General features: G+C 73.4%; 48 protein-coding genes and 1 pseudogene (1 of these 49 cut by a window edge). 31 read left to right on the top strand and 18 right to left on the bottom strand.

The features are described 5' to 3' along the window. The 11 genes and pseudogenes from HK417_RS10950 to HK417_RS10900 form a co-directional block, all read left to right on the top strand. Positions 1 to 243: pseudogene (locus HK417_RS10950) on the top strand (IS630 family transposase); the annotation flags it as partial. Between the two features lie 113 nt (positions 244 to 356). Next, positions 357 to 3,032: an MGH1-like glycoside hydrolase domain-containing protein gene (locus tag HK417_RS10945; RefSeq protein ID WP_222266252.1), complete on the top strand. Its 2,676-nt coding sequence runs from the start codon at positions 357 to 359 to the stop codon at positions 3,030 to 3,032. A gap of 462 nt (positions 3,033 to 3,494) precedes the next feature. Then, a complete protein-coding gene (gene glpX / locus HK417_RS10940) occupies positions 3,495 to 4,520 on the top strand; it encodes a class II fructose-bisphosphatase (protein WP_261326336.1) in 1,026 nt (341 codons plus the stop codon). A gap of 1,143 nt (positions 4,521 to 5,663) precedes the next feature. Further along, on the top strand, positions 5,664 to 6,356 hold the full coding sequence (locus HK417_RS10935; RefSeq protein ID WP_222266248.1) for a hypothetical protein: 693 nt from the start codon (positions 5,664 to 5,666) through the stop codon (positions 6,354 to 6,356). Between the two features lie 321 nt (positions 6,357 to 6,677). Beyond that, complete coding sequence (locus tag HK417_RS10930; protein WP_222266246.1) at positions 6,678 to 6,932, top strand: hypothetical protein; 255 nt, start codon at positions 6,678 to 6,680, stop codon at positions 6,930 to 6,932. 403 nt (positions 6,933 to 7,335) lie between these two features. Next, positions 7,336 to 7,554 carry a ferredoxin gene (locus HK417_RS10925; RefSeq protein WP_222266245.1) on the top strand — a complete coding sequence of 73 codons (219 nt, stop codon included), beginning with the start codon at positions 7,336 to 7,338 and terminating at the stop codon, positions 7,552 to 7,554. Beyond that, complete coding sequence (locus tag HK417_RS10920) at positions 7,551 to 8,954, top strand: NAD(P)/FAD-dependent oxidoreductase (RefSeq protein WP_222266243.1); 1,404 nt, start codon at positions 7,551 to 7,553, stop codon at positions 8,952 to 8,954. Before HK417_RS10925 ends, HK417_RS10920 begins: the two co-directional genes overlap by 4 nt. 55 nt (positions 8,955 to 9,009) lie before the next feature. Beyond that, positions 9,010 to 10,227: a cytochrome P450 gene (locus HK417_RS10915; RefSeq protein WP_222266242.1), complete on the top strand. Its 1,218-nt coding sequence runs from the start codon at positions 9,010 to 9,012 to the stop codon at positions 10,225 to 10,227. Between the two features lie 166 nt (positions 10,228 to 10,393). Further along, positions 10,394 to 10,720 carry an alcohol dehydrogenase catalytic domain-containing protein gene (locus HK417_RS10910; protein WP_261326335.1) on the top strand — a complete coding sequence of 109 codons (327 nt, stop codon included), beginning with the start codon at positions 10,394 to 10,396 and terminating at the stop codon, positions 10,718 to 10,720. 86 nt (positions 10,721 to 10,806) lie between these two features. Next, positions 10,807 to 10,977 carry a hypothetical protein gene (locus tag HK417_RS10905; protein ID WP_222266240.1) on the top strand — a complete coding sequence of 57 codons (171 nt, stop codon included), beginning with the start codon at positions 10,807 to 10,809 and terminating at the stop codon, positions 10,975 to 10,977. Further along, positions 10,955 to 11,296 carry a zinc-binding dehydrogenase gene (locus tag HK417_RS10900; protein WP_222266239.1) on the top strand — a complete coding sequence of 114 codons (342 nt, stop codon included), beginning with the start codon at positions 10,955 to 10,957 and terminating at the stop codon, positions 11,294 to 11,296. The genes HK417_RS10905 and HK417_RS10900 overlap by 23 nt, the downstream gene beginning before the upstream one ends. An 833-nt stretch (positions 11,297 to 12,129) precedes the next feature. Here the strand turns inward: HK417_RS10900 and HK417_RS25315 are convergent. After that, positions 12,130 to 12,264: a hypothetical protein gene (locus HK417_RS25315; RefSeq protein ID WP_261326334.1), complete on the bottom strand. Its 135-nt coding sequence runs from the start codon at positions 12,262 to 12,264 to the stop codon at positions 12,130 to 12,132. Positions 12,265 to 12,705: 441 nt separating this feature from the next. On the opposite strand from HK417_RS25315, the gene HK417_RS10895 reads away from it, so the two are divergent. Next, on the top strand, positions 12,706 to 15,495 hold the full coding sequence (locus tag HK417_RS10895) for a helix-turn-helix transcriptional regulator (RefSeq protein ID WP_222266238.1): 2,790 nt from the start codon (positions 12,706 to 12,708) through the stop codon (positions 15,493 to 15,495). A gap of 78 nt (positions 15,496 to 15,573) precedes the next feature. Here the strand turns inward: HK417_RS10895 and HK417_RS25310 are convergent, their stop codons facing one another. Continuing rightward, on the bottom strand, positions 15,574 to 15,699 hold the full coding sequence (locus tag HK417_RS25310) for a hypothetical protein (RefSeq protein ID WP_261326333.1): 126 nt from the start codon (positions 15,697 to 15,699) through the stop codon (positions 15,574 to 15,576). Between the two features lie 132 nt (positions 15,700 to 15,831). Between HK417_RS25310 and HK417_RS10890 the strand changes: the two genes are divergently transcribed. From HK417_RS10890 to HK417_RS10865, 6 genes are all read left to right on the top strand, one after another. After that, positions 15,832 to 16,467, top strand: a complete 636-nt coding sequence (locus HK417_RS10890) for an alpha/beta fold hydrolase (RefSeq protein WP_222266237.1) — start codon at positions 15,832 to 15,834, stop codon at positions 16,465 to 16,467. A 214-nt stretch (positions 16,468 to 16,681) separates the two neighbouring features. After that, positions 16,682 to 17,512, top strand: coding sequence for a GAF and ANTAR domain-containing protein (locus tag HK417_RS10885; RefSeq protein ID WP_308123511.1), 831 nt, complete (start codon positions 16,682 to 16,684; stop codon positions 17,510 to 17,512). Beyond that, positions 17,509 to 18,285 (top strand): GAF and ANTAR domain-containing protein, encoded by a 777-nt coding sequence (locus HK417_RS10880; RefSeq protein ID WP_222266235.1) that lies wholly within the window; start codon positions 17,509 to 17,511, stop codon positions 18,283 to 18,285. The genes HK417_RS10885 and HK417_RS10880 overlap by 4 nt, the downstream gene beginning before the upstream one ends. A gap of 13 nt (positions 18,286 to 18,298) precedes the next feature. After that, positions 18,299 to 18,652, top strand: a complete 354-nt coding sequence (locus HK417_RS10875) for a hypothetical protein (protein WP_222266234.1) — start codon at positions 18,299 to 18,301, stop codon at positions 18,650 to 18,652. Positions 18,653 to 19,001: 349 nt separating this feature from the next. Then, positions 19,002 to 20,279, top strand: coding sequence for a PP2C family protein-serine/threonine phosphatase (locus tag HK417_RS10870; protein WP_222266233.1), 1,278 nt, complete (start codon positions 19,002 to 19,004; stop codon positions 20,277 to 20,279). Positions 20,280 to 20,296: 17 nt separating this feature from the next. Further along, positions 20,297 to 20,845 (top strand): hypothetical protein, encoded by a 549-nt coding sequence (locus HK417_RS10865; RefSeq protein WP_222266232.1) that lies wholly within the window; start codon positions 20,297 to 20,299, stop codon positions 20,843 to 20,845. 2 nt (positions 20,846 to 20,847) lie between these two features. On the opposite strand, the gene HK417_RS10860 is transcribed toward HK417_RS10865, so the two are convergent. Together HK417_RS10860 and HK417_RS10855 are read right to left on the bottom strand one after the other, a co-directional pair. After that, positions 20,848 to 21,618 carry a polyphosphate kinase 2 family protein gene (locus HK417_RS10860; RefSeq protein WP_222266231.1) on the bottom strand — a complete coding sequence of 257 codons (771 nt, stop codon included), beginning with the start codon at positions 21,616 to 21,618 and terminating at the stop codon, positions 20,848 to 20,850. A gap of 55 nt (positions 21,619 to 21,673) precedes the next feature. After that, complete coding sequence (locus HK417_RS10855) at positions 21,674 to 22,573, bottom strand: EamA family transporter (RefSeq protein WP_222266230.1); 900 nt, start codon at positions 22,571 to 22,573, stop codon at positions 21,674 to 21,676. A 68-nt stretch (positions 22,574 to 22,641) separates the two neighbouring features. Here HK417_RS10855 and HK417_RS10850 point away from each other — a divergent pair, with 68 nt between their 5' ends. From HK417_RS10850 to HK417_RS10835, 4 genes are all read left to right on the top strand, one after another. Continuing rightward, complete coding sequence (locus tag HK417_RS10850) at positions 22,642 to 23,541, top strand: LysR family transcriptional regulator (RefSeq protein WP_222266229.1); 900 nt, start codon at positions 22,642 to 22,644, stop codon at positions 23,539 to 23,541. Next, the gene (locus HK417_RS10845) at positions 23,538 to 23,810 is read left to right on the top strand and encodes a YciI family protein (protein WP_308123510.1); all 273 of its coding nucleotides are present in this window, start codon (positions 23,538 to 23,540) and stop codon (positions 23,808 to 23,810) included. Before HK417_RS10850 ends, HK417_RS10845 begins: the two co-directional genes overlap by 4 nt. A gap of 116 nt (positions 23,811 to 23,926) precedes the next feature. After that, positions 23,927 to 24,352 (top strand): hypothetical protein, encoded by a 426-nt coding sequence (locus HK417_RS10840; protein WP_222266228.1) that lies wholly within the window; start codon positions 23,927 to 23,929, stop codon positions 24,350 to 24,352. 129 nt (positions 24,353 to 24,481) lie between these two features. After that, on the top strand, positions 24,482 to 24,685 hold the full coding sequence (locus tag HK417_RS10835) for a cold-shock protein (RefSeq protein WP_075015009.1): 204 nt from the start codon (positions 24,482 to 24,484) through the stop codon (positions 24,683 to 24,685). A gap of 89 nt (positions 24,686 to 24,774) precedes the next feature. Here the strand turns inward: HK417_RS10835 and HK417_RS10830 are convergent, their stop codons facing one another. Next, positions 24,775 to 25,233, bottom strand: coding sequence for a hypothetical protein (locus tag HK417_RS10830; RefSeq protein ID WP_222266227.1), 459 nt, complete (start codon positions 25,231 to 25,233; stop codon positions 24,775 to 24,777). Between the two features lie 178 nt (positions 25,234 to 25,411). On the opposite strand from HK417_RS10830, the gene HK417_RS10825 reads away from it, so the two are divergent. After that, positions 25,412 to 27,508, top strand: a complete 2,097-nt coding sequence (locus tag HK417_RS10825) for an ExeM/NucH family extracellular endonuclease (RefSeq protein ID WP_222266226.1) — start codon at positions 25,412 to 25,414, stop codon at positions 27,506 to 27,508. 19 nt (positions 27,509 to 27,527) lie between these two features. Next, entirely contained in the window at positions 27,528 to 27,947 is a 420-nt protein-coding gene (gene msrB / locus HK417_RS10820; protein WP_222266225.1) for a peptide-methionine (R)-S-oxide reductase MsrB, read from the top strand. A gap of 66 nt (positions 27,948 to 28,013) precedes the next feature. Here msrB and HK417_RS10815 read toward each other — a convergent pair whose 3' ends face one another. From HK417_RS10815 to hemE, 5 genes are all read right to left on the bottom strand, one after another. Continuing rightward, entirely contained in the window at positions 28,014 to 28,670 is a 657-nt protein-coding gene (locus HK417_RS10815) for a hypothetical protein (RefSeq protein ID WP_222266224.1), read from the bottom strand. A gap of 343 nt (positions 28,671 to 29,013) precedes the next feature. Continuing rightward, positions 29,014 to 29,730 carry a hydrogen peroxide-dependent heme synthase gene (hemQ, locus tag HK417_RS10810; RefSeq protein WP_222266223.1) on the bottom strand — a complete coding sequence of 239 codons (717 nt, stop codon included), beginning with the start codon at positions 29,728 to 29,730 and terminating at the stop codon, positions 29,014 to 29,016. A gap of 50 nt (positions 29,731 to 29,780) precedes the next feature. Beyond that, positions 29,781 to 30,701: a DMT family transporter gene (locus HK417_RS10805; RefSeq protein WP_222266222.1), complete on the bottom strand. Its 921-nt coding sequence runs from the start codon at positions 30,699 to 30,701 to the stop codon at positions 29,781 to 29,783. Continuing rightward, positions 30,698 to 32,053: a protoporphyrinogen oxidase gene (gene hemG / locus HK417_RS10800; protein ID WP_222266221.1), complete on the bottom strand. Its 1,356-nt coding sequence runs from the start codon at positions 32,051 to 32,053 to the stop codon at positions 30,698 to 30,700. The genes HK417_RS10805 and hemG overlap by 4 nt, the downstream gene beginning before the upstream one ends. Further along, a complete protein-coding gene (gene hemE / locus HK417_RS10795; RefSeq protein WP_222266220.1) occupies positions 32,050 to 33,096 on the bottom strand; it encodes a uroporphyrinogen decarboxylase in 1,047 nt (348 codons plus the stop codon). The genes hemG and hemE overlap by 4 nt, the downstream gene beginning before the upstream one ends. Positions 33,097 to 33,214: 118 nt before the next feature. Here hemE and HK417_RS10790 point away from each other — a divergent pair, with 118 nt between their 5' ends. The 3 genes from HK417_RS10790 to HK417_RS10780 all read left to right on the top strand — a co-directional run bounded on the left by HK417_RS10790 (position 33,215) and on the right by HK417_RS10780 (position 35,865). Continuing rightward, complete coding sequence (locus HK417_RS10790) at positions 33,215 to 33,835, top strand: DUF3000 domain-containing protein (RefSeq protein WP_222266218.1); 621 nt, start codon at positions 33,215 to 33,217, stop codon at positions 33,833 to 33,835. A 75-nt stretch (positions 33,836 to 33,910) separates the two neighbouring features. Further along, positions 33,911 to 34,621, top strand: coding sequence for a LuxR C-terminal-related transcriptional regulator (locus HK417_RS10785; protein ID WP_222266216.1), 711 nt, complete (start codon positions 33,911 to 33,913; stop codon positions 34,619 to 34,621). Next, entirely contained in the window at positions 34,618 to 35,865 is a 1,248-nt protein-coding gene (locus HK417_RS10780; RefSeq protein ID WP_222266285.1) for a ribonuclease D, read from the top strand. The genes HK417_RS10785 and HK417_RS10780 overlap by 4 nt, the downstream gene beginning before the upstream one ends. Here HK417_RS10780 and srmL read toward each other — a convergent pair. The 3 genes from srmL to HK417_RS10765 all read right to left on the bottom strand — a co-directional run bounded on the left by srmL (position 35,862) and on the right by HK417_RS10765 (position 38,615). Further along, positions 35,862 to 37,037 carry a PheS-related mystery ligase SrmL gene (gene srmL / locus HK417_RS10775; RefSeq protein WP_222266214.1) on the bottom strand — a complete coding sequence of 392 codons (1,176 nt, stop codon included), beginning with the start codon at positions 37,035 to 37,037 and terminating at the stop codon, positions 35,862 to 35,864. The two genes, HK417_RS10780 and srmL, sit on opposite strands and share 4 nt — an antisense overlap. A 199-nt stretch (positions 37,038 to 37,236) precedes the next feature. Further along, the gene (locus HK417_RS10770; protein ID WP_222266212.1) at positions 37,237 to 37,773 is read right to left on the bottom strand and encodes a DUF1697 domain-containing protein; all 537 of its coding nucleotides are present in this window, start codon (positions 37,771 to 37,773) and stop codon (positions 37,237 to 37,239) included. Then, positions 37,770 to 38,615 carry a hypothetical protein gene (locus HK417_RS10765; RefSeq protein WP_222266210.1) on the bottom strand — a complete coding sequence of 282 codons (846 nt, stop codon included), beginning with the start codon at positions 38,613 to 38,615 and terminating at the stop codon, positions 37,770 to 37,772. Before HK417_RS10765 ends, HK417_RS10770 begins: the two co-directional genes overlap by 4 nt. 154 nt (positions 38,616 to 38,769) lie before the next feature. Between HK417_RS10765 and HK417_RS10760 the strand changes: the two genes are divergently transcribed. Then, entirely contained in the window at positions 38,770 to 39,975 is a 1,206-nt protein-coding gene (locus tag HK417_RS10760; protein ID WP_222266208.1) for a thiolase family protein, read from the top strand. Next, the gene (locus HK417_RS10755) at positions 39,972 to 42,059 is read left to right on the top strand and encodes a 3-hydroxyacyl-CoA dehydrogenase NAD-binding domain-containing protein (RefSeq protein ID WP_222266206.1); all 2,088 of its coding nucleotides are present in this window, start codon (positions 39,972 to 39,974) and stop codon (positions 42,057 to 42,059) included. The genes HK417_RS10760 and HK417_RS10755 overlap by 4 nt, the downstream gene beginning before the upstream one ends. A 45-nt stretch (positions 42,060 to 42,104) precedes the next feature. Here HK417_RS10755 and HK417_RS10750 read toward each other — a convergent pair whose 3' ends face one another. From HK417_RS10750 to HK417_RS10740, 3 genes are all read right to left on the bottom strand, one after another. Further along, on the bottom strand, positions 42,105 to 42,395 hold the full coding sequence (locus tag HK417_RS10750; protein ID WP_222266204.1) for a thiamine-binding protein: 291 nt from the start codon (positions 42,393 to 42,395) through the stop codon (positions 42,105 to 42,107). After that, complete coding sequence (gene dxs / locus HK417_RS10745; RefSeq protein WP_222266202.1) at positions 42,392 to 44,338, bottom strand: 1-deoxy-D-xylulose-5-phosphate synthase; 1,947 nt, start codon at positions 44,336 to 44,338, stop codon at positions 42,392 to 42,394. Before dxs ends, HK417_RS10750 begins: the two co-directional genes overlap by 4 nt. 113 nt (positions 44,339 to 44,451) lie before the next feature. After that, on the bottom strand, positions 44,452 to 44,817 hold the full coding sequence (locus tag HK417_RS10740) for a hypothetical protein (RefSeq protein ID WP_222266200.1): 366 nt from the start codon (positions 44,815 to 44,817) through the stop codon (positions 44,452 to 44,454). A 116-nt stretch (positions 44,818 to 44,933) separates the two neighbouring features. Here HK417_RS10740 and HK417_RS10735 point away from each other — a divergent pair, with 116 nt between their 5' ends. After that, on the top strand, positions 44,934 to 45,155 hold the full coding sequence (locus HK417_RS10735) for a hypothetical protein (protein WP_222266198.1): 222 nt from the start codon (positions 44,934 to 44,936) through the stop codon (positions 45,153 to 45,155). Positions 45,156 to 45,196: 41 nt separating this feature from the next. On the opposite strand, the gene HK417_RS10730 is transcribed toward HK417_RS10735, so the two are convergent. Together HK417_RS10730 and HK417_RS10725 are read right to left on the bottom strand one after the other, a co-directional pair. Next, positions 45,197 to 46,450, bottom strand: a complete 1,254-nt coding sequence (locus tag HK417_RS10730) for a class I SAM-dependent RNA methyltransferase (protein WP_306433799.1) — start codon at positions 46,448 to 46,450, stop codon at positions 45,197 to 45,199. Positions 46,451 to 46,493: 43 nt separating this feature from the next. Further along, positions 46,494 to 48,530, bottom strand: a complete 2,037-nt coding sequence (locus HK417_RS10725) for an APC family permease (protein ID WP_222266195.1) — start codon at positions 48,528 to 48,530, stop codon at positions 46,494 to 46,496. Positions 48,531 to 48,699: 169 nt separating this feature from the next. Between HK417_RS10725 and HK417_RS10720 the strand changes: the two genes are divergently transcribed. Next, a protein-coding gene (locus tag HK417_RS10720) for a TrkA family potassium uptake protein (protein WP_368858521.1) crosses the window boundary here: on the top strand, positions 48,700 to 49,192 show its 5' portion. It continues 185 nt past the right edge of the window; only the first 493 of its 678 coding nucleotides appear in the window; its start codon is at positions 48,700 to 48,702; its stop codon lies off the right edge, out of view.

Genomic DNA, 49,192 nt, shown 5'->3' with positions numbered 1-49,192 from the left:
CCGACCTCGGGATCGTGGCTGAACCTCGTTGAGGCCTTCTTCTCGATCATCACCCGCCAGGCGCTGCGCCGGGGCAACTTCCCGACCGTGGCCGACCTCATCGCCGCCATCGAACGCTTCATCGATGCCTGGAACGACCGCTGCCGGCCGTTCACCTGGACCAAGGACCCCGACACGGTCATCGCCAAGGCCACCGATCCCGGACACCGCAAGACACCAACCACATCAGTTACGGAGCACTAGGCACTGTTGCGGATGTCATGGAATGACTGGTTGCGTGATGGCCGGTCAGCAAAACACCGGTCCGGGCAGGCCGAGATGAGCGCGCCCCGGCCCGGATCTGTCAGCATCGGACGATGGCTGGCGTCGACCCGGAACGGAACCGTGTCCTCGGCTTCGACACGGGAGCCACCCACCTCGCGGACGTGACCGAGTGGTACCGCTGGGGTCCGTATGTCAGCGAGCGGGCGTGGGGCACCGTCCGGGAGGACTACAGCGCGGACGGCACGGCATGGGACTACTTCCCGCATGACCACGCCCGCTCCCGCGCGTACCGCTGGAGCGAGGACGGCCTCGCCGCCGTGTGCGACTGGCAGCAGCGGCTCTGCCTCGGCCTGGCGCTCTGGAACGGTGCCGACCCGATCCTCAAGGAGCGCCTGTTCGGCCTCACCGGTGGCGCCATCGACCGTGGCAACCACGGCGAGGACGTCAAGGAGTACTACTGGTACGTCGACGCGGTGCCGAGTCACTCCTGGCTGCACTGGCGCTATCACTACCCGCAGCACCGCTTTCCTTACGACGATCTGGTCGCCGAGGGCGCCCGCCGCGGCCCGTTGGACCCGGAGTACGAGCTGCTCGACACGGGGATTTTCGACGACGACCGGTACTGGGCCGTGGATGTCCAGTACGCGAAGGGCGGCCCCGACGACCTGCTCATGCGGATCGTCGTCCGCAACGCGGGACCGGATGCGCAGACCCTGCACGTCCTGCCGACGCTGTGGTTCCGCAACACGTGGTCGTGGGAGGTCGGCGCGGACCGGCCGGAGATCAGCGTCGCGGACGGCGACCTCGTAGCGAGCCACCCGGATCTGGGCGACTACACCCTCACGGTCGGTACGGGTCCGGACGGCCGCCGTCCGGACCTGCTCTTCTGCGCCAACGACACCAATGCGGCACGCCTGTTCGCCGCGCCGAATCCGTCGCCGTATCCGAAGGACGGCATCAACGACCACGTCGTTGCCGGCGCCCCGACGGTGGATCCAGCCGGCAGGGGGACCAAGGCGGCCGCCTGGTACCGCCTTCCGGTGGCGGCCGGTGGCACGGTGGAGCTACGGCTGCGGCTGCGGCCGTCCGGCGACGTGCTCCCGGCGGATCCACTCGGAACCGCCTTCGACGACGTCCTGGGCGCTCGCCGGCGAGAGGCGGATGCGTTCTACGCCGCGCTGTTGCCCCCGGAAGCGCCGGCCGAGGTCGCCGCGGTGGCCCGCGGCGCTTTCGCAGGCCTGGTCTGGTCCAAGCAGTTCTACAACTACGACGTCAGCCGCTGGCTGGACGGCGACCCGGCGCAACCACCGCCACCACGAGGCCGCGCGCGCAACGGGGGCTGGCGCCACCTCGCTCTCACGGACGTTATCTCCATGCCGGACACGTGGGAGTACCCCTGGTTCGCGGCCTGGGACCTGGCCTTCCACTGCGTCGCCTGGGCGCACATCGATCCGGCGTTCGCCAAGTACCAGTTGCGCCTGCTCTGCCGCGACGGAGTGCAGAGCCCGGACGGCGCCCTGCCCGCGTACGAGTGGAAGTTCGACGACACCAACCCGCCCGTGCACGCGTGGGCGACCGTCAAGGTCTGGTCGCTCGACGGCGAGCGCGACACGGACTTTCTGCGGTTCATGTTCGAGCGGTTGGGACGGAACTTCGACTGGTGGGTCTCGCGACACGACTCGCAGGGTGACGGCATCTTCACGGGCGGCTTCCTGGGGTTGGACAACATCTCGGTGTTCGACCGCTCGAACCTGCCGTTCGGCGGTGAGCTGGAACAGGCCGACGCCACCGGCTGGATGGGCCTGTTCACGCTGTCCATGGTCAAGATCGCGCAGGCGCTGGCGCGGTCCGATCCGGCGTACGAGGCCGAGGTCAGCCGGTACCTCGACTACTTCGCGAGACTGGTTCGGGCGGTGGACGAGAAGGGGCTGTGGAGCGAGCGCGACCAGTTCTTCTACGACGTCCTGCGGACGCCGAGCGGGGAGAGTGTTCCCTTCCGCATCGACTCGCTGGTCGGCGTCGTCCCTGCACTGGCCGCTGTTGTCATCACTCCGGCCCGCCTTGACGCGGCGCGGGCGAGCCTGCCCGCCGTCGCGGAGTTCCTCCCCCCGTCGGACGCGCCGGTGGGCTCGCACCGGGTCGGCGTGGTCCGTCCACTCGCCAACCGGTCGGAGCTGCTGCTCAGCCTGATCGATGAGCAGCAGTTGCGCGGGGTGTTCCAGCGGGTCGCCGACGAGGAGCAGTTGCTGTCGCCGTACGGCGTCCGGTCCCTGTCGGCTGAATACCGCAACAACCCGTACGTCGTCACGGTGGACTCGCACCTGGGCTCCATCGACTACCAGCCGGCGGAGTCGACCACGACCATGTTCGGCGGGAACAGCAACTGGCGCGGCCCGGTGTGGGCCCCCCTGCACTACCTGCTCGTCGACGTCGTCGCCGAGTACGCCGATCACATCGGCCCGGACATGACGGTGGAGTTCCCGCACGCATCGGGACAGCAGAAGACGCTCACCGACGTCATGGCGGACCTGCGGAGCCGGTTCCTCTCCCTGTTCATCGTCGGCCCGGACGGCCGGCGTCCCTGCTTCGGTTGGGTCGACAGCCTCCAGCACGACCCCGCCTGGAACAGTCAGCCGCTGTTCTTCGAGTACTTCCACGGCGACAACGGCGCCGGACTCGGCGCCTCTCATCAGACCGGATGGACCGCGGTCGTTGCCGATCTCGTCTGCGGAATGCGCACGGTCACGACACTCGACACCACAGGATAGGGAGCCCGGTTTACCCCGATCCTCCGGCCGCTACGGCCACTCTTCGGACCGCCACGCCGGTGACTGCCACTCCGGCGATGCCTCGGTCTCGATCAGGTCATCGACGACATCGTTGACGCCGGCGGCCCACCGCGGGTGCGCGCCTGCCTCGAAGGGTCGACGACGTCGTGGACCTGATCGAGTGGACGCTGCGCGACTCCTCCTGGCCTACCGGCGTCCGCCTCACCTGCATCGCAGCCGACTCGCCGCGGGGTGCGTTCGTACCTGGAGTGCCCTCAGCCGCGCCCGCGTCGTCCTCTGCAGCGCGGCGGAGTTCGCTACCCTGCCTCAGGCATCTCGGTCCAGGGTGGCACTCCGCAGAGACGCGACCACATGCCCCATCGAACGTGGGGCAGCGGGACCTCGCGCCTGCGCGAACGCACGTGAATGTCGGGAACGACCCCACGTTCGATGGAGGTACCGATGAGTTCCGCAGCTCGTTACCAGCTCCGCGATCACAACCTGGGTCTGGACTTGATGCGTGCGACCGAAGCCGCAGCCATGGCCGCGGGCCGCTGGGCCGGCCGAGGGCAGAAGGAGTCCGGCGACCAGGCCGCGGTGGACGCGATGAGACACGTCCTGTCCGGCGTGCACATGAGCGGCGTCGTGGTGATCGGAGAGGGCGAGAAGGACAAGGCGCCGATGCTCGCCAACGGCGAGCACGTCGGCACCGGCTCCGGCCCCGAGTACGACATCGCCGTCGATCCGGTGGACGGCACGACGCTGCTGGCCAACGGGGCGCCGAACGCCATCGCCGTGATCGCCGCCGCGGACCGGGGCAGCATGTTCAACCCCACCGACGTCTTCTACATGGACAAGTTGGTCGTGGGCCGCGAGGCCGCGGACGTCGTCGACCTGTCCGCCCCGGTGGAGGACAACATCGCTGCGGTCGCCAAGGCCAAAGGCGGTCAGATCTCCGACATCACCGTGGCGATCCTCCAGCGGGAACGGCATGCAGACCTGATCGCGCGCGTCCGCACGACCGGGGCCCGGATCAGACTGTTCCCCGACGGAGACGTGGCGATGTCGATCGCCGCTGCGCAACCCAGTTCCAGCGTCGACATGCTCGTCGGGATCGGAGGCACCCCCGAGGGCGTGATCACGGCCTGCGCCATGAAGGCGATGGGTGGCAGCATCCAGGCACGGCTGGCTCCGCCCGACGAGGAGCAGATCGACCGGGCACTGCGGGCCGGGCACGACCTGGACAAGGTCATGGTCACCGACGACCTGGTGTCCGGCGACAACACCTTCTTCGTCGGCACCGGTATCACTCCCGGTGATCTGCTCGACGGCGTCTTGTACTACCGCGCCGGCGCAAGCACTCGCTCGATCGTGATGCGCTCCCGCAGCGGAACGGTGCGCTACGTCGAGAGTGTCCATGCACTGGACAAGGTGCGCGGGATAACCGACGAAGACTCACGCGCCACGGGATCTGCGCCGGCGACGTGAGAGCTGAGGGGAGCACCACCGGTGCACTTCCATACAGCGGGCCGACGCCTCGCCGATTTCGAGGAGCCGCGCCTCAGTGGTCGTGGTGCCCCCGGTCGGTGGCTCCCGGTGCGGATCCACCGCCAGAACTCGCCCGATGACCCACCCACTCATGCTCCCGCGTCACCGGCGGTATTGCTGCGTTGAACAGCGCTCTCGGGTCCCGCTCCCCGAGGATGCCGGACGAGCCGAGGCGCGTGCAGCCGAGCCGCGCCAGGAAGGCGACCAGCGAAGACGCCTGACCAGGTGGCGAACGGCGGCCACCCGGCGGCCCGAGGACGGGTGCACACCGTGGGAGGCATCGCGCTCGGCCGGACGCCGACCTCGGCCGTCCACGTGGTCCGGGCGTGACCTCGGCAGCCGCCTCACCCGCGGGCCCGCGCCCGCTGACGTCCCGCCGCTCAGTGCGTCAGCTCCCACTTGAGCACGGCAGCGGCGGCCGATACGACCGCCAGCCCGAGCCCAGCGAGGAACAGGCGCCCTGAGCCGTGTTCCGTACCACAGCCCAGAGCCTGCCCTGCCGGAGCCGCCACCGTCAGCGACGAGACGACCGAAACCTTCGTGATCCTCGGCTCGCCGGACGAGTGCCGAGCCAAGGTCGAAGAGCTCTGGGACGTAGCCGACTCGGTCTGCCCCATCCCGCCGCTGTAAGCCCTCCCACCGGACAAGGCGATGCTCTACGCCGCTGCCCTCGCCGACACGTTCTATGAGTGAGGCCGAGCCGGTGCTCCCCGGGCGTCGAGGCCGACGCGACGATGTGTCGGTCCCGGGTCAGTCACGCCAGCACGGGGAGACTGTCCGCACGCCGCCGAGCCATAGCTGCGCGGTCTGCGCGGTCGGCGCCGGCGTCGAGGTGCTCGCGCACGCAGGCGAGGATCGCCTCGATCCCCGCCTGCGGCGAGCAGCGCGTCAACGAGTGCGTCCATGCCGCCTCCCGGAGCGACGTCGTCCGGCTCGAAGCGATTTTTCTGTGGTTGAGCTGCGAGGTCCGGATTGCGGAACCGTGGCGATGTTGCGTCGCGCGTCTCTTGCGGCACGCCACAGCTCCCGTGGGCGCAATGCCGCAGATCCCCCTAAGCGGACGCGAACTGGCACGATGGTGCAGTGAACGTGGTACCACTGATCTCCGTGGTTCTGGGGGCCGTCCTCGCACTCGTCGGCGGCATGGCCACCGAGCTGTGGAGGCAGCGTAAGGTTGCGCGAGTCGCGGCACGGCTCGTGTGGCTGGAACTCATCCTCGGCCGCAGCGCACTGCTCGGGGCGGTGGCCCTGGGCCACTGGCCGGACGACGACTTCCCCTTCTCGGACGACGCGTGGACGGCGCAGCGCGACCGGCTGGCTCTCGGCTGGGACACGAAGGCCTTCCGCGATGTGCAGACGGCCTACCTGCAGCTCCAGGCGATCGTCGCCACGCCACCCACGGAACGGGGTGACACCAGGCTCTTCTGGCCGGCACTCGTCACGATCGATCGGGCTGCCGAGGAGGTTGGCAAGGCAGCGCGCGTGGAGAAGAGGGAGCTCGATCAGTTCCGGCGCCCGCTCGCCGAACGTCTCGAAGAGACCCGCACCTTCGTCGAGCAGGTGCGGGCAGCCGGCCCCGAGCACATGTCGGACCTCTTCGACGAAGAGGCCTTCCGGCAGAACGCGGCCGGCATCCTGCTCTACGGCAAGGAACTGTTCACCTGGATCTCGCCGCGCGCGAAGGCGTTGGACGAGTTCCCACCGGAGCTGCGGGCCCGAGCTGCCGAGGCGATCGCCCATCAGCAAGACACCGAACCGACGCGACGCCGCCCATAGAACGCCCACCTCGGCGCCGACCAGCAGAGGGGCGTCCTTGACGCCGTCGCCGACGTCGAGCGCCGCGCAGCTCTGCTGCTGCAAGTCGCAGATGGCGGCGATCTTGTCCTCGGGCAGCAGCCCGGCACGCACCTCGATCGACCTGGACGACCAGCGCGGCCGCCGCGTGGGAGTTCTCCCCGGTCATGGGTGCAGGCGGCCAGCACCTGCTTGAGCCGGAGTCGCTCCTCGGCGTCTCGCTGGTCGGGGTGGCGCAGCAGCACGAAGCGATGGGCCGAACCTCGGGCATCGCTGGCTTCGGCGGTGGTGCGGCGTCGAGGCGTGGAACGGCGCGAGGTAGGCGGCCACGGCGCCGCGGCAGCCGCGAGCCCTGGCGCTGATTTCCCGGAACAGGATGCTGGCGTTGCGCACCCCAGCGTTGGAGCGTTCGCCCGGCCCGCCGGCCTACCGGAGCCGGACGCGTACGAACTGCTGGTGAGCGCGGTCGGCCGACCCATCGAGGCGGGAGTGGCGCACCGCATCATCGCCGGGACCGGTGGCAAACCCCTGGCCATCGTCGAGGCCGCGGCCGATTGACCCCAGAGCAACTGCGCGGACAGGTGCCACTACCCGAGCCGCTGCCCGTCGGTCACCAGGACGTGCTCGCGGGGACGGTCGAGCGGGCCGAGGCCCTGCTGGCCGAGGCAGCTCGTCCCACAGGAGGCGCAGATCACCGTCGGCCCACGGCCGCTTGGATCGACTCCCGCTCGGGCTCGTGGACTACGGATTTCGGGGGTTCCGCGGTGTCTGCCGCGTCCTAGCCTCGTGGGCACCGGGGCCGGGTCGAGCGGCCGCCAAAGGTCGAGGCCGGTCAAGCCTTGGCCTGGGCGGAGGCGACCGAAGGCGAGGCCGTCGGCGGGGTCTGGGTGTGACAGGTGCCGAATGACCTCGTCGATGGTCGCCCTGGGGCAGCGGAGGCGCGGATGGAAGGGGTTTGCCCATGCAAATCGTCGTGGATCTGAACCGGTGCCAGGCATACGCACAGTGCGTGTTTTTGGCCCCCGAGGACTTCAGATTGAGTGGTGATGAGGCGCTGACCTACGAGCCGAACCCCGATGACGCGCGGCGGCTGCAGATTCAGCGGGCCGCTGCGGCCTGCCCGGTGCAGGCGATCGTGATCGACCGCCTGGACGGTGCGGAGCGGAGTGTGACGTCATGACCCTGCCGGCAACCGTCGCGGAGCTGGTGCGCGACTTCAGGGCCAACGGGCGGATCGTCATCGTCGGCGCCTCCCTGGCGGGACTGCGGGCCGCCGAAGCCCTGCGCGACGAGGGCTTCACCGGGTCTTTGACCATCATCGGGGACGAGCCGCATGAGCCCTACGACCGCCCCCCGCTGTCCAAGCAGGTGCTCAAAGGCTGGGTGCCGGCCGACCACACCCAGCTGCCCCGCTTGCGGGCAGTGGATGCGCAGTGGCGGCTCGGGGTGGCCGCCACCGGATTGGACCGGGCCACCAGGCAGGTGCGCCTGGCCGACGGCGAGCACATCCCGTACGACCGGTTGCTGATCGCCACGGGCACCCGCGCACGGCAGTGGCCCAACCCGACCGAGGCCGCCCTGGAGGGCGTGTACACGCTGCGCTCACGTGATGACGCCGCGCGGCTGCAACAGGCGCTGGCCGCGCGGCCGTCGCGGGTCCTGATCATCGGCGCCGGGTTCATCGGCTCGGAGATGGCGTCGGTCTGCCGGGAACTCGACATCCCGGTGACGGTCGCCGAGCGGGGCTCGGCGCCGCTGGTCGGCGCGCTCGGGGGGGTGATCGGGAAGATCGCCGCGGAGATGCAGCGCGACCACGGCGTGGACCTGCGCTGCGGGGTGGGCGTGTCCTCGCTGGAGGGCGACGCGAGCGGACACGTGCGACGTGCTCGGCTCTCGGACGGAACCACCATCGAGGCCGACGTGGTGGTGGCCTCGCTCGGGTCGATCCGTAACGTGGAATGGCTGGAGGGCTCCGGGCTGGCGGCCGGCTTCTGGGGCATCGGCTGCGACGCCGGCGGTCGCGCCTTCGACATCAACGGCGTGGTGACCGACACCGTTTACGTGGCGGGGGACGTGGCGCGCCAGCCCCACGTGCTGTACGAGTACCAGTTCCTCGCGATGGAGCACTGGGACAATGCCGTCCTCGGTGCCGAGGTCGCGGCCCACAACATGGTGAACCTCGACCCGGACTACTATCCGTATCTGTTGCTGCCCAGCTTCTGGTCCGGCCAGTTCGGCGTCAACATCAAGTCCGTCGGCGTGCCGCCGTTCGGCGACGAAATCGTGTTCACCCAGGGGTCGGTCAAGGAGCGCCGCTTCGCCGCCGCCTACGGTCGTCGGGGCCGCATCGTCGCCGCGGTCACCTTCAATAACGGCAAGTGGCTGGAGCACTACGCGCGGCTGATCGAGCAATCGGCTCCGTTCCCGCCCCCGCCGCCGGGCTGGGATCAGCCCGAGGACATGAACCCGATGCCGGCCGAGTTCCCCGCGCCGGGGGTCCCGACGGCGATCCCCGACGTCGTCTTGACCGGCCACGACCCGAGCGAGCGCAGGGCCGAGTTCCGGCCTCGACGCCGCTGACGCGCCCCTCGAGACCAGCGCGTAACCGGACAGCACCGACAGGAAGAAGAGCATCATGGCCGAGGAAACCCCGTGGCAGCAGGCCCTCCGCTACGCCAACCGCGCCAATCCGTACCCGTTCTACGAGGAGCTGCGGAAGACCCCGGTGGCGCCGCAGCCGGACGGCAATTATGTCGTCAGCACCTATCAAGAGGTCGTCCAGCTGCTGCACGACACCCGGGTCACCTCGGATGGGAGGAAGCGCGGGGTGCCGTTCAGCAACCCCTTCGAGGGGACGGTCATCACCACGGACCCGCCCGAGCACGATGTGGATCGACGCCGGATGATGCGGCATTTCGGGCCGCCCGAGTGTCCCCACATGATCGCCGGCTTCGAGCCGGAGATCCGCCGCATCTTCGGCGAGCTCCTGGACAACTTGACGGGCAAGACCCGGATCGACCTCGTCGACGAGTTCGCCTTCCCGGGGCCGGTGACCGTCATCTGCAAGGTCCTGGGCGTGCCCCTGGAGGCCATCCCGAGCTTTCACGGCTGGATCGAGACAGCCCTGGACGGGCTGGACTTCGGCCCGGAGGCGAACGACCCGGAGCAGCAGCGCCGCGCAGCGGCGGTTCCCGACGCGGTGACCGCACTGAGGCAGTACCTGGGTGACCTGATCGGCCAGTACCGCAAGCAGCCCGGCCCGGGCATGTTGTCGGGAATGGCCAACGACGACGGCCCGGAGGGGCCGCTGTCCCAGGAGTCGCTCGTCAACAACGCGATGCTCATGCTCTTCGCCGGGCATGAGACGACGGTCAACCTGATCGCCCACAGCGTGATGTCCCTGCTGCGGCACCCCGACCAGCTCGAGAAACTGCGCCGCCGGCCCGAACTCATCGTGCCCGGGATCGAGGAGTTCCTGCGCTTCGAGTCGTCGGTCCAGTTGTGGCCCACCCGCTCGGCCCTCGAGGACGTCGAGATCGCCGGCACCACCATCCCGAAGGGCGCGCCGATCTTCCTGTGCTACGGCTCGGCGAACCGCGACTCGGAGCGGTTCGAGAACCCCGACAAGCTCGACCTCGAGCGCCCCGACAATCAGCACGTCGGCTACAGCCAGGGCATCCACTACTGCTTCGGTGCCCCGCTCGCGCGGCTGGAGGTCCAAATCGCGGTCGGCGAGTTCGTCCGCCGCGTGGAAAACCCGCGGCTGGTCGAGGACCCTCCGCCGTATCGCCGCAACCAGATCTTCCGCGGCCCGCGCCACGTCTGGGTCGACATCGACGGAATCCGCGAATGAGCGTCCGAAGAAGGGACCAAAGAAGATCAGCAATGCGAGCATTCCAGATCGTCGAAGCGCAGAAGCCGGCGGAGCTGCGCGAGGTGCCGGTGCCCGAGCCCGGGCCGGGGGGCAGGCCCTGGTGAAGGTCGGGGGTGCGGGCGCCTGCCACTCGGACCTTCATCTCATGGAGGCGCCCGCGGAGCGGCTGCCCAAGCTGCCGCTCACGCTCGGCCACGAGAACGCGGGGTGGGTGGAGAAGCTGGGGCCGGGCGCGACCGGGTTCGCGCCCGGGGACCCCGTGATGGTCTACGGCCCCTGGGGCTGCGGAACCTGCGCGAGCTGCCGGGTGGGCATGGAGAACTACTGCGAGGTCTCCGGCGGCCTCGGCGGCGGCTTGGCTGGACCCGATGGCGGGATGGCTCCGTACATGCTCGTCCCGGCGACGCGCTTCCTGATTCCGCTGGGCACCCTCGATCCCCGCGAGGCCGCCCGCTCAGCGACGCGGGGCTGACCAGCTATCACGCCGTCAAGCGGTCGCTGCACCTGCTGGGGCCGGGCTCGACCGCGGTGGTGATCGGGGCGGGCGGTCTGGGCCAGATGGCCATCCAGATTCTGCGCGCGCTCACGGCGGCGACCACCGTCGCCGCCGTGGACACCGCCGCCGACAAGCTGGAGACCGCCAAGCGCCTGGGCGCGGACGAGGGGGCTGCTGTCCGGCGAGGAGGCGGTCACGCGCATCAAGGACATGACCCGGGGGCAGGGCGCTGAGCTCGTGCTGGACATGGTCGGCGTTGACGCGACCCTGCGGATGGCGGCTCAGGTGGCCCGGGTGCTTGGCCACCTGACCATCGTCGGTCTCGGCGGCGGGGCCCTACCCGTCAACATCTCGAGCCCGCCGCACGAGTGTTCGGTCGCCTCGCCCTACTGGGGCTCCATCCCCGAGCTCCTGCAAGTGATCACCCTTGCCCAGCAGCAGAAGATCAAGATGCTGGTCGAGCACTTCCCCTTGGAATGCGCCGGCGAGGCCTACCAGCTCCTGCACGCCGGCAAGATCCAGGGACGCGCGGTCATCACCCCCAACGCGTGAGCACCCGTCATCAAGGCGGCCGGGGCCTGTCTCCGAGGCACCAGGACAGGATGATCATGGATCGATCCTCGCCCGCGTGGGCGAGCGCCTCGACACCGGCGCCGACCACGTGGCCGTCCAGATGAACCACTGCGGACGCAGAAGCGCGGCATGGCGGGGCGTGCGAACCAGCCCAGGTGCAGGGGCTGAACGGGGCAAGACGGCGCGAGCGCCGGGAACGGTTCGACGACGACCTACTCGTCGTCCTCCAGGCCGAGCTCCTGTTTGAGCTTGGCCGAGCGAGCCTCTCGCATCTCCTGCCGTCCGGCCTTGCGTCCTCGCGCAGCACCCGTCGAGCTTCCCTCTCGGCGGCCTCACCGGGCGATCGGGAGGCGACTCCACTCCGGCCCGAAGTCCGCCCGCCACGGTGCCCGGCGGGGGCGGTGGCCGTGTCGGGTGATCACCGGGCAGTCCGGCTGAGCTGCGCGCCTACCCTCGCTGTAGCGGGGGTTGACCTCGCTTGTCGGGACGGGCGGCACGCCCGGCCGGGCCCGTACAGCGATGCCCCGCAGCCAACAGGGAACGCGGCGCGCCAGCCTGGGCCGCCAGGCGAAACAACAGTGACGCGGCTACGCCCAGGCTGTGCTTCGTGCGCTCCCCCGTGACCAGCGAGACCGGCCCACCGCGCAGGTGCAGCGTGTGCTGCGGCAACTCCCTCTCGCCGCTGGGCGTGCGCCTGTCTCCCCGGCACTACAGGAACTCGCCGCGGGCATCGCAGCCGGACGGCCCGTCGAGCTGCCCCGACCAGCTGGTCGCACGGGCGCCGTTAGGGAGCTACGTTGATCAGCTCCGCATCACAGGAACCGATCACGCGCGAGGGGTCGATCAGCTTGCCGAGCCAACCCTGACCCGTGGAGCGTGATGCCCACCGCGTGGTCCGAGATCACGAAGTCGTCAGCGACCTTGGTCTTGCCGTACTTCTCTGCCATCGCGCAAGGTTGCGCCCGGCGGCTCAACTGACCACGCCCCTCCGACGTTCTCGGCTGCCCACCCGTGAAACGGATCTATAGGACACATGGGACCGATGGGACGGAATCCGCCCTGCTGACCCGCCGTCCTCTCCGCTGCTTCAGGCCCTGCCAGGGCGCTCAGCCCCCGCACGCTCTTCCGGCGCCGTTGCGTCGCCAGCTTGCAGGAGCCCTCGCCACCCTGGCCATCAGGGCCTACGCGACGGAGCGGCCAACGCTCCCCAGGAGGACCGCGGCACGCGACGACCAGACGCCGGTCGGTCGGTGACCCGCCGGCGAAGAGCGTCGTCGCGGTCGTCGGCGTCCGGGAGCCTTCGGTCCGGGGCCGCGCCTGACCGGTGCGGTGTGCTCACCGCGACGACGGCCTGCCGCACGTGGACGGCCCTGCACTACCTTCGACGTATGCGGTTGATCGACCGCCGCGCCGAGAAGCAGGCGGTGCACGAGCTGCTCGACAGCGTGCGCGCCGGCATGAGCAGGGTGCTGGTATTGCGGGGTGAGCCGGGTGTCGGGAAGTCGGCGCTGCTGGAGTACGCCGTCGCGAGCGCCGCCGAGCTGCGCATCGTCCGCACGGCGGCGGTCGAGTCGGAGCAGAGCCTCGGCTTCGCCGCCGTCCACCAGTTGCTCCTGCCTCTCCAAGGGCTGATGGACCGACTACCCGAGCCGCAGCGGCGGGCGCTCGGGGTCGCCTTCGGATCGATGAGCGGTGGGCGGATCGATCCGTTCCTGGTCGGCCTGGCCGTGTTGACCCTGCTGTCCGACGCCGCTGAGGAACGGCCGGTCCTGTGCGTGATCGACGACGCACAGTGGCTGGACGAGGAGTCCGCCGACATCCTCAGTTTCGCGGCACGCCGGCTGCTCGCCGACCGTGTCGGCATGGTGTTCGCCATCCGCGAGACCACGGAACCGAGCGCACGCCTGCAGGCCCTGCCGAGCCTTCGGATCACGGGGTTGCCGGCGCCGGACGCCCACGAGCTGCTCAAGACCTCGACCGGCCGGCCGATCGACGCGCGCGTGGCCGAGCGGGTCGTCGCCGAGACTGGTGGCAACCCGCTCGCCATCGTGGAGTCCGCCCGCGAGCTGACAGACGACCAGCTGGAAGGTCGCGAGCCGCTGCCCGAGCCGCTGCCGGTGGGGCCCCTTCTCGACCGGTTGTTCGTGCGGCGCGTGCGAGACCTGCCCGACGTCACGCAGACACTGTTGCTGCTGGCCGCAGCGGACCGGCCGGGCCGGGGGGCTCGGCTGTGGGAGGCGGCCGCCGCGCTCTGCATCCCGGGGTCCGCTGCGGCGCCCGCCGAGGCCGCTGGCCTGGTGACCTTCTGGCCGGACGTGCGGTTCACCCGCCCGCTGGTGCGCTCGGCGGTCTATCACGCCGCGACCCCAGCCCAGCGCCGGCAGGCCCATCGGGTGTTGGCGGAGGCCTGCGACCCCGACCTCGACGCCGATGCCCGCGCCTGGCATCTGTCCGCGGCCGCGGCCGGTCCGGACGAACGAGCCGCGGCCGAGTTGCAGACCGCTGCCGAACGCGCCGGCAATCGTGGGGGCTACGCCGCCGCCGCGATGCTTCTGGAGCGGGCGGCGGTGCTGACCCCTGGCAGGCAGCGGCGGGCCGGACGGCGGCTGGCGGCGGCGGACGCTCACCTGCTCGCGGGGGCCCTCGAGCCGGCGCGCTCCATGCTCGCCGAGGCGCGACCCGGACTTCAGGACACCTGGTACACCGCCCAGGCCACTCGACTGCAGGGCGAGATCGAGTTCGCGACCGGGTATGTGTTCGAGTCTGCCTCCGCGCTCGTCGACGCGGCTGAACGCCTGCGGCCGCTCGACCCGACCGCCGCGCGGGATGCGCTGCTCTCCGCGCTGGAGGCCGCCGTGTTCGCCGGGTGGGCACGCAACACCACGCTCCTGCACGGCATCACCCGGACGGCCCGCGGCCTGCTGTCCACGGCAGACCCGCCGGACTCGGCCGCCAACCTGCTGCTGCAGGGTTGCACCGCGCGGGTGACAGAGGGTTACGCGAAGGCCGTGCCGATGTTGCAGCAAGCGGTCCAGGCGTTCCAGGCAGAAGACGTGGATCCCGATGCCGCCCTCCGGCGGCTCATGCTGGCCGCCATCATCGCCAGCGATCTGCTGGACGACTCATCGGTGGAGCGTCTGACCACCGACTGGATCAACCAGGCCCGCGGGAGGGGCGCGCTGACCAAGCTGGCGGCCGCACTCGCCTTCCGCAGCGCCGTCGTCGACGGGCCCGCCGGGCGACTGGCCGCGGCCCGGGCCGCCGAGGACGAGGCACACGAGCTTGCCGTGGCGACCCACAACCCCGGCATCGTGCCTCCCACGGGTGCCCACACGCTGCTCACCCTCGCCATGAGCGGCAGCGAGGCGGAGACGCGGGCAACTGCGGCCGCCGTCGCACTGGAGGCCCCCGCCAGAGGCGCCGCCGGCGAGATGGCCATGGCCGCGTACTTCACGGGCGTACTAGAGATCAGTCTCGGCAACTACGGCCCCGCCGTGGCATGCCTGGAACCGGCATACATCGATGACACGCCGCTCGTGGGCACCCAGGCGCTGCCCGACCTCGTGGAGGCCGCCGTCCGCGCCGACCAGCGAGACCTGGCGGAGCGTGCGCTCGAGCGACTGGAGGAACGCGCCACCGCGACCGGCACCGCCCTGGCCCTGGGGCTGCTCGCCCGCTCTCGGGCGCTGCTGGCCGCCCCGGGGGAGGCCCGGGAGCAGTACCTGGAGGGACTCGACCTGATCAGCCGCACGTCGCTGGCTCCTCAGCTCGCGCGGACCCACCTCCTCTTCGGCGAGTGGCTGCGCCGACAACGGCAACGGCGGGAAGCACGTGAGCAGCTGCGCACGGCACACGACATGTTCGACCGCATGGGCCTGGCGGCCTTCGCCGAACGGGCGGGCGCCGAGCTGAGGGCCACGGGCGAGCGCGCTCAGCGGCGCGAGCCCGGTGCCCCGGAGAAGCTCACCCCGCAGGAGGCGCACATCGCCGCTCTGGTGAGCAGAGGAGACGCCAACCGGGACATCGCCGCCCAGCTGTTCATCAGCCCGAGCACCGTGGAGTACCACCTGCGCAAGGTCTTCCGAAAGCTCGGGGTGACCTCTCGCACCCAGCTCGCCCGCCGCATCGTCGACGACGCCGCCGGCGTCCACGGAGCGTTCGCCGTCTCCGGCCGCTAGGTGTACTGCCCTGAGGTTGGTGACGCGGCTGGCCGGGGGCGACCGCTGAGCGCGGTGTGGCCGCGGTGGTGGTGGTCGTCACCACCCCGCCGGAGTTGCTCCGCTCGACCACCGGGACCCGGCGACCGAAGGACGCCGCAGCTCGGCCGCGACCTTCCCCGCCGGACCCCCGCCGATCACCAGCAGGTCGTAGATGTCGTCCATGGCTGAACGCTCCGGTCGTGCGGTGAGGCAGGCGGCCCGTGGTCAGCGTCCGGTGCAGTCGGCGATCGTTGCAGCCATCTCCTCACACGCCACCGAGCGGACACCACTGGACGGCTGCCCCACCGGTCGGCGATGAGGATCGGCCGCACCGGCCTCTCCCGCGGCCCGGCCGTACCCGACCACGGGCTCGATGCCAGCACCGCCGAGCTGGAGGCCGTGCTCGAGCACACCGGCCGCGCGTCGGTCCTCGAGATCTCCCAGGCCGGGCCGATCGCCATCGCGCTGGCCGCGCGCCGCCCGGATCTCGTCCACCGCCTGGTGTTGATGGGCACCTACGCCGACGGACCGGCGACCTTTCCGAGCACAGAGCTGCGGGACGCCGCCGTCGGACTCGTACGCTCCCACCCGCGCCTCGGCACGACCATGCTCGCCGGGCTCTTCCGACCCGGAGCCGGCGACGAGGCATCGCGCCTCCTCGCCGGCGTCCTGCGCGACTCGGCCGACCCGACGACGGCGGCCGACTACCTCGCCGCCGTCTACTCCGCGGACGTCTCCGCGCAGCTGTCGCAGGTGCGTGCGCCCGCGCTGGTGCTGCACTACCGGGCCGACCGACTCATCCCGTTCCGGGGCGGGCAGCAGCTCGCCGCCGGGTTGCCGGACGCGCGGTTCGTGGCGCTGGAGGGCGCCTACCACCTGCCCGACGCCCGCGACCTGGACACGGTCGCGGATGCGGTGGTGGCGTTCCTCAGCCAGCCCGAGTCCAGGTGACCGGCGCTCGGCCGAGCACACCAGGGTCGCCGAGGAGGCGCACCACCGCCCGGAAGGCCGCGTACCGTTGATCGTGCCCCGCCGGGCATTGCGCGACAGCAGGGTGACCGGCGGCGCTCGTCGACCGTGCCACCTGAGCCAGGGGTGGGCTCCGCCCGTGCCGGGCGGAGCGCGCTCCCGCGGCCGGCCGGGACGAGCCGAGAGGACCAGGCGGGTGACCGATCCCGCGAACCCTTCGAGCCTGCCGCGCACGCGAGCGGCGCTGGACGAACTCGGCCGGCTGCTGCTGTCCGAGCACACCACGCCGTCGGTGCTGCAGCGGATCGTCGACCTGGTCCAGCAGGCCATGCCGGCGGGCGTCGAGGTGTCGATCACGCTGGTGCGCGGGGAGCACCCGACCACCGCGGCCTTCACCGGCCGACTGGCCGAGGAGCTCGACGAGACCCAGTACGAACGGGGCTGCGGCCCCTGCCTGGAGGCCGCGGTCGGCGGCCTGACCACCGAGATCACCGACGCCCGCAGCGAGGACCGGTGGCCCGAGTACGTGCCGACCCTCCTCGCACGAGGGGCGCTCAGCGCGCTCGCCGCGCCGGTGCCCGCAGCGCACCTGACGGCGGCGCTGAACGTCTACGCGCGCACGGCACAGGCCTTCACCGACGGCGACCGGTCCGCGCTGGTCGAGTTCGCCACCTACGCCGGGGCCGCGCTGACCAACATGGACGCCCTTCAGGACGCGCGGGACCTCGCGGAGAACCTGAGGAGGGCCATGGAGTTCCGGTCGGTCATCGAGCAGGCCAAAGGTATCCTGATGGAGCGGCACAAGCTGACCGCCGACCAGTCCTTCCGGCTGCTGGCCGACGCCTCGATGCGCACCAACCGCAAGGTGCGCGACGTCGCCGAGGACCTGGTGCTCACCGGCGAGCTGACCTCCACGCCCTCGGACCGGCAAGTGGACACCCGGCGGCCTGACCGCATCGGCCCCGTGGTGAGCAGAGCCACCCGCCACCCCGAGGAGCGCGACCCGCGCTGGAGGCACCCCGGATGACCGACCCCGCCGCCGGCAACCCCACACCGGCCCACGCCGAGCAGCTGACCCCGGTCCCTCCGGTGGACCTGGGCACGGCCCTGAGCCAGATGGCCGGGCTGGTGCTGTCCCGGGAGACCGTCGACACCGCCCTGCAGCTGGTGACCAGCCTCGCTGCGACCGCCACCGCGGGCACGCTGGGAGCCGCGGTCACCGTCGTCGACGAGCACGGCACACGCTCCCGCGCCGCGTCGAACTCCGCCACCGAGGAGGCCGACGCCCTGCAGTACGAGTTCGACGAAGGGCCCTGCCTGACCGCCTGGCGCACCGGGGAGGTGGTGCGGATCGACGACACCACCACCGACGGCCGCTGGCCGCGGTGGAACGAGGCGGTCAGCCTGCTGGGCGTGCGCTCGGTGCTGAGCGCACCGCTGCTGGTGGGGAACGAGTCGATCGGCGCGATGAAGGTCTACTGCGAGCGCCCAATGAACTACGGCCCGCACGACGAGCACATCATGCGCCTGCTCGCCGCACAGGCCGCGATCCTGCTGGCCAATTCCCAGAGCCTGCAGGAGGCCCGCCGGCTCAGCCGGCAGCTGACCGAGGCACTGGCCAGCCGGGACGCCGTCGCGCGGGCCACCGGTGTGCTGCTCGCCCAGGGCGCGGCCAGCGAGCAGGAGGCGTTCGACACCCTCGCCACCGCCGCGCGGAAGTCCGACCGCCCCGTGCTGGACGTGGCCCGCGCCCTCGTGTCGGCGGTGGCCGCCCGCAACGCCCGTCCTGCCAGCGGCTGACCGATCGGTGACCATGACCAGCGATGAGCGACACCGGCGCATGGACGCCGCCCGGGTCCGCGCGGAGCTCTCCGTGCAGGACCTGTGGCTGCGCTACGTGGCTCTCGGTGGCACGGGGGACGCCTTCGACGTCGACGGCTTCCTGCAGGGACTGGTGCCGCTGGAGGCCTTCCAGCAGGACGTCCTCGCCCAGACCCTCAACGAGGCCCTGGAGGACGGCTACCGCTCCTACCGCATCTCGCTGTCGTCGCCTGCGCTCGACCACGCCGGCGACGAGCGGCTCAGCCGGATCATCGACGCGTTCCTCGACGGCCGGCCACCGGATCCCCGGACCGGTTCCGAGCCGCCCGCTGCCGACCCCACCTGAGCGCGGCGCGGTCGTGCCCCCGCTGCCGGGGTGGCGAGGTGGGCGCGCGGTCGTCCGCCGCGGTCTCACCCGGTCGGGGCGACGGCCGACACGTCGGCTGCGCCTGCGTGACCGTCCGCACCCCAGACCGCGGGGCGGCCACGGGCCCAGCCGGTCATGGACGACACCGGACTCCCCGCCACGCGGGACCGGGAGCTCCCCCGGGATCGCCCGCCACCGCCGCATCCGGCGAGTGTGCCCACGACCCAGGTCGAGCGCGACCGGCGGCAGTCCTCTGCTCCCTGCGACGCCCGGGGCGGGTTGCTCGCGCGCATGGGGCAGCCGCGGACGCGCCGCCTAGAGTCTGCCCATGCCGACCACGCCCGCCACCGGCTTGGACGTCGGCACGCTGCTCGACCGGATCGAGGGAACGGCGCCGATCCAGGCAGTGGAGGCCGCGGCCGAGGCGCTCGCGGGGATGACCGGGGCGCGTGAGCTCACCTTCCTGATCGCCGACTTCAGCGGTCGCGCCGTCGTCCGTCTCACGTCGACGGCATCCCGCACCGAGGGAGCACGGACGCAGGAGGGCGCCCATGCGGAGACGGTGACGCTGCACGGCACCGTGTACGAGCGCGTGCTGCGGACGCAGGAGGTCGACGTGCAGGCCCTCGCCGACGGGGCGCGGTTGACCGTTCCGGTCACGGACCGGGGGGACGCGATCGGACTGCTGGAACTCGTCCTGCCGACCCACCCCTCCGCGAGGGTGATCGCAGACATCGCCGGCGCCGCCCATGCCCTCGCCTACGTCGTCATCGCCGCCCGCCGGTACACCGACGTGTTCGAGTGGGGACAGCGCACCACGCCGTTCTCCCTGGCCGCCGAGATCCAGCGTCGCCTCCTCCCGGCCGCCTACACCTGTGAGGCAGGGCAGTTCACCCTCGCCGGCTGGCTGGAACCCGCCGCCTCGGTGGGCGGCGACACCTTCGACTACACGCTCAACCGCGACTCGCTCCACGTGTCGATCACCGATGCCGTCGGCCATGAGGTCGACGCTGCCCTGCTGGCCACGTTGTTCGTCGGGGGGTTGCGCAACGCCCGGCGGAAAGGACTGGACCTCGGTGCGCAGGCCAGGTACGCCAACGACGCCCTGGCCGACAACGCGCCGGCGGGTCAGTTCGTCACGGGACAGCTCGTCCGGATCGATCTCGCGACCCGCACGGCCGCGGTCGTCAACGCCGGTCATCCTTTTCCGTTCCGGCTGCGCCATGGCCGGGCGGAGGAGATCGAGCTGGGCATCGAACCGCCGTTCGGGGTGGTGCCGCGGAAGTCGTTCCGGCTGCAGCGCCTCTCCCTCGACCCCGGGGACCGGATCGTCCTCCTCACCGACGGGATGCAGGAACGCAACGCAGGCTCCCTCGACGTGGCGGCCGCCCTCGTCGCCACCCAGGACCTGCACCCCCGGGAGGTGGTCCACGAGCTGGGCGCGGCCGTGATGCACGCGACCGGAGGAGATCTCCGCGACGACGCCACCATGGTGTGCCTGGACTGGTACGGCGGACCCCAGCGCCGCACGGACAGCGAGAACGGTGCCGACGCGGCGCTCGCCTCGGCCGCTCGCCCCGGCGTCGCCGACCCGCCGGGCCGATGACCGGAGGGTCCTCTCCCGTGCGGTCGGACCGGTACCACTTCGTGACCGTCTGGCGGGTGGCTGGCACGGTCGCCGAGGTGGCGGACGTGCTCGGCGACGGCGCCGCACTCACCCGCTGGTGGCCCGCGGTCTACCTGGACGCCGCCCGGCAGACCCGGGCCGACCGGGAGGCCGCCGAGCTGTGGACCACCGGCTGGCTCCCCTACACCCTCCGCTGGACCCTGCGGCTCACCGAACCGGTCAGCGAGACGGGCTTCGCGCTGTCCGCCGACGGCGACCTCGTGGGCACCGGCCGGTGGACCTTCCGGCAGGACGGCCCCGAGGTGGAGATCACCTACGACTGGCGGGTCCACGCCGCCAAGCCGCTGCTGCGCCGGCTGGGCTGGCTGCTGCGACCGGTCTTCGAGGCCAACCACCGCTGGGCGATGGACCGCGGCCAGGAGAGCCTGGCCCTGGAGCTGCGCCGCCGGCGGGCCCGCACCCCGGCCGAGCGCACCGCCGTCCCCCCGCCGCCACCACCGACGTTCCGCCGGCTGACCGCGTGGTGGTCGCGGCGACCCGGCTGAGGTCAGTCCTGCGACAGCGGCGGGTCGGGGTCGATGCCGCGTGCCTCCAACGCGCGCTCGACCGCCTGGCACACCGTGCGGACGACGGTGACCCGCGCGGTCCGCTTGTCGTCACCGGCGACCACGTGCCAGGGAGCGGTCGTCGTGTCCGTGCGCTCGAGCATCTCCTCGACCGCCGCCTCGTAGTCGGCCCGCTTCTCCCGGTTGCGCCAGTCCTCGTCGGTCAGCTTCCAGGCGCGGTAGGGGTCCTCGCGCCGGGACTCGAACCGGCGGAGCTGCTCCTCCGGCGACACGTGCATCCAGAACTTGACCAGGATCGTGCCCTCCGCGGCGAGCGTCGTCTCGAGGTCGACGATCTCGCCGTACGCGCGCCGCCACGCCTCCTCCGGCGCGAAACCCTCCACGCGTTCGACCAGCACCCGCCCGTACCAGGACCGGTCGAGCACGGCCATCCCGCCCCAGCCCGGCAGCACCGGCCAGAACCGCCACAGGAAGTGGTGCCGCTTCTCGTCGTGCGTGGGGGCGGCGAACTGGGCGACCCGCACGTGCCGGGGGTCGAGGTGGTCGACCAGGCGTTTGATCACCCCGCCCTTGCCCGACGCGTCCCAGCCCTCGAACACCACGCACAGCGGCGGCCCGATCTCCCCGGGCCCGATCTGCCCACCGAGCAGCAGCCGCAGGTGCACCAGCCGCTGCTGGGCTGCCGCCAGCTGCTCCTTGGCCGCCTTCTTGTCCAGGCGGGAGCTGAGATCGACCTCGTCCAGGCGGCCCATGCGGCGAGCCTGGCAGGCGGCGCCCCGGAGCGCGCGTCGGCGACGTGCTCCGGGCTCAGCGTCCGCCGGTGCGCCGCCCGGCCACCTGGCCGACCGCGTTCGCGACGACGATCGCGGCGATGCCCAGCCAGGCGTCCCAGGACAGCGTCTCGTCCAGCACGACCAGCCCGACGACCGCGGCGAGGACCGGGTTGACGCTCATGAACACCCCGTAGGCGCCGGTGGGCACCCGGCGCAGCGCGGCCAGGTCGACCACCATCGGGACGGCGGAGGCCAGCAGCCCGGCCGCCACGGCACAGGCCAGCGTGACCGGGGACGGCGGGTGCTGCGCCAGCACGACCGCACCGACCGGCAGGAACGCGAGCGCGGAGATCCCCGCCGCCGTGGCCGGGCCGGCCCGACCGGGCACGCGCTCGCCGAGGCTCCGGTTGACCAGGATGTAGGCCGCCCAGCAGGCGGCGGCCAGCAGCCCGAGGGCGATGCCGGCGTAGTCGGTGGTCGGCTGCGGCCGGGTGAGGACGACGACACCCCCGGCGGCCCCGAGGGCGCAGAGCAGCGGCACCGCCCCCCGTGCCGCGAGGAGCGACAGCGCGAGCGGCCCGAGGAACTCCAGCGTCACCGCGAGCCCCAGACCGACCCGGTCGACCGCCGAGTACAGCGACAGGTTCATGACGGCGAACACGACCACGAGCAGGAGCACCGGCCGCCACTGCCGGGCGGTGAACCGCCACGGCCGGGGACGGGCGACGGCGGTCAACGCCGCCCCGGCGACCCACTGCCGCACCGCGACTACCCCCACCGCCCCGATCGCGGGGAAGGCCAGCGCACCCACCGCCGCGCCGACCTGGTTGGACAGCGCGCTGGCGGTCATCATCAGCACGCCGGCCCAGGCGGCGCCCGGCACGGCCACCGCTGGGGCGCGGACCTCCTCGACGACTGCCGCTGCGGTGTCCACGCCCGCACCCTGCACCGCGCGGCGTCTTGCGCAAAATGCATACGACACGAAAGCCATACGCTGAGCGCATGGATCTCGAGCTGCGTCAGCTGCGCTGCTTCGTGGCGATCGTCGACACCGGCAGCCTCACCGACGCGGCGGCCGCGCTCGGGGTCTCCCAGCCGGCCGTCTCCCGCACGCTCGCATCGCTCGAGCGGGAGCTGGGGGTCCGCCTGCTGCGCCGTTCCGCCCGCGGGACCAGCCTCACCTCCGCCGGTCAGCGGGCAGTGCCCCGCGTCCGCCGGCTGCTGGCCGACGCTGAGGACCTGGCCCGCGACACCGCCGGGACGGGGACCCTGCTGCGGATCGGCCACGCCTGGTCGGCCATCGGCCGACACACCGTGGACTTCCAGCGCCGCTGGGCGGCCGCGCACCCGGGGACGGCACTGAAGCTCGTGCGGGTCAACTCCCCCACCGCCGGGCTGGCCGAGGGCGCCTGCGACCTGGCGGTGGTCCGGGTCGCGCCCGACGCCCACCGCTTCGACAGCACCCTGGTCGGGCTGGAGCCCCGGTTGTGCGCCGTGGCCGCCGACGACCCGTGGGCGCGCCGCCGGTCGCTGCGGCTCGCCGAGCTCAGCAGGCGCGTGCTGGTGGTGGACCCGCGCACCGGGTCGACGACGCCGGAGCTGTGGCCGGAGGGGAGCCGCCCGGCGGTCGAGCACACCACGGACGTCGACGACTGGCTGACCGTCATCGCCACCGGCCGGTGCATCGGCGTGACCACGGAGGGGACCGCCGCGCAGTACCCCCGGCCGGGTGTGGTGTACCGGCCCATCCGGGACGCCGAGCCGGCCGCCGTCCGGCTGGCCTGGTGGCGCGACGACCCGCACCCGGCGACGACGGCGGCGGTGCAACTGCTGACCGAGCTCTACGGCCGCGGCCGGAGTCCTGCCGCGCGCCGGCCGTCTCCGCCACGATCCCCGGCGTGAAGTACGTGATGAGGTACCGGGCGGTCGAGGACTTCCTCCCGCTGGCCCAGCAGCACGGCGCGGCCCACGTCGCCCGGCTGCACGAGTTCCACGACCGCGGCGTGCTGCTGATGGTGGGCACGTTCGACGAGCCGATGAACGGCGACGCCATGGGCGTGTTCATCACCCGGGAGGCCGCGGAGGAGTTCGTCGCCGGGGACCCGTTCGTGGTGCACGGCGTGGTGGCCGAGTGGACGGTCCGGCCGTGGAACGAGGTCCTCACCGGCTGAGCGCGGCAGGGGCTCACCCCTTCGGGTGCTCGAAGGCCGCTGGGGTGACAGCGGGCTCTTCCTCGGTACCGGTCCTGTCGTTGGGAACGGGGACGGGTTCCGGCGGAGGAGAGCAGATGAGGGCAACGCTCACGGTGTACGGCGTGCTGTACGTCGTCCTCGAGGTCGTCGGCCACCAGCTGACGGCGGTCAGCTGGCCGGAGGTCACCGCCCTGGACGTGGCGGCCGCGGTCACCGACGCCATGCTCACCGTCGCCGTGCTGGTCGCCGTCCTGGTCGGCCTGGACGTGCTGGGCCACCGGTGGCACCGCTGGGTGCTCACCCGCGAGGCGGAGCAGGCCCGGCTGGCCCGCGAGCAGTGGGCGGCCGAGCAGGAGCCGATCGGCGTCCGGTCCTGGCGGCCGGCGCGCTGGGCGCTGCCCGCCGCCACCCCCTCCCTCCCCGGGGTCGGGCATCCGCAGAGCGCCGTCGGCAACGCCTACGGGCGGCCCGGTGCGCGGACGGTGCACGCGTTCCCCGAGGACGACGGCCGGCTGCTCTGACCCGCCCGGCTGCGAACTCGTCGGTCCCTGCTTGACCACGGAGCGCTCCGAGCCGCTAGGGTTCTGGTCGTCGGGAAGGCCCTGCGCACTGGCAGGACCCCGATGCACGACCTCAGCTAGGAGCGAGCAATGCCCGAAGGAACAGTGAAGTGGTTCAACGCCGAGAAGGGGTTCGGCTTCGCCACCCCTGACGGGGGCGGCCCCGACGTCTTCGTCCACTACTCGGCCATCCAGTCCAGCGGGTACCGCTCGCTCGACGAGGGCCAGCGCATCTCGTTCGACGTCGAGCAGGGCCAGAAGGGCCCGCAGGCGGCGAACGTCACCCCGCTCTGACCCTCGGAGCGGATGGCTGACCCCAGCCTCCCGACCACCGACAGCGCCCCCGTCCGGATCTCCCGGCGGGGGCGCTGTCTCGTCCGGGGTCAGCGGGCGCGGGGCACGTAGCCACCGATCAGCGCGGACATCAGCAGCGCGCCGTCGTCCGGCCCGATCGCCGCGGCGGCGTCGGCGAGGGCCCGCCACCGCGTCCGCTCCGTCTCGCTCAGCGCGGAGGTGGCCCGCGCCTCCAGCTGCTCGAGCAGCCGGTCCCACTCCCCCTGCGGGGTCGGCCACAGCCCGGCGAGCCGCCGGGCCTCCCCGGAGACCGCGGTGAACCGGACGATCTCCCCGGCGTAGTTGGTGAGGGCCTCGACCAGGCCCGCGTCGACCAGGGCCTTGGCCGCCGAGACCACCTGGGGCTTGGGCAGCCCGCTGGCCGGCACCACCGCCCCGAGGTACGGGGCACTGCCGGTGGCCGGCTCGTCGACGAGTCGGACGATCGCCCGGAGCACGGGCAGGTCGCGGGTGAACCAGACGTCGGGCAGCGGCTGGGGAACGGTCATGGGTCCTTCCGGCGTGAACGGCGGCGCGGAAACGCCGCGCCGCGACCACGGTACGAGCAGCGCCGCCGCGGCCGGACCCCGGACCGGCGCACACCGTTACCGTATGTTCACCGCCCACTGCGCAGAGCGCTGCCAGGATCGAGGCCCCGGCCACCTCGCCCGCAGTTCGAGGAGATCCGTGTCCGAGCGCCGAGCCCTCCGCGTCGCCGTCCCCGGCCTGACCGTGGCCGTGGCCGTCGCCGCGCTCGCGGCCGGCGTCACCGCCTTCCCCGTCGGCGCCGCGCCGGTGGACGAGTCCTGCACGGTGGCCGTGCGGTCGATCGGCTCGGTGCAGGGCAGCGACGCGGCCAGCCCGGTGGTCGGCCAGCAGGTCACCGTCGCCGGCACCGTGGTCGGCGACCTGCAGGACGGCGGGTTCGACGGCGTCTTCGTGCAGGACGGCGGGGACGGCACACCCGCCACCTCCGACGCCGTCTTCGTGTACGGGGCCGGCGGGGACCTCGCTCTCGGGGACGAGGTGGTGGTGCGCGGCACCGTCGCGGAGTTCGACGGCCTCACCGAGCTCACCGACCCCGAGGTGGCCGGCTGCGGAACGGCGGAGCTGCCCGCGCCCGCGTCCCTGCCGATGCCCTCCGGGGACGCCGAGCGCGAGGCCCTGGAGGGCATGCTGGTCGCGCCGTCGTCCCCGCTCACCGTGACCGGGCTCGTCGCGCTGGACCGCTTCGGTGAGCTGCTGCTGTCCTCCGGCGGCCGGTTGCTCGCGCCGACCGAGGCGGCCGAGCCGGGACCGGCCGCCGCGGCGGTCGCCGCGGAGAACGAGACCCGCTCCATCCTGCTGGACGACGCCCGGACGGCGAACCTCACCACGACCCGCGCCGCACCACCGCACCTGACCCTGGACGACCCGGTGCGGGTCGGGGACGCGGTCGACCTGGAACCGGTCGTGCTCGGCTGGGGTCACGGCGCGTGGCGGCTGCAGCCGGCCGACGGGACGGCGGCGGGGACGACGTTCCCCGCCGTCAACGCCCGCCCCGCGGAGCCCCCGGCGGTCGGCGGCGACCTCGTGGTCGGCGACTTCAACGTGCTCAACTACTTCGTCGACTTCCCGAGCGAGTTCGGGGACCTCGCCCGCGGCGCGGAGGACGCCGACGAGCTGGCCCGGCAGGAGGCCAAGATCGTCCGGTCGATCACCGCCCTGGACGCCGACGTCCTCACGCTGCACGAGATCGAGAACTCCGCCGTCCTCACCCCCGCCACCCCGTACCGCGCGGTGGAGACCCTGCTCGCGGCCCTTGAGGACGCCGACGGGCACGACTGGCGGTACGTGCGCGCGCACGAGGACACCGACGTGATCACCAACGCGATCGTGTACCGCGCCGACCGCGTCGTGCCGGTGGGCGACCCGGCGGTACCCGCGGACCTGTCGGCCTTCGCCAACGCCCGCTCCCCCATCGCGCAGACCTTCTCAGCCGGCGGGGACCTGTTCACCGTCATCGCCAACCACCTGAAGTCCAAGGGCAGCGCGTGCGGCGCCGGCAGCGACGACCCCGCCGCCGGCGGGAACGGGAACTGCAACGGCGACCGGGTCGCCCAGGCGCAGGCCCTGGTCGCCTTCGCCGCCGAGCGGGCCAGCGCCGCCGGGGACCCCGACCTCCTCCTCACCGGCGACTTCAACGCCTACCGGCACGAGGACCCGATCGACGTGGTCACCGCGGCCGGCTGGACCGAGCTCGTGGCCCCGGACCAGCACAGCTACGTCTTCGACGGCGGGTCCGGGTCACTGGACCACATCTTCGCCTCGCCGTCGCTGGCAGCGAAGGTCACCGGGCACGCGGTCTGGGACGTCAACGCGTCGGAGTCCTCCGCCTACCAGTACGACGGCGACCAGCGGCTGTACTCCCGGGGCCCGTACCGGGCCAGCGACCACAACCCGACGCTGGTCGGCATCGACATCGACGCGGCCGCGACGATCAGCGACGCCACGCCCTTCCGCGGCGACCGCGTGACGGTGACCGGCACCGGGTTCCTCGCCGGCGAGCAGGTGACCGCCTCGCTGCCGTCCCGGAACCAGGGGCTGCTGGGCAGCGGCACGGCCGACGCGCACGGCCGCGTCGCGATCGCCGTGACGGTGCCCGCGACCCTGCCGGCCGGCGGGCAGCAGGTGGAGCTCCGCGGCACCTCCGGTGAGTCGGCGAGCACGGGCTTCGAGGTGCGCCCACTCGTCGCCGAGCTGCTGGAGCGGCTGATCGGGTGGTTCACGCCGGACGGTCCGTGAGCCGCCGTACGGTGGGTGCATGACCACATCCGCCTCCCAGCCGAAGGTCGTCAAGAGCGACGAGGAATGGCGCGCCCAGCTCTCCCCGGAGGAGTACGCCGTCCTCCGCCAGGCCGGCACTGAGCGGCCCTGGACCGGGGAGTACGTCGACACCAAGACCGTCGGCGTCTACGCCTGCCGGGCCTGCGGCGCCGAGCTGTTCCGCTCCGACACCAAGTTCGACTCGCACTGCGGCTGGCCGTCCTTCTACGAGCCCTCGACCGAGGACAACGTGGTGCTCCGCGAGGACAGGAGCCACGGGATGCTGCGCACCGAGGTCCTGTGCGGCAGCTGCCACAGCCACCTGGGCCACGTCTTCGCCGACGCACCCCAGACGCCGACCGGCGACCGCTACTGCATCAACTCGGTGAGCATCACCCTCACCCCCGCCGAGGGCTGAGCCCACACGACGGCGCCCCCGCCCTGGGTCAGGGGGCGGGGGCGCCGTCGTGTGCAGCGGGGTGGGTCAATCGCGCGCCCCGGTCAGCTGAGGGCTGGCGGCGAGCACGATCCCGAGGGCCACGTACCCCACCAGCAGGTGCGCGGCGCCGGCGATGCCCCCGACGGTGGCGCCGAGGACGGCGTTGAGCGGGACGACGACCGGCGCCCAGCTCTCCGCGATCAGCGGCCACACCCGGGCGGCCCCCCGCCACCGGCCGGCGATGGCGATCCGGATCCCGATCGCGGCCATGCCCAGCATCGACAGCGGCCAGAAGACGTCGAGCAGCAGGGACCAGCCCGCCTCCCGCTGATCGAAGGCGATGATCCAGGCGAGCGTCGAGACGATGGCCAGCCCCAGGAGCACGTGCTCGGCGTGCAGGAAGAACCGGGCCAGCCGCCCGGTGCCCGTCGCGCCGGTGCGCAGCTGGACGGAGACCAGCCCGACCAGGCCGAGCTGGAACAGCAGCGACGAGACGTTGTAGGCCGTCGCCTGCCAGCCGCCGGCCGGGTTGGCCCCGAAGGCCAGGAGGCTGCCGGCCCACAGCGCGGAGCCGGTCGCCACCGCGGTCCCGGCGGCCCGGACGGCGCGGCTGCTCAGCGGGCGGTACTCGGCGGCCCGGTGCTCGCCGCGGTCGCGGCGGACGTCGGTGCGGGCGGGGGCGGGAGTGGTGCTCAGGGACATCGGGGCCTCCACGGCGGGTGCGGCACCCGGTGTGCCGCGCTGGGAAGACCGTCTCGGGCCGGCGTCCCGGGCACCCAGGGCCCGCCGCCCTCTTTCCGGTCCTCCTCACCGTCCCGGGCGACCAGGGACACGTGCCTCTCCCCCTCGGGACGGTCGACCCGTCAGGATCCCCGCGTGCACGCACAGTCGACGTCGGTCACCGACCCGCCGGCGGTCCACCTCCCGGCCCCCGCGGGCGGGGACCCGGTCGGCGCGGGCCGGCCCCCGGGGACGGCGGCGGCAGCCCGCATCGCCTCGGTGCTGGTCCCGCTCGTCAGCCTGCTCTCCCTCGGGGCCGCGCTCGTCAGGGCAGGTCGGCGACGAGCTCCGCGATCTGCTTGCGGGTGCCGGTGTAGAACGGCACCTCCTCGCGCACGTGCCGGCGGGCGCGGCTGGCCCGCAGGTCGCGCATGAGGTCGACGATCCGGTGCAGCTCGTCGGCCTCGAAGGCGAGCATCCACTCGTAGTCGCCGAGACCGAAGGAGGCGACGGTGTTGGCCCGCACGTCCGGGTAGGGACGGGCCTGCATGCCGTGCTCCTTGAGCATGTCCCGGCGTTCCTCGTCGGGCAGCAGGTACCACTCGTAGGACCGCACGAACGGGTACACGCACACGTAGCGGCGGGGCTCCTCCTCGGCGAGGAAGGCCGGGATGTGGCTGCGGTTGAACTCCGCCGGCCGGTGGATCGCCATCTGTGACCAGACCGGCTCCAGGTGCCGGCCCAGACCGGTGCGGCGCAGCCAGGTGTAGGCGTCCTGCAGGGCGTCGGGGCTGGCCGCGTGCCACCAGATCATCAGGTCGGCGTCGGCGCGCAGGCCGGCGACGTCGTAGGTCCCGCGGACGACGACGTCCTTGCCCCCGAGCTCCTCGAACAGCGCGGTGACCTCGTCGGCGATCCCGGTGCGCGGGTCGTCGCCGAGCGGGCGGGCCAGCCGGAACACCGACCACATCGTGTAGCGGATCAGGGAGTTGAGCTCGTTGGCCCGCTTGCCGATGCTGCGTTCTCCGGTCTGCTCGCTCATGCGGCCATTGTCCCGCGCCCGCGGTTCCGGGCCGCCGCGGGGCCACCGGGTCAGCCGGGGGACGTCCGGCGTCCCGGCGGCCGCAGCACCAGCGCGACGCCGATGGTGGTGACCACCACCCCGAGCAGCGAGAGCAGCGGCAGCTCCTCGCCGAACAGGAAGTAGGCCTCGACGGCGGTGGCCGGGGGCACCAGGTACAGCAGGCTGGACACCCCGGAGGCGCTGCCGCGGCGCAGCAGGAGCATCAGCAGCAGCACCGCTCCGAGCGACAGCGGCAGCACCAGCCAGACCAGCGCGAGGACGAAGTCCGCCGTCCACCGGATCGTCATGGTCTCGCCGATCCCGGCCAGCGCGAGCAGCGCCAGGGCGGCCGCGGCGTACTGCACGGCGGTGCCCGACACCAGTGGGATGTCGTCGCCGTGCTTCTTCTGCCACAGCGTCCCCGCTGTACCGCACAGCAGGGCCACCAGGGTCGACACCACGCCGATCGGCGGGAGCGCGCCCTCCTCGCCGGCCGCGCGGGCCAGCCCCGGCGCGAGCACCAGCAGCACTCCGCCGACGCCGAGGACGAGCCCCAGCCACTGCAGCGCCACCAGCCGCTCGCCGAGCAGCCGGGTGGCCAGCGCCGCGGTCAGCACCGGCTGCAGGCTCACCACGACCGCGGCGACGCTGGCCGGGAGGCCGTGGTCGATGGCGAAGAAGACGCCGCCCAGGTAGCCGGCGTGCAGCAGCAGGCCGGCGACGGCGGCTTGGGTGGATTGCTCGCGGCCCGCCGGCCACGCCGCCCGCAGGACGGCGGCGAGCCCGACCAGCAACGCCCCGGCCAGGGCCAGCCGGAGCGCGAGGAAGGTGAACGGCTCGGCGTAGGGCAGGCCGTACTTCGCGCCGACGAACCCGGTGCTCCACAGCAGCACGAAGACGACCGGCGCCACGCCGATCGCCGCGCCGCGGACGCGGGCCGGCGCGCTCACGACAGCCCGGCGACCGCGCGCCGGGCGTCGCGGATGCAGGCCGGGACGCCGACCCCCTCGTACGCCGCGCCGGCCACCCCCAGCCCGGGTACGGCGCCCACCGCGGACCGGACCGCGGCCACCCGCCCGGGATGCCCGACCAGGTACTGCGGCAGACCGTCGTCCCAGCGGACGAGCCGGGTGTCCAGCGGCGCGGGGCACTGCAGCTGCAGCAGGTCCGCGACGTCGGCGACCACCGCGGCGGTGAGCTCGGCGTCGTCCCGGTGCAGGGCGTCGTCGTCCCCGAACCGCCCGACCGACGAGCGGACCCGGACGACGCCCCCCTCGGACAGGTGCGGCCACTTCGCCGAGGAGACCGTGACCCCCTTGACCAGCCGGCCGGTCACCGGCGGCACGAGCAGGCCGGAGCCCGCGGGCAGCGGCTGGGCCGGGAACGCCATCGCGACGACCGCCATCGAGGCGTACGGGATGCCGGCCAGCGGCTCGACCGCGCCCGGGGCGACCTCGGCGAGCAGCCGCGCGGTGGGCCCGGCCGGGGTGGCCAGCAGGACGGCGTCCGCGGCCAGCACCTCCCCACCGGCCAGCTCCACGTCGAAGCCGGCGCGAGTCCGCCGCAGCCGCTCGGCGCGGGTGCCCAGCCGGACTTCCGCGCCGCTGGCCCGCAGCAGCACGTCGGGCAGCGAGCCGATGCCCGGCGCGACGGTCATGAACACCGGGCCGTCGTCGTCCCCGCGGCTGCGCGCGCCCGCCTCCCGCTCGGCGGTGGCCGCCGCCAGCACCGAGGACGAGCGGCGCAGCTGCGCGAACAGCCCGGGCATCGTCGCGGCCAGCGACAGCTCGTCGGCACGGCCGGCGTACACCCCGCCGAGCAACGGCTCGACCAGCCGGTCGACCACCTCGTCGCCGAGCCGCTCGCGCAGCAGCCGCCCGACCGCGACGTCGCCGTCCAGCCGCAGCGGCGGCAGGTCGGCCTCCGCGGCGACCCGGGCCACGCCGGCCGGGGTCAGGACGCCGTCCAGCCCGATCGCGGACGTGGGCACGCCCTGCACGGTGCCGGCGGGCAGCGGGAAGCTCCCCTCGGGCAGGACGACGGCGGCCTGCGTCGTCCGCGGCGCCACCAGCTGGTCGCCGAGGCCGAGCTCGCGGACCAGCTCCAGCGCCTCCGGCACCCGGGCGAGCATCGCCTCCGGGCCGGTGTCGTACCACTGACCGGCCAGCTCGATCCGGTCGAGCTTGCCGCCGGGACGCGGCGCGGCCTCGAGCACGACGACCTCGTCGTCGGGGTGCACCTGCCGCCACTCCCAGGCGGCGGCCAGCCCGGTCAGGCCGCCCCCGACCACGACGAACCTCATCGGCCGCTCAGCTCGTGCACCAGCTCCACGACGTGGGTGAGCACGCCGGGGTCGGTCTCCGGGAGCACGCCGTGCCCGAGGTTGAACACGTGGCCGCGGGCCGCCCGGCCCTGCTCGACCACCCGCCGCACCTCGCGGTCGACGGTCGCCCGGTCGGCGAGCAGCACGGCCGGGTCGAGGTTGCCCTGCAGCGAGTAGCCGGGCCCCACCCGGCGGGCGGCCTCGTCCAGCGGCACCCGCCAGTCGACGCCGACGACGTCCACGCCGGCCTCGCCGATCAGCGGCAGCAGCTCCCCGGTGCCCACGCCGAAGTGGATCTTCGGGAGCTCGGGAGCGGCCAGCCCGTCGAACACCGCCCGGGAGTGCGGCAGCACGCGCGTCCCGTAGTCGACCGCGGAGAGCACCCCGGCCCACGAGTCGAACAGCTGCACCGCGCTGACGCCGGCGTCGACCTGCGCGCGCAGGAAGGTGGCGGCGTTGACCGCGAGCCGCTCCAGCAGCCGCCGCCAGGCCTCCGGCTCGGCGTACATGAACGCCTTGGTGCGGGCGTGCTCCTTGGAGGGGCCACCCTCGATCAGGTAGGTGGCGAGGGTGAACGGCGCCCCGGCGAATCCGATCAGCGGGGTGTCGCCCAGCTCGCCGACGAGCCGGCGGACGGCGGTGGCCAGGAAGTCCAGCCGGTCCGGCTGCAGCGCCGGCAGCGCGTCGACGTCGGCGACGCTGCGCACCGGCTGGGCGATGACCGGCCCCACGCCCGGCTTGATGTCGATGTCCACACCGGCGACGACCAGCGGCAGCACGATGTCGGAGAAGAGGATCGCCGCGTCCACCCCGTGCCGGCGCACTGGCTGCAGGGTGATCTCGGCGACCAGGTCGGGGTCCTGGCAGGCCTCGAGCATGCGGGTGCCCGCCCGCAGCGCGCGGTACTCCGGCAGCGAGCGCCCGGCCTGCCGCATGAACCACACCGGGGTCCGGGAGACGGGGAGGCCGCGGGCCGCCCGGACGAGGTCGGAGTCGAGCAGAGGTCCCGCAGCTGTTCCCACGACCGACGAGTCTCCCAGACACCCCGGACCGGGGCTCCCGCCGTCCGGGAGGGCACCGCCGGGCACGAGTGGCGCGTCGGGACGCTCCACGGGGTCACCGCCGCCCTACCCTGCGGAGGTGGCACCTCAGCGCACGCGTCCACCGGCGGACGCCCCGGCCGCCGCGGCAGCGCGGCCGGCGGACTTCCAGGCCGCGCTCGACGCCCTGGCGACGGTGCGCCCCCGCCCGGAGGTCGTGCTCGAGCACATCCCGGCCCCGCAGCGGCTCGCGCCGTGGGCGTACGCCGTCGGCGCGCACGTCGGCGTCCCCGGTGACGAGGACGAGGAGCTGGCCAGCGGCCGGTTCATCGTGCTGTTCGACCCGGAGGGGCACGAGGCCTGGCAGGGGACCACCCGCTGCGTCGGCTACGTCTCGGCGAGCACCGACGAGCAGATGGTCGACGACGCCATGTTCTCCGAGGTCGTGTGGAGCTGGCTGGTCGACGCGCTGGCCGAGTGCGGCGCCGCCCACCACGCCATCGGCGGCACGGTGACCCGCACCGCCTCCACCCGCTTCGGCTCGATCGCCGCGCCCGAGCACTCGGTCGACGTGGAGATCCGGGCCTCGTGGACGGCGGAGGGCACCGACCTCGACCACCACCTCGTCGCCTGGCTGGAGGTGCTGGGCAACGCGGCCGGGCTGCCGCCACCGGGCGTGCACCTGCTCGGCGCGGAGCGGAACGTCCGACCCGACGCCTAGACTCCTCCGCGTACTCCACTCGGCGTACCGGCGACTCGCCCGATCGCGCTGACACGCCGGACGACGGGAGGGTCGATGCCGTACGGGGCTCCGTGGTCCGACGGCCTGCCGTTCGACCGCGTCGCCGGTGCCCTGCTCGTCGACCCCTCCCCCCTGCTGCGCGAGGCGCTCGCCGGCCGGCTGCGCGCGTTCGGCGCGCGGGAGGTCGAGGAGGCCGCGTCGCTCGAGGAGGCGCGGGTCCGCGCGCAGGTCTCCGGGCCGCGGGCGCTGTGCGTGCTCGAGGTGGACCTGCCGGAGTCGGGAGCGGAGCACCCGGGTCAGGTCGCCGATCCCGGCCGCGGGCTGGAGCTGCTGCCCACGTTGCGCGCCGAGGGGTGGCCGGTGACCGTCGTCCTCACCTCGGTGACCGATCCGGCCGTCGTCCGCGCGGCCGTCCTGGCCGGCGTCCAGGCGTACGTGCTGAAGACCAGCCCGCTCCGCACCCTGACCGAGGGCCTGCGGGCGGCGCTGTCCGGCGAGGTCTACGCCGATCCGGGGATCGCCAGCAGCCTGGCCCGGGGCCTCACCCGGAACGGGGCGGAGGAGGCGGTCGGCGAGCTGTCGCCCCGGGAACGCGACATCCTCCGGCTGGTCGCCGACGGGCACACGAACAAGGAGATCGACGAGAAGGTGGACCTGTCCGCACTGACCGTGAAGAGCCACCTGGCACGCATCGCGCGCAAGCTGGGCACCGGCGACCGGGCGCACATGGTGGCGCTCGGCATCCGCTCGGGGGTGATCCACTGAGCGCCGACCCGCAGCCCGCGGACGTCGAGGGACCGGACGACGCCGCCCCGGCCGCCGTCCCCCTGACCGCCCCCCGCGACGGGCTGCCCCCGGTCATCGACACCTCCACCGCGCTGGTGGAGTACGCCGACGCGCTCGCCACCGGCTCCGGGCCGGTCGCCGTGGACGCCGAGCGCGCCTCCGGCTACCGCTACGGCCAGCGGGCCTACCTCGTGCAGCTGCGCCGGGCGGGCGCCGGCACCGGCCTCGTCGACCCGGTCCCGCTGCCCGACCTGTCGGTGATCCAGGCGGCGATCGCCGACACCGAGTGGGTGCTGCACGCGGCCAACCAGGACCTGCCCTCGCTCGCCGAGATCGGCCTGGTCCCCGCCCGGCTGTTCGACACCGAGCTCGCCGCCCGGCTGGCCGGGCTCCCCCGGGTCGGGCTGGGCGCCGTGGTCGAGTCGCTGCTCGGGTACTCCCTGGAGAAGGGGCACTCCGCCGCGGACTGGAGCACACGTCCGCTCCCGGAGGACTGGCTGGTCTACGCCGCCCTCGACGTCGAGGTGCTGGTCGACCTGCGGGACGCGCTCGCGCAGATCCTGGCCGAGCAGGGCAAGACCGAGTGGGCCCGACAGGAGTTCGAGGCGATCCTGGCCGCCGGCCCGCCCGCGTCCAAGGCCGACCCGTGGCGGCGGACGTCAGGCATGCACGGGCTGCGCAGCCGGCGGCAGCTGGGCATGCTGCGGTCCCTGTGGCAGACCCGCGACGAGCTCGCCCGGCGCCGTGACATCGCCCCCGGCCGGGTGCTGCCCGACGCGGCCATGGTCTCGGCGGTGCAGGCCGATCCGAAGACCGAGAGCGCACTGCTCGAGCTGCCGGTGTTCCGCGGCCGGGCCAACCGCAAGCTGGTGAACACCTGGTTCGCCGCACTGGCCCGCGGCCGGGCGCTGCCGGAGACGGAGCTCCCGCTGCACAGCCGCCCCGGCGACGGTCCTCCCCCGGTCAACCGCTGGGCCGACCGCGACCCGGCCGCCGCGGCCCGGCTGAAGGCCGCCCGCGCCTCTCTCACCGACCTGTCCGCGCGGTGGTCGGTGCCGGTGGAGAACGTCCTCTCCCCCGACCTGGTGCGCCGGCTGATGTGGACCCCGCCGTCGCCGGCCACGCCGGAGGCCGTCGCCGGGGTGCTGCGGGACGGCGGCGCCCGGCCGTGGCAGATCGAGCTGACCCGGGACCTGCTGACCGAGGCGATCGCCGCCGGCTAGCGCTGCCGGCCGACACCCGCGGGAACATCGCCGCGGGCGGCCCACTCCTGATGGGGTCCGCGGTGCACGGCCGCGTACACCTGGTCGCGCAGCTGGTTGGCCTGCTGGTCGGTCAGGGTCCCGGCCAGCGGGCGCAGGACCAGCCGCAGCAGCACGTTGACCTGGTCCGGGGCCAGCCCGAGCCGCCGGCGGGCGGCCTCCGGGAGGTCGGCGTGGCCCACGCTGTCCAGGACGGTCACCGACTCGAGGTCCTCGGCAGCCGGGCCCAGCGCGGCGCGCACGGCGTCGCCGAGCAGCTCGGCGTCGACCGGGGCGTCGGCGACGATGGACAGGTCGCGGCGCACCGCCGGCTGCGCCGACACGGGTCGCCACGGAGCCAGGTCGAGCAGCTGGGCGGCGATCCGCGGTTCGGTCGAGCGCAGCACCCGGATGTCGTCGATGCCCTTGCGGAGCATGAGCGCCCGGTCCAGGCCCATGCCCAGCGCCAGGCCGCTCCAGCGGTCCGGGTCCAGCCCGGCGCCGCGGAGCACGTGCCCGGCGGCCAGACCGCACTCGGCCAGCTCCACCCAGCCGCCGCCGGTGTGCACGTCCACCTGCAGACCGTGCGTGGTGTACGGATGCCGGGCCGGCGAGGTGCGCGCGCGTGCCCCGGGCAGGACGGCGCCGACGACCAGCTCGACCATCTCCTGCAGGTCGCCGGCGTTCCATCGCCGGCCGGCGGCGCCGACGGTGGTGATCCGCCACAGGTCGAGCTGGTGCGGCGTGCCCACGTGCAGCCGGTCGATGCTGTCCCGGCGATAGCACAGCCCGGGCAACGCCAGCAGCACGTCCACCTCGGCATCGCCGGTGTGCGCGGCGGCCAGCGCCCGGAGGGCGGGCGGGACGCCGGCGGTCGTGTGGCTGCGCAGCATGACCGTCTCGGCGACGTAGCGGCTGTAGCGGGCGTCGCGGGTGACGTCGGTGGTGGCGTAGCCGAGGCGGTCGTAGTTGTCCTCGACGCTGACCAGCGGCCGGTGTCGCCGCACGTCCACGCGGCAGCGCCAGGCACCGGTCAGGGCCGCGAGCACGTCGTCGAGCAGCGGCTGCATCGCGTGCGGACCGTGGGCGGGGTCGGACAGGTCGCGCAGCTCGAGCGCGACCTGGAGGTCGGAGGTGGAGAGCAAGGTGGTCACGGGAGTCCCTCTCGGGTGGTCGGCGGGGAGGAGGGCATCACCCCCAGCCGACGGCTCCGCGACGGGCTACCGGCAGACCTCGGCGCCCCCACGGCTGCGCGGCAGCCGGGGGCGGACGAAGGAGGTCAGGTGCTGGAGCACGGGCCGACGGTAGCTCCGCCCGCGCGGCGTCGTCCACGAGATTCGCGGCCGGATCGGCTCAGCGCTGCAGGAGGTCCGCCATCTTGCCGACGGTGGCCCAGTTGCGCGCAGTGCCGACCGGGCCACCACGGCGCTTGCCCAGGGCCGCGGCGAGCGGGCTCTTCAGCTGGCCGTGCGGGCACCACAGGTAGAGCTCACGGCCGTCGACCGCGAAGGCGTCGTCGCCCGGGTCCACGCCACGGAGGAACTCGTCCACTTCAGCGGGCAGCACCTCGGCGAAGAAGCTGACGACGTAGCGCGTCGGGTCCGTGGCGACCGCACCGAGCGGGTCCTTCGCGACGACCCCGAGGAGCTCGTCGGCGGTCCGGACGACGGTCGGCACCGGGAACCCGAACCGCCGCTCCAGTGCCCGCTCCACCGAGCGCGCCAGCTCGCCGGGCGGCAGGTGCGAGTCCAGGACCACGTTGCCGCTCTGCAGCACGGTGGCGACATCGCCGTGCCCCTCTGCGCGCAGCAGCTCCCGCAGGTCCGCCATCCCGATGCGGTGGGCGCGGCCGACGTTGATGCCGCGCAGCAGCAGCACTAAGCGCGTCACGCGGCGGACTCCGCGACCAGCGCGCGCAGCGCACGGACGAGGCCGCGCGGGTCGTCGGCGAAGAACAGCACCTGCTCGGCGGCCACCGACCCGCCGTCGAGGCCGACCGCGGCCCCGGGGCGCAGCTGCAGGCGCACGCTCGACTCGCCCAGCACCGACAGGGCCACCCGCCTGTCGGCGACCTCCAGGCTCCGCCGGTGGTCGACGGTGGTCGCGGCGCGGGCGTCGACGACGTCGGCGAGCCGGACGACGACCTCCCGGAGGGATCCGAAGCGCACGATCAGCCGCTCGCTGTCCAGCACGTGCGGACGCTGCTGGAGCGCCAACGCGAAGCCCACCATCCACACCAGCGACACCAGGCTCACCACGAGCACGACGACCCGCACCGACTGCCACGGCAGCAGCACGTGGACGGCGGCCATCTCCACCGGCGTGAGCGCGATGGTCGCCCACAGCATCACGCCGATGCGGGACGTGGCGGAGAACGCCGTCTGGCCCGGTGTGACGGCCCGGCGGCGGCGCACGGCCCACCACAGCGACTGCCACAGGCCCACCTCGGCGCGGACCAGCCGGACCAGCAGCGGGGGCGCCGTGGCCGCCAGCCCGGCGAGCAGCGCCTCGGACCGCCGGTCGCCCCGTGCCCGAGCCGTCCACCAGGCCCGTCGGAAGACCACCCACCCGGCGACGACGACGATCGCGAGCGCGGCCTCGAGGACCACGGCGGCGGCGATGCCGGCCGCCACGGGCAGGACCCCGGTGAGCACCGGCAGCGCGTCGACCAGCGGCAGCCCCACGGCGGCCCAGGGCACCAGTCGCCGCAGCGCCGTCCGCCTGCCGCCCATGACGCCTCCGCCCATCGCGAGGGGCAGATCGTACGGGGCGGGCGCCCGTCTCACCCGTGTCGAGGAGGTGCATTGGCCTGGCGGTTACCGGCAGGTAACTTCTGTGCGGCCGGTCCTCCCCCCGGGGCGGCACGCAACCCACCGCGGAGGTCCCATGTCCCGCTCGCTGCGCGAGGTCGTCTTCGTCGACGGCGTGCGCACCCCCTTCGGCAAGGCCGGCCCGAAGGGCATCTACGCCGAGACGCGCGCCGACGACCTGGTCGTGCGCTGCATCCGCGAACTGATGCGCCGCAACCCGTCCCTGCCGGCCGACCGGGTCGACGAGGTCGCGATCGCGGCCACCACCCAGATCGGCGACCAGGGCCTGACCATCGGGCGCACCGCCGCGCTGCTCGCCGGCCTGCCGAGGTCCGTCCCCGGCTACGCGATCGACCGGATGTGCGCCGGCGCGATGACCGCGGTGACCACCACGGCGTCCGGCATCGCCTTCGGCGCCTACGACGTGGCGATCGCCGGCGGCGTCGAGCACATGGGCCACCACCCGATGGGCGAGGGCGTCGACCCGAACCCCCGGTTCGTCAGCGAGAAGATCGTCGACTCCTCGGCGCTGGTCATGGGGGCCACGGCGGAGAACCTGCACGACCGCTTCCCGCACCTGACCAAGGAGCGGGCCGACGCGTTCGCCCTGGCCAGCCAACAGAAGTACGCCACGGCCGTGGCAGCGGGCCAGATCGGCCCGGAGCTCGTCCCGGTGGCCACCCGGTCCACCGAGCACGGCTGGGGCCTGGCCACGGTCGACGAGCCACCCCGCCCGGACACCACGCTCGACGGGCTGGCCTCGCTGAAGACCCCGTTCCGCCCGCACGGCTCCGTCACCGCGGGCAACGCCGCCGGCCTCAACGACGGCGCCACCGGCTGCCTGCTGGCCGCCGAGGACGTCGCCCGCGAGCTCGGGCTGACCATCGGCATGCGGCTGGTCGGCTACGGCTTCGCCGGCGTCGAGCCGGAGGTCATGGGCGTCGGCCCGATCCCCTCGACCGAGAAGGCGCTGGCCCGAACCGGGCTGTCCATCGAGGACATCGGCCTGTTCGAGCTGAACGAGGCCTTCGCCGTCCAGGTGCTGGCGTTCCTCGACCACTTCGGCATCGCCGACGACGACGGGCGGGTCAACCCCTGGGGCGGCGCCATCGCCGTCGGCCACCCGCTGGCCTCCTCCGGCGTGCGGCTGATGACGCAGCTGTCCCGCCAGTTCGCCGAGCGGCCCGACATCCGCTACGGCCTCACCGCCATGTGCATCGGCATCGGCATGGGCGGCACCGTGACCTGGGAGAACCCGAACTGGGAGGGTGTCGAGAAGTGAGGGACGCACTGTTCGCCGACGAGGTCGTCACGCACGCCTGTGTCCGGTTCGTCCGGGTACCCGGGCTGGCCGGTGAGATCGCGCTGATCACCATCGACAACGGCCACGACCACACCCGGCCCTCGACCTTCGGCCCCGGCGGGCTGGCGTCGCTGGACGCCGCGCTGGACGAGGTCGCCGCGCACACCCCGGCCCCGGCGGCGATCGCCGTGACCGGCAAGCCGTTCGTCTTCGCCGTCGGCGCCGACCTCTCCGGCGTCCCGGCGATCACCTCGGCCGACCAGGCCCGGGAGATCGCCGAGGCCGGGCACCGGGTGTTCCGCCGGCTGAAGGACGCCGCCGTCCCGACGTTCGCCTTCGTCAACGGCGCGGCGCTCGGCGGCGGCCTCGAGCTGGCCCTGCACTGCTCCTACCGCACGATCAGCGGCGGCGCGTTCGTCGCGTTCCCCGAGGTCTTCCTCGGCCTGGTGCCCGGCTGGGGCGGCACGCAGCTGCTGCCGAACCTGATCGGCATCGACGGCGCGGTCTCGGTGATCGTGGAGAACGCGCTCGCGCAGAACAAGACGACCCCGGGCCCGAGGGCCGCCGAGCTGGGCATCGCGGACGCGGTGTTCGAGCCGGCCGACTTCCTGGAGCGGTCACTGGAGTGGGCGGCCGGAGTGCTCCGCGGGGACGTCGTCGTGCGCCGTCCCGAGGTGGACCGGTTGGCGTGGGACGACGCGCTCGCCCGGGCCCGGCAGATCGTGCAGGCCCGCACCCGCAACGCCTCCCCGGGGGCGTTGCGCGCCGTGGAGCTGCTGGACCTCGCCCGGGCCGGGGCCGAGGGCGACGCGTTCACCGCCGGGACGACGGCCGAGGACGACGCGCTCACCGACCTGCTCATGAGCGACGAGCTGCGGGCCGGCCTGTACTCCTTCGACCTGGTCAACAGGCGGGCCAAGCGGCCGGCCGGTGCGCCGGACCGGATGCTGGCGCGGCAGGTCACCAAGGTCGGCGTGGTGGGTGCGGGGCTGATGGCCTCCCAGCTCGCGCTGCTCCTCGTCCGGCGGCTCGAGGTGCCCGTCGTCCTGACCGACGTCGACCAGGTCCGCGTGGACAAGGGCGTCGGCTACGTGCACGGGGAGCTGGACGAGCTGGCCGGCCGCGGCCGGCTCTCCCCCGACCGGCTCAACCGGCTCAAGCGCCTGGTGACCGGGTCGCTGGACAAGGCCGCGTTCGCCGACGCCGACCTGGTGCTCGAGGCGGTGTTCGAGGAGCTCTCGGTCAAGCAGCAGGTCCTCGCCGAGGTCGAGGCCGTCGTCTCCGCGGAGTGCGTGCTGGCCACCAACACCTCGGCGCTGTCGGTGACCGAGATGGCGGCCGAGCTGCAGCACCCCGAGCGGGTCGTCGGCCTGCACTTCTTCAACCCGGTCGCGGTGCTGCCGCTGCTGGAGGTGGTGCGCGCCGAGCGGACCGACGACGCCACCCTGGCCACCGCGTTCGCCGTCGGCAAGGCGCTGGCGAAGTCCTGCGTGCTCGTCGCCGATGCCCCGGCGTTCGTGGTGAACCGGCTGCTCACCCGGTTCCTCGGCGAGGTCACCGCGGCCGTGGACGCCGGCACCCCGGTGGTGGTGGCCGAGCGCGCGCTCGAGCCGCTGGGGCTGCCGATGACGCCGTTCGAACTGTTGTCGCTGGTCGGCCCGCCGGTCGCGCTGCACGTGGCCGAGCGGATGCACGAGGCGTTCCCCGACCGGTTCGCCGTCGGCGCGGGGCTGCGCCGCATGGTCGAGCTCGGCAAGGCGTCGGTCTTCTCCGGACCCGGCGTCGTCGACCCGGACCTGGCCGGCATCGACGCGGGCGACTCGCCGCTGACCGCCGAGGAGCTGCGGGACCGGGCCGAGCGGGCGCTGGCCCAGGAGATCCGGCTGATGCTCGACGAGGGCGTCGTGCAGGCGGTCCAGGACATCGACCTGTGCATACTGCTGGGCGCCGGCTGGCCGTTCTGGCTGGGCGGGATCTCCGCCTACCTGGACCGGGCCGGGGTCTCCGAGGCGGTCACCGGCCAGCGGTTCCTGCCGAAGGGCGTGGCCTCGCTGCCGGCGTGACGAGACGGACCGGCGATGATCAGGGCACCTGGTCACCGGCCACGCCTACCGGAACTTGCGGGTCAGCGACTCCATCGTCCGGTTCACGCTGGCGACCTTCAGGTGCGAGATCCCGCTGGTCGCGCCGGCGGCGAGCATCGCCTCGTGCGCGGCCCGCAGCGTCGCCCACACCGTATCGGCGTCGCCCTCGAGCGTGGTGCCTAGCGCACCCACCTCGCAGCGCAGCCCGGACGCCTGGATGACCGCGATCGCGGCCTCCACGTGGGCGTGCGGGTCCTCGGCCGTGCCGGGCGGTGAGGGGGCCACCTGGATCTCGGCGATGACCCGGTCGGTCACGGCTGGCGGCCCTCGATGTCCTGGACCGCGGCGGTGACGTTCGGGTCGGTGGTGCCGCGCTCGGCGACCCGGGCGGCCCACTCGACGATCCGGCGGGCGACGTCCTGCTCGGTGAGGCCGGCGTCGGCGAGCACCTGCCCCCGGCTGCCGTGCTCGAAGAACTGCTGCGGCAGGCCGAGGCTGCGCACCGGGACGTCGCAGTCGGCGTCCTGCAGCGCCTGGGTGAGCGTCGTCCCCACGCCGCCGGCCCGGCCGCTGTCCTCGACGGTCACGACCAGCTTGTGCTCGCGGGCCATCCCGACCAGCTCCCCGCTGACCGGGAGGACCCAGCGCGGGTCGACGACGGTGACCTCGATGCCGTGGTCGGCGGCGCGCTCGGCGGCGGCCAGGCACATCGGCACCAGGGAGCCGACGGCGACCAGCAGCACCTCACCGTCACCCGGCCCACCCGCACCCCGGCGCAGCACGTCGACCGGGCCGCGGCGCTCCAGCGCGGGCAGCTCCGGCGGCAGCGCGCCCTTCGGGAAGCGGACGACGGTCGGCCCGTCGGTCACCTCCACCGACTCGCGCAGCGCCTCGCGCAGGGTGGCCTCGTCGCGCGGCGCGGCCAGCCGGAGCCCCGGGACGACGCCACAGATCGACATGTCCCACATGCCGTTGTGCGAGGCGCCGTCCGAGCCGGTGACCCCGGCCCGGTCCAGCACGATGGTGACCGGCTGGCGGTGCAGGGCGACGTCCATCAGCACCTGGTCGAAGGCCCGGTTGAGGAAGGTCGAGTAGACCGCGACCACCGGGTGCAGGCCGCCCATCGCGATCCCCGCGGCCGAGGTGAGGGCGTGCTGCTCGGCGATCCCGACGTCGAAGGTGCGCTCGGGGAACCGCTCGGCGAACGGCGCGAGCCCGGTCGGGTGCAGCATCGCGGCGGTGATGGCGACGACGTCGGAGCGCTCGGTGCCGATCCGGACCAGCTCGTCGGCGAAGACGTCGGTCCACTCGGGGCCCTTGGCCGCCGAGGACAGCCCGCTGTCGGGCTCGAAGACCCCCGTGGAGTGCCAGGCGTCGATGGTGTCGGTCTCCGCCGGCGGGTAGCCGAAGCCCTTGGTGGTGACCGCGTGCACGATGACCGGGCCGCCGAAGTCGCGGGCCCGGCGCAGGGCGGACTCCATCATCTCGATGTCGTGACCGTCGACCGGGCCGACGTACTTCAGGCCGAGGTCCTCGAACATGCCCTGCGGGGACAGGACGTCCTTGAGGCCCTTCTTGATCGCGTGCAGCGCGTCGTACAGCTTCGTGCCGACGACGGGCGCGCGGTGCAGCGCCTGCCGGACGGCGGCCAGTGCCTCCTCGTAGCCCGGCCGCAGCCGGAGGCTGGCCAGCGCGTCGGCCACGCCGCCGATGGTCGGCGAGTAGGACCGGCCGTTGTCGTTGACGACGATGACCACCTGACGGTCCTGGGCGGCGGCGATGTTGTTCAGCGCCTCCCAGGCCATGCCGCCGGTGAGCGCGCCGTCGCCGATGACCGCAACGACCGGGCGGGACTCGCCGCGGACGGCGAAGGCCTTGGCCAGCCCGTCGGCGTAGGACAGCGACGTGGAGGCGTGGCTGTTCTCCACCCAGTCGTGCTCGCTCTCCGCCCGGCTGGGGTAGCCGGACAGCCCGCCGCGTTGGCGCAGCTGGGCGAAGCCGTCGAGGCGGCCGGTGAGCAGCTTGTGCACGTAGGCCTGGTGGCCGGTGTCGAAGACGACCGGCTCGCGCGGGGAGTCGAAGACCCGGTGGACGGCGATGGTCAGCTCGACCGCGCCGAGGTTGGGGCCCAGGTGGCCGCCGGTCCGGGCGACGCTGGTGACCAGCGCGTCGCGGATCTCGGCGGCGAGGACGGGGAGCTGGTCGGGCTGCAGTGCCCGCAGGTCGGCGGGCCCGGTCAGCGAACGGAGCAGCGACACGACGGTGCAGGGTCCTCTCGACGTCGGCGGCGCGGTGGGTGGTACGGGCGCCGCCGGGTGGCATCCCACTGTAACCGCGTGCGGCGACGCTCCCCGGGTGAGTGGAGCAGGTCTCACAGCCGCGGCACCCAGCGCTCGCCCCGCAGCGCCGCGGCCACCACCTCCACGCCGCGGGCGGCGCGGCCGAGCCGGGCGCCCTCCCGCTCGTAGGCGCTGATCGCCGCCTCCATGGCGTCGGCCGGCAACTGGTCGGCCAGCTCGACCCGGACGGTCCGCCAGCCGGCCCGCGCCGCCTCGAGCCCGGCCTCGACGTGGTCCGCGGCGAAGCGGGCGAGCAGCACGGGATAGCGACGCAGCACCTCGTGCGACCGGTAGTCCGGGGGCACGAGGTCGTACAACCAGGCCACGGCGGTGCGCTCCCAGCCGGGGGCGCCCGGCGGGGCCACCTCGTCCGGCCAGCCCGGCGGAAGTGCGTCCACCCCGTCAGTGTGGCCCGCGGTCCTGGCCGGCGACAGAGCCACTCGAACGCATGTTCGGATCGTGATCCTCGCCGGGCCGCATGGCCACCCGGCCCGCTCGGTGGTAGCACTCCCCCATGAGCGAGTACGTCATCGGGCGGCGGGCGGGCGCGGACGGACAGCCGGTCGGCGAGGGGCACGCGGTGCTGGCGCTGGCGACCACCCGCAAGGAGCCGCCCTGGGGCGCGGAGTGCGGCGCCAAGGTCACCCTGGTGGTCGGCGACTGGCCGCCGGAGGGCGGCGCGGAGGGGCGGGCCTGCCCGGTCTGCGCGCGGGACACCAGCGACCCCTGGGCCTGAGCCCGCCGGGGCGGCTACGCGCGGGAGACCCGCCGGGGCGGCTACGCCCGGGAGAGCAGCGCGACGCACTCCACGTGGGCGGTCATCGGGAAGCAGTCGAAGGCGCGCAGCCCGTCCAGCCGGTAGCCCGCGCCGGTGAGCACCCCGACGTCCCGGGCCAGCGACGCGGGGTCGCAGGCCACGTACACCAGCGCGCGCGGCCCGGCCCCGGCCAGCACCCGGCTGACGTCCGGACCGGCGCCGGCCCGCGGGGGGTCCAGCACGACGACGTCCGGCCGGCCCAGCTCGCCGAGCAGCTCGGTGAGGCCGGGGGCGTCGACGTCGCCCTGCCACACCTCCGCCTGCGGCAGGTCCGCCAGGTTCGCGTCGGCGGCGGCGCACGCCGCGGCGTCGGACTCCACGCACACCACCCGGCCCTCCGCGCCGACCGCCGGGGCGAGCGCGCCACCGAACAGCCCGGCGCCGGCGTAGAGGTCCAGCACCGTCTCCCGCGGCCCGACGGCGGCGTACCCGGCGACCGCGGCCACCAGGGCATCGGCCGCGGCGGGGTGGACCTGCCAGAAGCCGGTGCCCTCGACCTCCCAGTCCCGGCCGCCGACGGTGCGCTGCGCGCGGCCGGTGGGCTCCGCGGGCACCTCGGCCCCCGGTCGCAGGATCCGGGTGGACGTGGGCCGGCCGCGGCGGTCCAGCCGGGTCGTCGTCACGACGCCCGCCGAGTCGACGGAGACGTCGACCGCTCCCGCGCCCGGCCACGACCGGGACAGCACGGCCTGCGCGGCGGGCTCGGCCGTGATCGGGCAGTCGTCGAGGACGACGACGTCGTGCGAGCGGTGCCGGCGCAGCCCCGGCGCCCCCGAGCGGTCGACCGCGAAGCGGGCCCGGGACCGCCAGCGGAGCGGCCCGCCGGGCAGCGCCTCGCAGACGACGTCGACGTCCAGGCCGGCCAGCCGGGCCAGCTGCTCCCGGACGACGTCGGCCTTGAGCCGCAGCTGCCCCGCGTGGCCGACGTGCTGCCAGTCGCAGCCGCCGCACCGGCCCGGCCCGCTGTAGGGGCAGGGCCGCTCGACCCGGTCGGGGGCCGCCTCGAGCACCTCGACCGCGTCGGCGCGGCAGAAGGACGCGTGCCGGTCCTCGGTCACCTCGGCGACCACCCGCTCGCCGGGCAGCGTGTGCCGCACGAAGACGACCCGCCCCTCGTGCCGGGCCACGCAGTGCCCGCCGTGCGCGACCGGGCCCACGGTGACCTCGAAACGGTTCCCAACCCAACCCGCGCCGGCCGCCTGGCCGCGCTGCAGGGGCCCGCCGCGAGCTTGCGAGCGGTGGGGGGCAGCGTGGTCCTTACCCATAGGGGGTCTGTTCCATCTCGTCGGTCAGCCCGCGGCGCAGGTCGCCGGGCGCCGGGCCGCCGGCCCCGTTGAGGGGCGCGTGGTCGAGGGAGCTCTCCAGCTGCCACGGCACGCTGGTGATCATCACGCCGGGGAGGAACTGCAGCCGGGTGCGCAGCCGCAGGGCGCTCTGGTTGTGCAGCAGGTTCTCCCACCAGTGCCCGACCACGTAGTGCGGCACGAACACCACCACGAGCTCCCGCGGGCTCGAGCGCCGGATGTCCTTGACGAAGTCGAGCACCGGGCGGGTGATCTCGCGGAAGGGCGAGTCCAGCACGGTCAGCGGCACCGGGACGTCGTAGCGCTCCCAGTCGGCCTGCAGGGCGCGGGTCTCGGCGTCGTCCACGTTCACCGTGAGCGCGGTGAGCACGTCCGGCCGGGTGGCCCGGGCGAAGGCCAGCGCCCGCAGGGTAGGCTTGTGGACCTTGGACACCAGCACGACCGCGTGCACCTTGCTGGGCCTCATCCGCGCGTCGCTGTCCGGGATCAGCTGGCTGGCGACGTGCGAGTAGTGCCGGTTGATCGACTTCATCAGCAGCAGGATCAGCGGCATCGCGCAGATGACGATCCACGCGCCGGAGACGAACTTGGTGACGACCACGATGGCCAGCACCACGGTCGTCAGCGTGCCACCGATCGTGTTGATCACCCGGGAGCGCTGCATGCGCCGCCGGGCCGCGGGATCGGTCGCGGCGCGCAGGTCGCGGTTCCAGTGCCGCACCATGCCCCACTGCCCGATGGTGAAGCTGGTGAAGACGCCGACGATGTACATCTGGATCAACTGCGTGGAGTCGGCCTCGAACGCAACCAGGAGCAGGACGGCGAACCCGGCGAGCAGCAGGATGCCGTTGCTGTAGACCAGCTTGTCGCCGCGGGTGTGCAGCTGGCGCGGCATGAACCGGTCCTGCGCGAGCACCGAGCCCAGCAGGGGGAACCCGTTGAACGCGGTGTTGGCGGCGAGGATCAGCACCAGCGCGGTGACGGCCTGCACGTAGTAGAAGCCGAGCGAGCTCGGTCCGCCGAAGGTCGCCGCGGCGACCTGGGCGATGACGGTCCGCTGCGGCTCGGTCGCGCAGTTCGCGAAGCCGACCAGGTCGCAGGGGTGCTGGACGTACTTGACGTCACCGAGCAGCGCGAGGGCGGTCACGCCGACGAACATCGTCGCTGCGATGCCGCCCATCAGCGCCAGGGTGGTGGCGGCGTTCCGGCTCTTCGGCGGCCTGAACGCGGGCACACCGTTGGCGATCGCCTCCACCCCGGTGAGCGCGGTGCAGCCGGAGGCGAAGGCCCGCAGCGCGAAGAAGATCAGCGCCAGCCCGGTCAGCTGGGTGTACCCGGGCTCGGCCTCGATCGAGTACCCGGCGCTCTCGGCGACCACCGGGTTGTCGGTGAGGAAGTCCCGGACCAGGCCGGTGACGACCATCACCAGGATCCCGCTGATGAACAGGTACGTCGGGACGGCGAAGGTCTTGCCGGACTCCCGCACCCCGCGCAGGTTCGCCGCCACCAGCAGCACGACCAGGGAGACGGCGATGGCCACGCGGTGCTCGTCCAGCGAGGGGAACGCCGAGATGATGTTGTCGGTGCCCGAGCTCACCGACACCGCGACCGTCAGCACGTAGTCGGTGAGCAGCGCGCTGGCCACCACCAGACCGGCGAACTGGCCGTGGTTCTTCATGGCGACCTCGTAGTCGCCGCCACCGGAGGGGTAGGCGTGCACCACCTGCCGGTAGGAGAGCACGACGACGACCAGCAGCAGCACGACCAGCGCCGCCAGCCACGGGGCCAGGAAGAGGAACGCCGTCCCGGCCAGCGTCAGGATGAGCAGGATCTCCTGCGTCGCGTACGCCACGGACGACAGCGGGTCGCTGGCGAAGATGGGCAGCGCCAGGCGCTTGGGGAGCAACGACTCACCGGCCCGGTCACTGCGGACCGGCCGGCCGAGCACGAGGCGTTTGGGCAGTTGTCCGAGGTCGGACAGGGATGGCACGCGGCGATGGTACGGACGCCGCAGCCTCGCGTGCCGCGAGTGCGGGCGACCTCACTCCCCCGGGTCCCTGACACGGCCCCGCCCACCGCCCGCGGGTCGGTTCCAGGTGTACGTTCGCGCGCTGTACGCCCGAGTGATCGGACCGGGCGACGCGGGTCGACCAGGTGGGGTGGAACAGGTGCACGTGGTCGTGATGGGCTGCGGCCGGGTCGGCTCGGCGATCGCCCGGCGTCTCGAGGCGATCGGCCACAGTGTCGCGGTCATCGACCAGGACCCGGAGGCCTTCCGCCGGCTGGGGCCGGAGTTCGGCGGTCGCCAGGTGACCGGGCTCGGGTTCGACCGGCAGACCCTGCTCGACGCCGGCATCGACTCGGCCGGCGCGTTCGCCGCGGTCAGCAGCGGCGACAACTCCAACATCATCAGCGCCCGGGTGGCGCGGGAGACGTTCGGCGTCGAGCACGTCGTGGCCCGGATCTACGACTCCAAGCGCGCCGAGGTCTACGAGCGGATGGGCATCCCGAGCGTGGCCACCGTCCCGTGGACGGTGAACCGCCTGATGCGCGAGCTGCTGTCGGTCAAGGTCAGCGAGGTCTGGCGGGAGCCGACCGGGAAGGTCCTGCTCATGCGGCTCACCGTCACCGACGGCTGGGTCGGCCGGCCGT

It is taken from the genome of Modestobacter marinus (assembly GCF_019799945.1).
GTDB classification, from domain to species: Bacteria; Actinomycetota; Actinomycetes; order Mycobacteriales; family Geodermatophilaceae; genus Modestobacter; species Modestobacter marinus_B.
Note: the sequence above shows the minus strand (reverse complement) of the source record. Positions and strands in the feature narration are given on the sequence as shown.

Excerpts from the sequence above, each read along its gene's own strand:
- HK417_RS10945 (WP_222266252.1), top strand. The coding sequence starts at position 357 with ATGGCTGGCGTCGACCCGGAACGGAACCGTGTCCTCGGCTTCGACACG.
- glpX (WP_261326336.1), top strand. The coding sequence starts at position 3,495 with ATGAGTTCCGCAGCTCGTTACCAGCTCCGCGATCACAACCTGGGTCTG.
- HK417_RS10925 (WP_222266245.1), top strand. The coding sequence starts at position 7,336 with ATGCAAATCGTCGTGGATCTGAACCGGTGCCAGGCATACGCACAGTGC.
- HK417_RS10920 (WP_222266243.1), top strand. The coding sequence starts at position 7,551 with ATGACCCTGCCGGCAACCGTCGCGGAGCTGGTGCGCGACTTCAGGGCC.
- HK417_RS10915 (WP_222266242.1), top strand. The coding sequence starts at position 9,010 with ATGGCCGAGGAAACCCCGTGGCAGCAGGCCCTCCGCTACGCCAACCGC.
- HK417_RS10910 (WP_261326335.1), top strand. The coding sequence starts at position 10,394 with ATGGAGGCGCCCGCGGAGCGGCTGCCCAAGCTGCCGCTCACGCTCGGC.
- HK417_RS10905 (WP_222266240.1), top strand. The coding sequence starts at position 10,807 with ATGGCCATCCAGATTCTGCGCGCGCTCACGGCGGCGACCACCGTCGCC.
- HK417_RS10900 (WP_222266239.1), top strand. The coding sequence starts at position 10,955 with ATGACCCGGGGGCAGGGCGCTGAGCTCGTGCTGGACATGGTCGGCGTT.
- HK417_RS25315 (WP_261326334.1), bottom strand. The coding sequence starts at position 12,264 with ATGGCAGAGAAGTACGGCAAGACCAAGGTCGCTGACGACTTCGTGATC.
- HK417_RS10895 (WP_222266238.1), top strand. The coding sequence starts at position 12,706 with ATGCGGTTGATCGACCGCCGCGCCGAGAAGCAGGCGGTGCACGAGCTG.
- HK417_RS25310 (WP_261326333.1), bottom strand. The coding sequence starts at position 15,699 with ATGGACGACATCTACGACCTGCTGGTGATCGGCGGGGGTCCGGCGGGG.
- HK417_RS10890 (WP_222266237.1), top strand. The coding sequence starts at position 15,832 with ATGAGGATCGGCCGCACCGGCCTCTCCCGCGGCCCGGCCGTACCCGAC.
- HK417_RS10880 (WP_222266235.1), top strand. The coding sequence starts at position 17,509 with ATGACCGACCCCGCCGCCGGCAACCCCACACCGGCCCACGCCGAGCAG.
- HK417_RS10875 (WP_222266234.1), top strand. The coding sequence starts at position 18,299 with ATGACCAGCGATGAGCGACACCGGCGCATGGACGCCGCCCGGGTCCGC.
- HK417_RS10870 (WP_222266233.1), top strand. The coding sequence starts at position 19,002 with ATGCCGACCACGCCCGCCACCGGCTTGGACGTCGGCACGCTGCTCGAC.
- HK417_RS10860 (WP_222266231.1), bottom strand. The coding sequence starts at position 21,618 with ATGGGCCGCCTGGACGAGGTCGATCTCAGCTCCCGCCTGGACAAGAAG.
- HK417_RS10850 (WP_222266229.1), top strand. The coding sequence starts at position 22,642 with ATGGATCTCGAGCTGCGTCAGCTGCGCTGCTTCGTGGCGATCGTCGAC.
- HK417_RS10840 (WP_222266228.1), top strand. The coding sequence starts at position 23,927 with ATGAGGGCAACGCTCACGGTGTACGGCGTGCTGTACGTCGTCCTCGAG.
- HK417_RS10835 (WP_075015009.1), top strand. The coding sequence starts at position 24,482 with ATGCCCGAAGGAACAGTGAAGTGGTTCAACGCCGAGAAGGGGTTCGGC.
- HK417_RS10830 (WP_222266227.1), bottom strand. The coding sequence starts at position 25,233 with ATGACCGTTCCCCAGCCGCTGCCCGACGTCTGGTTCACCCGCGACCTG.
- msrB (WP_222266225.1), top strand. The coding sequence starts at position 27,528 with ATGACCACATCCGCCTCCCAGCCGAAGGTCGTCAAGAGCGACGAGGAA.
- HK417_RS10815 (WP_222266224.1), bottom strand. The coding sequence starts at position 28,670 with ATGTCCCTGAGCACCACTCCCGCCCCCGCCCGCACCGACGTCCGCCGC.
- hemQ (WP_222266223.1), bottom strand. The coding sequence starts at position 29,730 with ATGAGCGAGCAGACCGGAGAACGCAGCATCGGCAAGCGGGCCAACGAG.
- hemG (WP_222266221.1), bottom strand. The coding sequence starts at position 32,053 with ATGAGGTTCGTCGTGGTCGGGGGCGGCCTGACCGGGCTGGCCGCCGCC.
- HK417_RS10785 (WP_222266216.1), top strand. The coding sequence starts at position 33,911 with ATGCCGTACGGGGCTCCGTGGTCCGACGGCCTGCCGTTCGACCGCGTC.
- HK417_RS10765 (WP_222266210.1), bottom strand. The coding sequence starts at position 38,615 with ATGGGCGGCAGGCGGACGGCGCTGCGGCGACTGGTGCCCTGGGCCGCC.
- HK417_RS10760 (WP_222266208.1), top strand. The coding sequence starts at position 38,770 with ATGTCCCGCTCGCTGCGCGAGGTCGTCTTCGTCGACGGCGTGCGCACC.
- HK417_RS10735 (WP_222266198.1), top strand. The coding sequence starts at position 44,934 with ATGAGCGAGTACGTCATCGGGCGGCGGGCGGGCGCGGACGGACAGCCG.